Source organism: Sorangium sp. So ce119 (assembly GCF_051524405.1).
In the GTDB taxonomy this organism is placed as follows: domain Bacteria; phylum Myxococcota_A; class Polyangia; order Polyangiales; family Polyangiaceae; genus Sorangium; species Sorangium cellulosum_G.
This window is the reverse complement of the sequence record NZ_CP150310.1, coordinates 6,273,848-6,331,518: the sequence shown is the minus strand read 5'-3', so window position 1 is coordinate 6,331,518 and position 57,671 is coordinate 6,273,848. Positions and strand designations below refer to the sequence as shown.

Genomic DNA, 57,671 nt, shown 5'->3' with positions numbered 1-57,671 from the left:
GAAATCATCGGAGAAACCGCGGAAGAGCGCGCCGTCCTCCACGCCCTGGACGCCCACCCGGCGCACGTGGACGAGGTCTGCGAGCGGACGGGGCTTCCGCCCAGGCGCGCCGTGGAGGCACTCTTGACGTTGACGCTCCAGGCCGTAGTAGTAGAGGGGCCCGCCGGGTTGTTTCGGCGGGCTCTTCGTTGAAGGGCACGCCGGTCCACCCTACCCAGTGCGGTTCCGGGTGGCCGCCTCCTCGCGGGGGGGCCTCCCTCGCACGAAGGTTAGCCCTTCAATCCTCCCAACAAAGCCCCGACACGTTGCTCAGAAGGTGGTGATGGCCAAGACGCTCGTCATCGTGGAGTCGCCGGCGAAGGCGAAGACCATCAAGAAGTATCTCGGCAACGGGTACGAGGTGTTCGCCTCGAAGGGGCACGTCAAGGATCTGCCCAAGAAGCAGAACGCCGTCGACGTGCTGAACGACTTTGCCGAGACCTACGAGGTCATCGAGGGCAAAGAGAAGGTCCTGGAGGAGCTCAAGTCGGCCGCGAAGAGGGCGGACGAGGTGCTCCTCGCGACCGACCCCGATCGCGAAGGCGAGGCGATCGCGTTCCACATCTCGGAGGAGATCAAGAACCCGAGGCTCAAGGTGGCGCGGGTGGAGTTCCACGAGATCACGAAGAAGGGCGTCGACCACGGCGTCCACAACCCGCGCAAGCTCGACGAGAACCTGTACGACGCCCAGCGCGCGCGCCGCGTCCTCGATCGCATCGTCGGCTACGACGTCTCGGCGCTCGTGTGGTCGAAGCTCGCGTTCGGCCTGTCGGCCGGGCGCGTGCAGTCGGTCGCGCTGCGGCTCATCGTGGACCGCGAGCGCGAGGTCGAGGCGTTCGTCCCCGAGGAGTACTGGAACATCGCGGTCGGCCTCACCGCGGCGAGCCCGCCGACGCGCGCGCCGTTCGTCGCCAAGCTCGCCGCCGCGGACGGCAAGAAGCTCGAGGTGACGAACGGCGAGGTCGCCGCGAAGGTGCGCGCCGATCTCGAGACGGCGCGCTACCGGGTGGCGAAGGTCGTGCGGCGCGAGCAGAAGCGCAACCCGCCCGCCCCGTACACCACCTCGAAGCTCCAGCAGGACGCGACGAACTACCTGCACTTCGGCGCCAAGCGGACGATGCAGATCGCCCAGGCGCTCTACGAGGGCATCGACCTCAAGCGCGACGGCGGCCCGGTCGGCCTCATCACGTACATGCGTACCGACTCGACGCGCGTCAGCGACGACGCCATCGCCGAGGTGCGCGGCGTGGTCGCGAAGCGCTACGGCAAGGAGTTCGTCCCCGAGCGCCCGAACGTCTACAAGTCGAAGAAGAACGCGCAGGACGCGCACGAGGCGATCCGCCCGACGAGCGTCGAGATCCACCCGGACTCGATCAAGAAGTACCTCAAGGACGAGCAGTACAAGCTGTACAAGCTCATCTGGAACCGCTTCGTCGCCTCGCAGATGAACCCGGCGGTCTACGACCGGACGACGGTCGAGATCGACGCGACGCCCGCGATCGCGGCGCCCGCGTACCGGAGCTACCTCGCCAGGGCGAGCGGGCGGATCCTGAAGTTCGCCGGCTGGCTGCAGGTGACGGAGGGCCAGCAGGAGTTCGCCGGCGAGGAGGAGAGCGCCGGCGGCGGCGCGGCGGAGGGCGGCGCCGCGCCGGCGCCCGCCGAGGCGAGCGCCGCCGAGGCGGAGCGGGCGGCGCCCGGGGCCCCGGCCGAGGAGGACTCGGAGGCGCTCCTGCCTGACATGAAGGAGGGCGAGGCGCTCGCCGTGTCGCCCCCGGGGGTCGTCACCGACCAGAAGTTCACGCAGCCGCCGCCCCGCTACAACGAGGGCTCGCTGGTGCGCGAGCTGGAGAAGCGCGGCATCGGCCGCCCGTCGACGTACGCCGAGATCATCAGCAAGGTGCAGCAGCGCGCCTACGTCGAGAAGCGGGAAGGGGGCGCGTTCCAGCCGACGCTGCTCGGGAAGTTCGTGGTCGACGGGCTCGTCCGATCGAACCTCGACATCATGGACCCGAACTTCACGGCGCAGATGGAGGAGGAGCTCGACGCGGTCGGCGCCGGCAACCTGAAGCGCGAGCAGCTCCTCAAGCGCTTCTACAAGAAGTTCAGGGAGCAGCTCGACAAGTCGAAGAAGCTCGCGCCGTGGAAGCCCGAGGCAGAGAAGACCGACCTCGTCTGCGACGAGTGCGGGTCGATGATGCTCAAGAAGTGGGGCAAGAACGGCTGGTTCTTGAGCTGCGAGCGCTACCCGAAGTGCAAGGCCACGCGCGACCTGTCCGACGCGCGGGGCAGCGCCGCGGTCCGCGAGACCGACATCTCGTGCGACAAGTGCGGCAAGCCGATGATCATCAAGACGGGGCGCTTCGGCGACTTCCTGTCGTGCACCGGGTACCCGACCTGCAAGAACACGCGCCCGGTCCCGCTCGGCGTCGCGTGCCCGAACTGCGGCGGTGACCTCATCGAGATCAGGCCCCGCAAGAAGGGCGGTCGCACCTTCTACGGCTGCTCGAACTGGAACGCCGAGCAGAAGTGCGACTTCAAGCTCTGGCAGAAGCCGGTGCCCGTCCCGTGCCCGCAGTGCGGCGCGAAGTTCGTCACCCGCACCGCCGGCAAGAAGGCGATGCTCGTCTGCGCGACCAAGGACTGCGGCTTCAAGCAGGAGATCGTCGAGGGAGAAGGAGAGGACGGCGCCGCGGACGGCTCCGGCGCTCCGGACGTCGCGTCGATCGTCGCGGGCGCCGCCGCGCCGGCCGCCCGGCCCGAGCCGACGGGCGCCGCGCCGGCCGCGGCCGAGCAACCCGAGGCCGCGCCGACCCCAGGGGCGACCAAGGGGGCAGGCGAAAAGCCCGCGCGCGCGCGCCGCACGGCGAGCTAAGACGGTCGCGAGACACCCCAACCATCCCTGGTGAGCTGTATGAGCGGAGCGGAGAGCCCGTGCGACGTTGTCGTCGTCGGAGGCGGCCTGGCCGGTTGCGAGGCGTCGTACCAGCTCGCGGAGCGCGGGCTGCGCGTGCGCCTCGTCGAGATGAAGCCGCACCGGCGCACGCCCGCGCAGACGAGCGACCGCCTGGCCGAGCTCGTGTGCTCGAACTCGCTGCGCGGCGCGGCGCTGAGCAACGCGGTGGGGCTCCTCAAGGAGGAGCTCCGGCGCGTGGGCTCGCTCGCCCTGCGGTGCGCCGACGAGACGTCGGTGCCGGCCGGCGGCGCGCTCGCTGTCGACCGCGAGCGGTTCGCCGAGGCGATGACGCGGGCGATCGAGGCCCACCCGCGCATCGCCGTCGACCGGCGCGAGGCGACCGGGATCCCCGCCGAGCGCCCGGTGATCCTCGCCACCGGTCCGCTCACCTCCGACGCGCTCGCGGCGAGCCTCGCCGCGGCCGTCGGCGCCGAGCACCTCGCCTACTACGACGCGATCGCGCCCATCGTCAGCGCCGACTCGATCGACTGGTCGCGCGTGTGGAAGCAGTCGCGCTACGGCAAGGGCGTCGTCCGGGGCGAGCGGCCCGCGGAGCCGGAGCGCGCCGCGCCGCCGGAGGACGCGGCCGAGCGCCGCGATGACGCCGAGGCCGGCGACGAGGCCTACGTGAACTGCCCCTTCGACGAGGCGCAGTACAAGGCGTTCGTCCGCGCGCTCGTCGAGTCCGAGAAGGTGGAGGCGCGCGACTTCGAGGAGGTGCGCTACTTCGAGGGGTGCCTGCCGTGCGAGGTGATGGCCGCGCGCGGCGAGCAGACGCTCTCGTTCGGGCCGATGAAGCCGGTCGGGCTCACCGACCCGCGCACCGGCCGGCGCCCCTACGCGGTGCTCCAGCTTCGCCCGGAGGACGAGGCGGCGACGGCGTACAACCTGGTCGGCTTCCAGACGCGCATGAAGTACGCCGAGCAGCTCCGGGTGTTCCGGATGGTGCCCGGCCTCGAGGAGGCCGAGTTCCTCCGCATGGGCTCCGTCCACCGGAACACCTTCGTCGACGCGCCGGCGCTGCTCGGCCCGGCGATGGAGCTCCGCGCGCTGCCGGGCGTGCACCTCGCCGGCCAGATCGCGGGCGTGGAGGGCTACGTGGAGAGCGCCGCGGCCGGGTTCGTGTGCGCGGTCCTCCTCGCGCAGAAGCTGCGGAACGAGCCGCTCCGGCCGCCGCCGCCCACGACGGCGCTCGGCGGCATCCTCACGCACCTCGGCCGCAAGCAGCCCACGTATCAGCCGTCGAACATCACCTGGGCGCACATCGCGCCGCTCGATCCCGCGCAGGGCAAGCTGCGCAAGCGCGCCCGCTACGAGGCGATGGCCGAGCGCGCGCTCCGCGACCTCGACGCGTGGCGGGCCGCGGGCTGACGGGCGGGCGCGCTGACGGGCAGACGCGACGCGCGGAGGGCGCGCTGACGGGCAGACGCGACGCGCGGAGGGCGCGCTGACGGGCGGACTCGACGCGCGGCGGGCGCGCTGACGGGCAGACGCGACGCGCGGAGGGCGACCGCCGGCGGCGCGCCAATCGTGCGCGGGCCGCCCGCCGGGCGCGGGCTTCGATACCCTGGCGGTGGTGCGCCGCGCGCCACCCGCGCGCTCCGGGAGCCCGCCCCTGCGCGGGCCCGCGCGCCATGGAGGTAGCCGATGAGACTTCGCTTGCTCGCGTTCCTTGCGCTCGCCGCTCCTGCCGCGACGCTCCTGCCACAGCGCGAGGCGCTCGCGTGCGGCGGGTGCTTCGCCCCGGCGACCGAGACCACCGTCGTCAACGCGCACCGGATGGTGCTCTCCGTATCGCCCGTCCAGTCGGTGCTCTGGGACCAGATCCAGTACGCCGGCGATCCCAGCGAGTTCGCCTGGGTGCTCCCGGTCAAGCGCGGGGCGACCCTCCAGGTCGGCTCGGACGCGTGGTTCGAGACGCTCGACGCGGCCACGTCGGTGCGCATCACCGCGCCCAGCTCCACGTGCGCCTCGAACGGCGCTGGCTGCGGCGGTCTGGCAGGGAGCGACTCGGCCAGCTTCGGCGGCGACGCGTTTGGCGGCGAGCAGGTCACGGTGCTCCACCGCGGCACCGTCGGCCCCTACGAGACGGTGACGCTCGCGACCGACACGCCCGGCGCGCTGAACAAGTGGCTCGACACGAACGGCTTCGGCGTCGACGCGTCGACGCAGCCGGTCATCGACGCCTACGTCGAGGAGAACTTCGACTTCATCGCCCTCAAGCTCCAGCCGGGCAAGGACGTCAAGGAGATGACGCCGGTGCGGGTCGTCATGCCGGGAGCGAACCCCACGCTCCCGCTCCGGATGGTCGCCGCCGGCACCGGCGCGAACGTCGCGATCACGCTCTTCACCATCAGCGAGGCGCGGCTCGCGCCCGAGGGGTTCGCGGCCGCGGCCGTCCCCCACGATCTCCTCGCGTGGGACTTCGCCTCGCAGGAGTCGAACTACGGCGTGCTCCGCGAGAAGGCGCTCTCCGCGGCCGACGGCGGCCGCGCGTTCCTCACGTCCTACGCGCAGCAGGGCTCGCTGTTCTCGCCCGTGTCGAGCTCCGCGGCGCCGTTCGGCGTCCAGTACACCACGAGCGGCACCACGGCCCCGGTCGACACGATCGCCGCGGCGTTCGCCCAGCAGGGGCTCGCGAACGGCGAGACCGAGGACACCGCCTGCGCCGTGCGCTTCGCCCAGCTCGCGGCGGAGGGCCGCGCCGTCGGCAACCCGTGCCCGGCCGGCGTCCTGCTCTCCGACCCGAGCTGCGGCGAGGTCGCCTCCGGCCAGATCGACGCGCGCGAGCTCGCGTGCGGCCCGCTCGACGACCTCGCTGTCGCGATGATCGGCCTGCACCCGAAGGACGTCTGGCTCACGCGCCTCGAGGCGAACCTGCCGCGCGCCGCGCTCGACACGGACCTCGTCCTGAACCCCGGGCCGCAGGAGCGGGTCGACAACTGGCTGCGCGCCCGCGTGAGCGTCCACGCCGAGGTGCTCTGCGGCGCGGCGCTCCCCGTCCTCGATGGCGACCGCGCGTCGCGCTCGCGGGGGCAGGGCACGCTCGTCGGCATGACGCTCGGCGCCCTCGCCCTCGCCGCCGCCGTCGTCCGCCGCGGCGCCCGTCGCTTCGCCTCCCGCGCCGCCTGACCCGCGCGCACAGCCCCCCGCGTCCCGGTCCCTGGTCCGCGAGGCGGGTCGGCGCGCGGCCGGCGCCTCGCGCGCCGGCGCCTCGCGCGCCGGCGCCCGCGGCCACGGCGCCGGGATCTGCCGGAGAGGCCGCTTGCCTCGGCCGCGCTGTGGCGCGACGGCCGCGCGTGGCAGTCTGCCACGTAGCGAATCTCGTTCTGCCGCTGTCCTGGCGGGTTCGCTCCTCGGCGAGGTGGCATACGGGCTGCTTCAGCCGTTGTGCTGAGGGCGTGCGGGCCACTGCGGCAGTCGAGCTGCAGCCGCCCGGCGCTCGGGACTCGACATGACCTGCTCGGTGCTGACTTTTCCAGGCTCCAGGGCGAATTCCAGACCAGGTCACGCGACGGGCAACGCGCCTGCGCTCCACGCCACGCGTCTCCTGCCTGGAATGACGACGGTGCTCGAATCGCTCCTCGACGACATCGCGCGCGCCCGGGAGAAGATCTGGATCTCCACGTACATCTACCGCAACGACCTGATGGGTCACCGCTTCGCCGACGCCTTCGCGGACGCCGCGCGGCGCGGCGTCGACGTGCGGCTCCTCTACGATGCGCTCGGCAGCCACACCACGCCTGCGCCTTTCTTCGAGGACATGAGGGCTCGCGGCATCCGCGCCCGCGCTTACCGGCCGCTCAGCACGGTGCTCCGCGGGGGCGCCCTGTTCCCGCGGGAGCACTCGCGCGTCGTGGTCATCGACGGCGCGGGCTACGTCGGCGGCGCCGCGTGGGCCGACGAGTGGCTGCCGCGCGAACAGGGCGGCGGCGGCTGGCACGAGGTCTGTAGCCGGGTGATGGGGCCGTGCGTGGCCGACATGGAGCGGGTGTTCGAGTGCCGCTGGATGCTCGCCAACGAGGCCGAGGGTCGATCCTTCGATTACTGGACCGGCGGCGTCTACGATGACGTGGAGTTCATCACGGACGCGCCCAGGCCGCCCGCGGTCATCTACGAGCGTCACCTGGAGCGGATCCGCGCGGCGCGGCGCCGCGTGTGGATCGAGAACGCGTATTTCTGCCCGCCCCGCGGGCTCGAGCGCGAGCTCATGGAGGCCGCGCGCCGCGGCATCGACGTGAAGGTCATCGTGCCGCGCAACTCCGACCTCCCGGCCATCCGCAACGCGAGCCTCGCGCGGTACAGGTCGTGGCTGGAGAACGGGCTCCAGATCTACGAGTTCCTCCCCTCGATGCTCCACTCGAAGTTCGCGGTCATCGACGACGACTGGGCGACGGTGGGGACCTTCAACGTGAACCCGACCAGCCTGCGGTGGGTGAGCGAGGCGAACCTCATCGTCAAGCAGCCTGCCTTCGTGAGGGACGCCGCCATGGTCTTCGAGCGGGACCTCGAGAAGAGCGAGGAGGTGTGCCTCAACAACCTCCCCAGGCTGGGTCCGCTGGCTCGGCTGCGGAACGCGCTGTGGAGCATGGGGCTCGATCTGCTGGAGCCGCGGTACGCGGGCGTGCGCTGGCACGGCGCGCTCCCCGAGCGCGAGGGCGGGCTGCTGCCCTCGCTCGGGGTCTAGCGAGCCCCACGGCCGCCGGGCCGGCAGAACAACGGCCCTCGATCGGATCGAGCGCCGCCCGGCGCTCCGCGGCTCACCTCCAGAGCGCTCGACAGCCACTCCTGACGTCTCCCGACGCCCTGCGCGCGCCGCTTGGCACCACGTCGCCTCGGCCCCAGCAGGGACAGGCCCGGAAGACGGGTCACGTGGCGTCCGCCGCCGCGGGGGCAGGAGGGGAGTTCAGGATGAAACGTCGTATCATGCAGCCCTGGAAGGGCGTTGTTCCGGCGGGCGTCGCCGGCGCGCTGCTCGCGCTGATCGGCTGCGCCGATCTCGGCCCCCCCGGGAGGGACGCGGACGACGAGCGGCCGGGGGCAGCGGAGGGCGGCGACGAGGCGCTGGGGGAGGGGAGCGCCGAGGCCACCGCGACCGGCAGGTGCCTCGTGACCGGCTGCAGCCGGCAGCTCTGCGCCGAGAAGCCGACCACGACGACGTGCGAGTGGCGCGACGCCTACGCCTGCTACGCGTCGCACGGCGTCTGCGAGCGCGACGCGGCAGGCCAGTGCGGCTGGCGTCGGACGCCGGAGCTCGCCGACTGCCTGCGCGCGAGGCGGTGAACCGTGGCCAGCTCGTCGACGCCGGCCCGCCAGGACACCGAACAGGCCAAAACCCCGAGAAAATGAACCACAGAGGCACAGAGGGCACAGAGGAAGAGAAAGAGAGAGGAAGAGACAGAACTCGTCCTGATCTCTCTTCTCTTTCTCTCTTCCTCTGTGCCCTCTGTGCCTCTGTGGTTCGACTCTCTTCATTCCTGGGCGTTTCAGCTGATCGGCCGCCAGGCTAGGGCGCCGCCGGCGCGTCCGGGGACGGCTCCGCCGCCCCGGCATCCGCGGCCGGCGCCGGCGGCGGTTCCTCGGTCGCCGGCCGCTGCGCGTCGTTCTCCCGCCTGGCCGCCGCGGTGTCCTCGTGGGCCTCGACCGTGCTCGTCGAGCCCTCGGCCGGCGGCGGCGGCGGGCAGGCCGTCTCCCCGCCCGCCTGCCCCCCGTTCGCGGGGCAGGACGCGGCGGCCTCGGGCGACGGCGCGGTGGGCGACGCCTGCGCCACGAGCAGCGGCGCCTCCACGCCCGCGTCGGACGCGGGCAGCTCCGGCAGCGCGGTCGCCGCCGGGGCCGGCGCCTTCTCGGGCGCGGGGGCGGCCGCGGTGGCCGGCGCCGCGGGGGGAGCGGGCTTCGCGGCGCGCGCCGGGCGCGGCGCCACGGGCGCCGCCGGCGTCACCACGAGCCCGCGCGCCATGCTGGCCGTGAGGGAGCTCCCCTCGGCCGCCGGCTGCGTCGGCGCCGGCGCCGGCGCCTCGGCCACCGTCGCGGCGGGCGCGGCCGGGGGCACCGGCGTCAGCTCGGCGACAGGGCCCGTCGTGACCGGCGCCACGCTCCACGCCGCAGCCCCCGCCATCAGCACGAACCCGGCCGCCGCCACGCGGCGGAACGGGAAGCGCTCTCGCAGCGAGGGCCGCTGCGACGGCGCCCCGGCCCCCCGCAGGTTCCCCATCGAGGTCGCCTCGGACCACGCGCGCTCGCCGCTGTCCTCCAGCGGCTTGCGCCCCGCCGCCATCGGCGCCCTCGGCTCCGCCTCGGCCGGCGCTCGCCGCGCGGACGCCATCGGGAGCTGCAGCTCCATGGGATCGTCGGCGCGGCGCGAGTGCAGCGTCGGCGCGGAGCTCACCACCATCGGCCGCGGCGACGGCGCCGGGACCTGGCTGGTCCGGTCGTCCAGCCACTGCGCGCGCAGCGACGCGCCGCACACGTCCTCCGAGACGCCGCGCGAGAGCAGCCACGTCGCGAGCGCGACGCCGAGCTCCCGCATGCTCCCCCAGCGCTCCGCCGGGTCCTTGCGCAGCCCGCGCTCGATGATCGACCACAGCGCCGGGTCCGCGTCGCACCGCTCGACGAGCGACGGCACCGGGTCCTGGAGGATCGCGCGCAGCGTCCCGAACCCCTGCTCCCCGGCGTACGGCGTCTCGCCCGAGATCGCCTCGTACAGCATCGTGCAGAGCGCCCAGATGTCCGCGCGATGATCGAGCTGGCCCTGCCCGAGCGCCTGCTCGGGAGGCATGTACTGCGGCGTCCCGATCACGGCGGCGCCCGTCGAGCCGGACTCGGGCTCTGTCCAGGTGACCTTCGCGATCCCGAAATCGACGACCTTCGGCTGGAGCCTGCCGTTGCCCTGATCCGCCAGCATCACGTTGTCCGGCTTGAGATCCCGGTGGACGACGCCGCGCTCGTGGGCCGCGTGCATGGCGCTCGCGACCGGCAGCAGGATCGCGATCGCCCACTCGGGCGAGAACCGCTGCTCCCGGCAGAGCACGTCCCGCAGGGCCTCGCCCTCGAGGAGCTCCATCACGATGTACGGCGTGCCGCCCGCGGTCTTGCCGAGATCGAAGACGCGCACGATCCCCGGATGGCTCAGCTTCGCCGCCGCGCGCGCCTCACGGAGCAACCGCTCCGCGATCGCCGGAGAGCGCATCTCCGGTCGCAGCACCTTGATCGCCACGTTCGCCTCGAGCGCGGTGTTCGCGGCGACCCAGACAGAGCCCATCGCCCCCTCTCCCGCCTTGCGGAGGAGCTGGTACTTGTCGCCCACCAACGTGCCGACCTCGAAGAGTTCCCCTAAGGTGTGCTCGTAACCCTGGGTCATGTTGCTCGACATGCGCTCTCCTGCCGCCTGCTCCGGGGCATCCAGCCGCTCACCACGCCACGCCACGCGTTCCACGTCGAAATCTGGAGCATCGCCCATGCCAGAAGTCTGCCTTCGGGGAACACCTGAAACCCCGCGCGGCGCGTGAGCGGCAGCGCGCCTCAGCGAGGCAAGTTGCCACGCGCCCGGGCGCGGTCGAGGTACGCGAGCGCCGTGCCCGCAAAGCACCCTAGATGAAGCTGTCGTAGGGACGCCTGAGCGCGCTGTCGCTCCGGACGTTCTCGGCGCCGGCATACTCGAGGATCATCTCCAGGATCTCGGCGTCTCGCTGCGACTGGGCATGAACGCCGACGAGGATCTCGCCTTGCTGCAAGCCGGTCTCGTAGACGCGCGCGCGGTGCTCGGGGATCCCTGCGGCGACGAGCGCGCCGACGAGCCCGCCCGCCGCGCTGCCCGCGCCGCCGAGCGCGGCCTCGATCGGCCCTGCCGCCACGAGCCCGAGGCCGGGGAACGCCGCGCTCGTGCCGAGCGCCGCGAACGTGACGACGGCCGCCCCCGCGGCCCCGCCCCTGCCGACGTCCGCCGCCTTCGCGCTGGTTCCGCTCTCGACATGCTGGCCGCGCGCGGCGTGACTCATGACGACGCTGATGGTGTCGCGCCTGTATCCACAGCTCATGACGCGCTCAACCGCCCTCTCGGCATCCGCCCGCGTCTGCAGCAGACCGGTCACCAGCTTCACCTTCACGTACCACTCCTTTCCCAGGGGCGTCACCGCGCGGCGCGAACCCTCGCTGTATTCTGGAATCCCACACGGCCAGCAGACGGCGTGCCAGCCGAAATTGCCGCGGATCCCGGGGATCCAGCGTTGTCGGTTGTGGACGGTCGCGCAAGGAGCTGCGCAGAGACGCCACACTGGGGCATCGTTGCAGCGCAGACGAACTGTCCGGCACGCCCGGAGCCGAGCTCGCCGTGGTGAGGGTGGAGAGCGGCGGAGGCGAGCTCAGCGATGCAGCCAGATCCGGAGCAGCGCGAGGAGCTGCTCCGTGTCGACCGGCTTCGAGATGTAGTCGGTCGCGCCCGCCTCGAGGCACTTCTCCCGGTCGCCCTTCATCGCCCTGGCCGTGACAGCGATGATCGGCAGCGTCTGGAACACGGGCCGTTTGCGGATGGCGCGCATGGTGTCGTATCCGTCCATCTCCGGCATCATGATGTCCATGAGGACGACATCGATACCGCTCGTCCGCTCCAGGCGCTCGATGGCGGCCTTGCCCGTGTCCGCGGCGAGGGTCGTCATCCCGTGGCTCTCGAGGACGGTCTTCAGCGCGTAGATGTTGCGGAAATCGTCGTCGACGATCAGCGCGCACTTGCCGGAGAGCGCGGCGGCCGACTCGTGGAGCTGCTCCACGATGAGCCGCTTCGGCTCCGGCAGGTCCGAGAGCCGGCGGTGCAGCGCGAGCGTCACCTCGTCGTAGAGGCGCTCTCGCGACTGGACGTGCTTCACCGGGAGCCGCTGCGCCAGCCGGGCGACCTGCACCTCGTCGTCCCCGGCGATGTCGGCCGGCGTGTACACGATCGCCGTCAGCTCGGCGAAGCGCCCGGCACGGTCGAGGTGGTCGATGAGCTCCAGGCCGGACATGTCGGGCAGGCGCAGCCCGAGCACGAGGGCGTCGAACCCCTCGTGCTGGAGCGCCGCGAGCGCCGCCTGGCCCGTCTCCACGCTCGTGATCGCGATCCCCTCGTCCTGGAGCAGCTCGGCCACGGGGTCGCCCGCGGCCCTGTCCGGCTCGATCAAGAGCAGCCGGCGCCGCGGCGAGTTGACCAGCCCGTCGAGCCGCCCGAACGCGTCGTCGAGCGCCGTCCTGCTGCTCAGCGGCTTGTTGAGCAGCCCGATCGCGCCCATCCGCCGCGCGCGGCACCGCTCCTCTTCCGTCTCCGTCGTGATCACCTGGACCGGGATGTGCCGCGCCTGGAGATCGCGCTTCAGGCAATCGAGCACGCGCCACCCGTCGATGTCGGGCAGGTTGATGTCCAGCGTGATCGCCAGCGGCCGGAGCTCGCGCACGAGCGAGAGCGCGGTCGCGCCGCGGACCGCGACGATCGCCTTGAAGTTGTGCTCCCGCGCGACGTCCACGAGGAACCGCGCGAAGACGGTGTCGTTCTCGACGATCAGGAGCGCGCGGTCGCCCGGGCGCACGTTCTCGCTGTCGTCGATGATCTGGGTGTCGACGACGGCGGACATGCGATCGGACGGCCGGCTGCTGTGGACGGGCTCCTCCTGGACCGCCGGGGCGTCGAGGACGTGCGTCGGCTGCCGCCGCGACGCGCGCACCGGGCGGTAGCTGCGCGGCAGGTAGAGGGTGAACGTGCTCCCGCGGCCCGGCGCGCTGACGAGCACGAGATCGCCGCCGAGCAGCCGCGCGATCTCCCGGCTGATCGCGAGCCCGAGCCCGGTACCTCCGTACTTCCGGCTCGTGCTCCCGTCCGCCTGCTGGAACGCCTCGAAGATGATCTGCTGTTTGTCCGGCGCGATCCCGATGCCGGTGTCGTGGACAGAGAGCGCGATCACCGCGTCGGCGCGGCTGAGCACATCGTTCTCACGGCTCCAGCCCTCGCGGGCCACTGTCACCTCCAGGATCACCCGGCCGCGCTCGGTGAACTTGAAGGCGTTGGAGAGCAGGTTCTTGAGCACCTGCTGCAGCCGCTTCGCGTCGGTGAGCATCGACGGCGGCAGCTCCTGCGCGAAGGCGACCTCGAACTCGAGCTTCTTCGCCTCGGCGACGTGCCGGAACGTGCGCTGCACGTAGTCCGAGAGGTCCTTGAAGCTGATCTCCCCGACGTCGACGACGACCGTGCCCGACTCGATCTTCGAGAGATCGAGGATGTCGTTGATGAGCGCCAGGAGGTCGGTGCCCGACGCGTGGATCGTCTTCGCGAACTCGACCTGCCGCGGGGTGAGGTTCTGGTCGTTGTTCCTGGAGAGCTGGTCCGAGAGGATGAGGAGGCTGTTCAGCGGCGTCCTGAGCTCATGGGACATGTTGGCCATGAACTCCGACTTGTACTTGGAGGTGAGGGCGAGCTGCCGCGCCTTCTCCTCGAGCGCCTGGCGGGCCTGCTCGACCTCGTGGTTCTTCCGCTCGACCTCGACGTTCTGCTCGGCGAGCAGCCGCGCCTTCTCGCCGAGCGCCGCGTTCGTCTCCTGGAGCTCCTCCTGCTGGCTCTGGAGCTCGCGCGCCAGCGACTGGGACTGCTTGAGCAGGTCCTCGGTGCGCATGTTCGCCTCGATCGTGTTGACCACGATGCCGATCGACTCGGTGAGCTGATCGAGGAACGCCTGGTGCGTCGGGCTGAAGCGCTCGAGCGACGCGAGCTCGATGACGGCCTTCACCTGCCCCTCGAAGATCACGGGCATGACGATGATGTTGACCGGGGGCGCCTCGCCGAGGCCGCTCGTGATCGTGATGTAGTCGGGCGGCGCGCTGACGAGGAGGATCTTCTCCTTCTCGAGCGCGCACTGCCCGACGAGCCCCTCGCCCAGCTTGAACTGGTTGTCCACGTGCTTGCGCTGCTTGAACGCGTAGCTCGCGAGCAGCTTCAGGACGGGCTCTTCCCGGGACGAGTCCATGATGTAGAAGACGCCCTGCTGCGCCGTCACGACGGGGGCGAGCTCGGAGAGGATGAGCCGGCCGACGGTGAGCAGATCCTTCTGCCCCTGGAGCATGCGCGAGAACTTGGCGAGGTTGCTCTTGAGCCAGTCCTGCTCGCTGTTCTTCAGCGTCGTGTCCTTGAGGTTCCGGATCATCTCATTGATGTTGTCCTTCAGCGCGGCGACCTCGCCCTGCGCCTCGACCTTGATCGACCGGGTGAGGTCGCCCTTGGTCACGGCGGTGGCGACCTCGGCGATCGCGCGCACCTGCGTGGTGAGGTTCGCCGCGAGCCGGTTCACGTTGTCGGTGAGGTCCTTCCAGGTGCCGGCGGCCCCGGGCACGCTCGCCTGCCCGCCGAGCTTCCCCTCGACGCCGACCTCGCGCGCCACCGTCGTCACCTGGTCCGCGAACGTCGCGAGCGTCTCGATCATGCCGTTGATCGTGTCCGCGAGCGCGGCGATCTCGCCCTTCGCGTCGACGATCAGCTTGCGCTTGAGATCGCCGTTGGCGACCGCGGTCACGACCTTGGCGATGCCGCGCACCTGGTTCGTCAGGTTGCCGGCCATCGAGTTCACGTTGTCGGTGAGGTCCTTCCAGGTGCCGGCGACGCCGCGGACGTCGGCCTGGCCGCCGAGCTTTCCCTCGGTGCCGACCTCGCGCGCGACGCGGGTGACCTCGGAGGCGAAGGAGTTGAGCTGATCGACCATCGTGTTGATGGTGTTCTTGAGCTCGAGGATCTCGCCCTTGACGTCGACGGTGATCTTCTTGGAGAGGTCGCCGTTGGCGACGGCGGTGGTGACGGCGGCGATGTTGCGGACCTGGGCGGTGAGGTTGCCGGCCATCGAGTTGACGGAGTCGGTGAGGTCCTTCCAGGTGCCGGCGACGCCCTTGACGTCGGCCTGTCCGCCGAGCTTTCCCTCGGTGCCGACCTCGCGCGCGACGCGGGTGACCTCGGACGCGAAGGAGCGGAGCTGATCGACCATCGTGTTGATGGTGTCCTTGAGCTCGAGGATCTCGCCGCGGACATCGACGGTGATCTTCTTGGAGAGATCGCCGTTGGCGACGGCGGTGGTGACGGCGGCGATGTTGCGCACCTGGGCGGTGAGGTTGCCGGCCATCGAGTTGACGGAGTCGGTGAGGTCCTTCCAGGTGCCGGCGACGCCGGTCACCTCGGCCTGCCCGCCGAGCTTTCCCTCGGTGCCGACCTCGCGCGCGACCCGCGTCACCTGCGCCGCGAAGGCGCTGAGCTGATCGACCATCGTGTTGATGGTGTTCTTGAGCTCGAGGATCTCGCCCTTGACGTCGACGGTGATCTTCTTGGAGAGATCGCCGTTGGCGACGGCGGTGGTGACGGCGGCGATGTTGCGCACCTGGGCGGTGAGGTTGCCGGCCATCGAGTTGACGGAGTCGGTGAGGTCCTTCCAGGTGCCGGCGACGCCGCGGACGTCGGCCTGCCCGCCGAGCTTTCCCTCGGTGCCGACCTCGCGCGCGACGCGGGTGACCTCGGAGGCGAAGGAGTTGAGCTGATCGACCATCGTGTTGATGGTGTTCTTGAGCTCGAGGATCTCACCCTTGACGTCGACGGTGATCTTCTTGGAGAGATCCCCGGTGGCGACGGCGGTGGTGACGGTGGCGATGTTGCGCACCTGGGCGGTGAGGTTGCCGGCCATCGAGTTGACGGAGTCGGTGAGGTCCTTCCAGGTGCCGGCGACGCCGCGGACGTCGGCCTGCCCGCCGAGCTTTCCCTCGGTGCCGACCTCGCGCGCGACGCGGGTGACCTCGGCGGCGAGCGAGCTGAGCTGATCGACCATCGTGTTGATGGTGTCCTTGAGCTCGAGGATCTCACCCTTGACGTCGACGGTGATCTTCTTCGAGAGATCGCCTTTCGCGACGGCGGTGGTGACCGTGGCGATGTTGCGCACCTGGGCGGTGAGGTTCGACGCCATCGAGTTGACGGAGTCGGTGAGGTCCTTCCAGGTGCCGGCGACGCCCTTGACGTCTGCCTGGCCGCCGAGCTTTCCCTCGGTGCCGACCTCGCGCGCGACGCGGGTGACCTCGGAGGCGAAGGAGTTGAGCTGATCGACCATCGTGTTGATGGTGTTCTTGAGCTCGAGGATCTCGCCCTTGACGTCGACGGTGATCTTCTTCGAGAGATCCCCGGTGGCGACGGCGGTGGTGACGGCGGCGATGTTGCGCACCTGGGCGGTGAGGTTGCCGGCCATCGAGTTGACGGAGTCGGTGAGATCCTTCCACGTCCCCGCGACGCCCTTCACCTCGGCTTGCCCGCCGAGCTTGCCCTCGGTGCCGACCTCGCGCGCGACGCGGGTGACCTCGGAGGCGAAGGAGCGGAGCTGATCGACCATCGTGTTGATGGTGTCCTTGAGCTCGAGGATCTCGCCCTTGACGTCGACGGTGATCTTCTTCGAGAGATCGCCGGTGGCCACGGCGGTGGTGACGGCGGCGATGTTGCGCACCTGGGCGGTGATGTTGCCCGCCATCGAGTTGACGGAGTCGGTGAGATCCTTCCAGGTGCCGGCGACGCCCTTGACGTCGGCCTGCCCGCCGAGCTTTCCCTCGGTGCCGACCTCGCGCGCGACGCGGGTGACCTCGGAGGCGAAGGAGCCGAGCTGCTCGACCATCGTGTTGACGGTCTTGGCCGTCCGGAGGAACTCGCCGTCGAGCGGCCTGCCGTCCACCTCGAGGGCCATCGTCTGCGAGAGGTCGCCCTTGGCGACCGCCCCGATGACGCGCGCCGTCTCGGCCGTGGGGTGGACGAGATCGCCGATGAGCGCGTTCATGCACGCGATCGCGTCGGCCCAGGCCCCGTTCACCTCGCCGATGAAGGCGCGCTGCGAGAGCTTGCCCTCCTTGCCCACCACGCGGCTCAGGCGCTGGAGCTCTCGCGCCATCTTGTCGTTGAGCTCGACGACGTCGTTGAACGTGTCCGCGATCTTCCCGTCGAGCCCCTCCAGATCGGGGGGCAGCCGCACCGAGAAATCGCCCTTCTTGAGCGCCGTCAGCGACAGCAGCAGCGTCCGCCGGTCGATCCCGCCCTGCTCGACGGCCGGCGCGGCGCGGGCGACGCTGACCGCCGGGGCCTTCTTCGCGCGCGCGGCGCCGTGCAGCCCGTCCCCTGACGCGCCCTTCTTGGTCTTGCCGTTGCCAGCTCTCGTCCTGCGGGCCGCCTTGTCGAGGTCGCTTCGCTGCTCCATGCCGCTGTTCTCCTGGCCCCGCCTGCGAGCGGGGCCGATCTTTCAAGGGAAACGAGAGCGCGCCCCGGACACGGAGGTGTCCCGGAGCGCCGCAAGCGGTCGGGCCGGAGGCCCGCGCGTCGCCTTCGCTGGGTGCCCGCGCATCGCCGCGAGGCGGGGAGAGGACGGCTGGAGGACAGGCCCTCTCGCCTGGTGGGCAGAACCCTCGATCGCCTCGAGCAGGGCGGGCCTTTGCGGGCCGCTCGCGCCGCCGAAGGGCAGGGCTCTCGCTGCCCGACCGCGAAGATTCCGTCGGGTCTCATCGATGTTCAGGCTTCGGTGCACGATGCGCGTCCGCACCCACCGCACGACAGCATGGGTTCGTATACTACGCAGGCGCGCAGCCGGGCAAGCTTCGCGCCGCGCGCGTCGCGCGCTTTGCCTGTCGTGCGCCGTCGGGCCAGGTGTGTGGCGAGCAGGCCCGCGCTGCCACGCTGTCAGAGCGCCGTGAGGGCAGCCGTGCGCGGGGAGAGAGGGGGCGAGGCGCGCTGACTCAGGCGACGTCGGCCTTCGTCGTCCGGCGCTTCGGTGGGAGAGAGCTCGGCTTCTTCCGTGGCGTGACGATGCAGTAGCGCCCTGCCTCTCCCACCTTCTCGTGGACGCCCGACTCCAGCGCCTGCCGCCCTGGCGCCAGCGGCGGCAGCCATCGCGACACGCTCGCGAGGCACGAGGGGCGCTCGGGGAAGGGCGAGTGACGGGGGCGCGGCCGCTCCGAGGCCGCATCGTAGGGGCGCTCCGGACTCGCGTCCTGCGCCCGCTCTACACCTGCGTCGACGGGCCGCTCCGGGGCCGCGACAGCGTCGAGCGCTCGCTCGGACAGGGAGCCGTGCGGCGGCCGCTCGGAGGGCACGGTGTGCGGCGGCCGCTCCGTGAGCGCCGCGTGCGGCGGCCGCTCGGACGGCGGGCCGTGCGGCGGCCGCTCCGTGAGGGCGCCGTGCGTCCCGTCGAGCGAGGCGCCGTTCTGCGCAGGGTGCATGCCGGACGATGCGCGCCGCTTCGCGGTCGTCGCCGCGATCCGGAGCCGGAGATCCTCGACGTGCCTCGCGAGCCGCTCGGTCTCTTCCGTGAGCCGCGTGAAATCATCGACCTGGCTTCTGCGCTCTGACATAAACGAGTCCTTTGCTGCGTTTATCAGCCGATCTCGACTCTCTGACTCGCGTCCGTGCACATCACATGCCGAGCGAGCACAGGACGCTTGAACGGAACGTGCAAGGCGGAGCAGAGCGACGGTGTGGCGGACTGCCGCATCGTGGCAAAGGTGCCTCCACCCTGTAATCGCGATCTCTGCTGCAGGCCAGCGCGACGAGCGGAGAGCGGCCAGAAAGCGCGGGGGCGGAATCGGCGGCACGGCCTGTGCCATGGCGAGGCCGCACACACGATGGATGAGCCCGGCGCGCTTCAATGCGTCACGGACCGTCCGCCGGGCCGGCGAACGCGTCATGCGTCTGGGGCTCGGGGGGCCGGGCCGGAGGCGCGCCGCGGACTGGCGGGTTGAAGGAGCAGATCCATGCAGAACTCGGTCTTCGAATCGCTCGGTGCCCGGCTGGGGATCCCGGCGGATGGCCTGTGGCCGTGGGTGATCGTGGCGGCGAGCGTTCCGGTCGGCCTCGGGCTCGCGCGGCTCGTCGTGCACGCGTTCCGGCGCGCCGCCTCGCTCGTCGTGCGGAGGACGGCGACGCCGTGGGACGAAAAGACGCTCGACGCGGCAATTGGCCCCATGACGCTTTGCCTCGGCGTGATCTTGACGGCAGGCCTCGCCAAGATGACGCGGCTCGGCCAGGAGCTCGTGGCCGATCTGCGGCCGCTCCTCTCGGCGCTGTTCATCGGCGGGGTGGCGTGGCTGCTCATGCGCGTCGTGGGGATCCTCTCCGAGGTGCTGGACGCGCGCGCCCTGCGGCACCTCGAGGAGGGGAGCGAGTCGTCGCGCGGGCTGCGGACCCAGGCGCGCGTGCTCGAGCGGGTCGCGCGCGTGATCATCGTGATCGTCGCGGGCGCGCTCGTGCTCCTGAACTTCGAGACCGTGCGGAACGTCGGTGTCTCGCTCCTGGCGTCGGCCGGCATCGCGGGCGTCGTGCTCGGCCTGGCCGCGCAGAAGCCGGTCGGCGCGATCCTGTCCGGCCTCCACATCCTGTTCACGCGCCCCATCGATCTCGGCGACAAGGTGGTGGTGGACGGGCAGTTCGGGACCGTCGAGGAGATCCGCCTGACGCACGTGGTCATGAAGATCTGGGACGAGCGGCGGCTCATCATCCCGACCGCGCGGCTCCTGGACCAGTCGTTCGAGAACTGGACGAAGCACGGCGCGGAGAAGCTCGGCACCGTCGAGATCTACGTGGATTACCGGACGCCCGTGGAAGCTATCCGCCAGCATTTCGAGTCCATCCTTCCGAACAGCGAGCTCTGGGATGGGCGCGTGAAGGCCGTCCAGGTCACGAACGTGTCAGAGCGCACCATCGAGGTGCGGTTTCTCGTTTCATCGAGCGACTCGGGGAAGCTGTTCGATCTGCGGTGCTGGGTGCGCGAGGAGATGCTGCGCTGGGTGCGGGAGCTCGAGGACGGCCTGTTCCTGCCGCAGGAGCGCTTCACGCGGGCGTCTCCCGCCGCCGAGGCGGTCGAGCGGCGTGGGCCGGCCTCGGGCGGCCGCGCGCGGCGGGCGGGAGGGATGGACGGGGTCGCCGGTGTGACGACGTGACGGAGCGCGCCTGCTACGTAGCGTAACGCCACACCGCGACATCCGGCCATGCCGCATTGTTGGCGTGCTCATCCAGCGCGTCGCGGCCCCGTGAACTCCCCGCCTCACGCCCGTCGACTCGACGACAGCCCGAGGTGCGGAACAGGTCATCACGCCCGATCGCCGTCCGCCGCGCAGCGCGAGGCCATGTTTTGCTCCTCACGTGGAGCAGGAAAGCGGCACACGCTTTGCAGTGAGTGTAGAAAAAGTCCGCGACATTGCCCGTCGGCCGTCGACCGCGCGACGAGGTTCTCGCCATGCCCCCGAGGGGGAAGGGGGCGGTGGCAGGTCGGAACTGCCCTCCCGCCATGCGCAGCGTTCTGCGCGAGAACCCAGGAGCAATGCGCCATGAATTGGGTCATCAGGGTCACGCGGATTGGCGGTATTGAAGTCGTTGCCCACGCGGCGTTCGGCCTGCTCATCCCGCTCGGTGCGCTCCAGTGGGGGGCGCGGCACGGCGGGGGCGGCGCGCTCTTCGGCTGCGCGCTCGGCGCGGCGCTGCTCGCGTGCGTGGCGCTGCAGGCGCTCGTGCACGGGGTGGTCGCGCGGCAGCTCGGGCTCGGTCTGAGCGAGGTCCTGCTCTCGCCGCTGGGCGCGGTGGCGCGGCGCGCGCGCCCCGTTGCTGGCTGGACGCAGGGCGGCGCGCTCGGCCTCGCCGCGAACTTCGCGCTCGCGGCGCTGTTCTTCGTGGCGGTCGACGGGCAGCGCGGGGCGGAGGAGCTCCGGTGGGCGTCGGTGCTGCAGGCCGCCGAGGCGCCCTCGCGTGAGGCGGCGCTCGTGTGGGTCGCGAGCGCGAACCTCGGCATCGCGACGCTCGGCCTGCTGCCGGCGCTGCCGCTCGAGGGCGGCCGCCTGCTGCGCGAGGCGCTCTCGCCGCTCACGGGCACCTGGCTCGCGACCTCGATGGCGGCGACGCTCGGTCAGGCGATGGCGGCGGTGCTGTTCTTCATCGCGCTGTTCGGCGGTCAGGTCCTGATCGCGGGGCTGTCGGCGCTCCTCTTTCTGGGGGCGCGGCGGGAGTGGAGCGCGGCGCAGGCGGTGATGGCGCCTGTCGAGGTCACCGAGTGCCGTCCGCTCGTCGAGGGCAGGGCGGTCCAGCTCTGGCCTGGCGAGCTCGTGGGCGACGCCGCGCGGCGCATCCTGGCGAGCCAGGAGCCGGATTTCCCGGTGGTCTACGAGGACCGCGTGATCGGGATCGTGACGCGAACGGACGTGATGCGCGCGCTGGCTTCTGGCGAGGAGGGGTCGTTCATCGCCTGGATCATGCGGTGCGACGTGCCCAGGGTGGCGGCGGACGTGCCGCTCGACGAGGTGGGGCGGAAGATGGTGGAGAAGAACACGCCGGTGGTGGCGGTGTTCGATGGGGAGAGCTATCTGGGGCTCGTCAAGCACTCGGATATCGCGGGGGCGCTCACGCGGGGGCGCGGTGGGCGGCTGGGGAGGATTCACCTGGCGGCGGCCCAGGCTGGTTGACCGGCAGCCCGGCCCCACGGGACGGAGCTTGTCGCGCGGGGCGGGGGATGGGCAGACTCGCGGGTGCCATGAGTCCTCCGGCGGTGCCGGAGGACTCATGGCTATTTCGCTCAGACAACCGCCTGTCCCCCGCCTCGCGGGACGCCGAGGAATCCCCTCGAATTCTTCGGAAAAATCACAGGGAGGCGGGGAGGAAAATCTTCACATACTCCCCGCCTCCCCGCCTCCCTGTTCAATTTCTCCGCTGATGCTGCTGCTGATGAGGGGATTCCTTCGCGCGACGTGCTCCGTCTCCTGGGGCCTACGATCCTCGTGAAGGGGGGAAGCGACAGCTGCGCGGGACGACTCAGGCTTGATGACGGCGCAAGCGAAACGCCCCGCCCCGGGGGACGGGGCGGGGCGTTCTTGGCTCGCCCTGTGGCGGAGCCTCAATCGCTGCGCACGAAATTGAGCTTGAAGGAGACCACGAGCACGAGCGCGTCCTGACTGATGCGACGCTTGCCCCAGGCGACCCCGATGTGCAGCCCATCGATCGGCTCGAGGTTGGAGGGGAGACCCACGGTGTGCGTGAGCGTCTTCGTGAAGTTCCACTCAGGCTTCTTGTTCGCGAGCGCCGAGTTGACGGCCTTCATGATCGTGTGGTCGATGATCGAGGGGATGCCGCGGATGTCGGCCTCCTCGAGCTCGACGTTGAACGCGAGGACGTTTCCACTGTTCTTCTCCACGATCTCGGGGGAGATGAGGACCTTGAGCTCATCGAGCTTGACGGTGGGGCTCACGACCGGGATAGACCACTTCAGCTCCGCAGGACAGTTGACGCGCAGGCCCATGTCCTCGACCAGCGTGATCTCGGTCGGCTTGCCCAGGTAGAGCCAGCGGTCCGTCTTCTCGTCATCGTCCAGGTGGATTTTCACGGGGAGGAACTCGCCCAGAATCTGGACGAGATCCTCCCGCGTGATGATGGCTTCGAGCCACACGTGCAGCGCCTCAGCTCAGGTGGTGACCGCTCTCGCCGCCCTGCCGCCCGCCTTCGATGCCGTAGTGCGAGTTCCCCGTCTCGGACGAGGAGACCGCGCCCTTCACCGCGTCGACAGCGCCGCCGACCTTGCTCTGGACCTGGCGCTCGGCCTGCTCGACCCCGCGGGTCGCCTGGCGCTTGAGGCCGTCGAGGCGGGTCAGGATGTCACGGCGGAGCGCCTCGCCGGACGTCGGCGAGAGCAGCATGGCCACGCCCGCGCCCACCGCGACGCCGGCGCCGAAGTACGCGAGGGTCGCGAGCGGGCTGCGCCTGCGCGCCAGCCCGACCCAGCCGAGCACGTCGTCGAAGCCGAGCGCCCCGATCGTCGCGGCGATCCCCGCGGCCGCCTTCGCGACGTCGAACGCCGTCGTCTTGGCGGTCGTGGCAGCGCCGACGGCGCCGACGGCCGCCGTCTCGTACACACCCTTTGCAGCCCCCACAGCGTCATTCAGTCGGTTCGTCATGGCTCTTGTCTCCTTGTGACGGACATGACGTCCGCCGGTTCGTGACGGCAGTCATTGCAGACTCCGGACCAACTCCCAGACCCTGCTGCACGGCCCGCTTGTCCCCGCAGCGGCCGCCCACCCCATGACGCCCCCGTGACGAAATGCCACATCTGTCGTGACGCGCCCCGGTGCATCGCGCACCTCGCGTACCAGAACGCCCCCGCGTCGCCCGCCGCCACCGCCACAAACGGAAACAGGGTTATCCGGAAGAAGAACGGTGTGCGTATCGAGCGAGCCAGGTCCACCCTGAGCGCCCTCGACGCTGAGCCCAGCCGCCGCCAAGCGAGAGGCTGAGCCCAGCCGTCGCCGAGCGAGAGGCTGAGCCCAGCCGCCGCCGAGCGAGAGGCTGAGCCCAGCCGCCGCCGAGCGAAAGGCTGAGCCCAGCCGCCGCCGAGCGAAAGGCTGAGCCCAGCCGCCGCCGAGCGAAAGGCTGAGCCCAGCCGCCGCCGAGCGAAAGGCTGAGCCCAGCCGCCGCCGAGCGGGGCGCGCCCGCACAGGAGACGGGCCCAGATCGGCGTTTTCGGCGCACAGGCGTACTTCAGTACGCCGAGCACCGAAAACGTCGAGATGGGCCCGTATCCGCAGCGGGCGCGCCCCGCTCACTGGGGGGAGTGGACGATGCCTACGAGCACGACGTCGACGCGACGGTCGTAGCCGTAGGAGTACATCGGCTGCGTGCCGACCGCCTCGGCGGCGCCGGTCGCGCGCACCGTGACGCGGTCCGCAGGGATGCCCTCCGCCACAAGGATCTCCTTCACCCGCTGGGCGCGGCGCAGCGAGAGATCCTGGTTGTACGCCTGCGTGCCGCGGGGATCGGCCCGGCCGACGAGCTCTATCCGCGCGTTGCTCAGGTTCGAGGAGAGCAGGCAGTCGACCACCGCCCGGAGCTCACGATGCTCCTGAGGCAACGGCTCGGCAGAGTCGAAGGCGAAGTTCGTCTTGGGCAGCCGGCAGACATCGGCGATGTCCGCCCCGAGCGTGAGCCCGATCAACCGATCCTCGCCCTCCCTCAGATCGGGCCACTCCACCTTGTAGACACCGTCGGGGCCGGGGTTGGGCATCCTCGGCTCCGCGACCGCCGATTGCGCCGGCGCCGGGGGCGCAGCGCACGCAGCGAGAAGAGACACCGCCAGCGCGCCCAGGAGACTCCTGGGCAGTTTGAACATCGACATCACGAACACCCTCCTTCCCGAGGTCCGCGGCGTGTGCAGCGGGACACGACGCCACAAGAGAAGGAGCCGTGGCTCACCGCCCCGCCATCACCGGCGCTCGCCTCGCATCAAGCCGCTTGTTGTTCCGAGGAGGTGTGTTCAAACTTCGTGCCGGGCTCGAGGACGCGGCGTGTCGGCGCCCGGCGCGGCCCGTGACGCACGCCCGTGGCCCGCGCCGCCGGCCTCACGCGCGGCCGACCCAGGGATCATCCGGGCGAGGAAGGCTCCCGCGCCTCGAGCTTCGGCCAGGTGAACCGGAACGTGGCGCCGGCGCCGACCGAGGACTCGACCCACGCGCGCGCGCCCTTGCTCTGGACGATCTTCTGCACGACCGACAGCCCGATGCCGGTGCCCTCGACCTTGTCCCGCGCCTTCAGCGTCTGGAAGATGCCCCAGATGCGATCGTGGTACTCGGGGGCGATGCCCGAGCCGTTGTCGGAGACCGAGAACTCCCAGAACGCGCCGGCGTCGCGCGAGGAGATCCGGACCTCGGGATCGGCGCGCCCGGCGTGCTTCAGCGCGTTGCTGATGAGGTTCAGGAACGTCTGCTGGAGCGGCGCGCGCTCGGTGACCACCACGGGCATGTCCGGGGCGATCTCCACCCGCGTCTCCGGCGGGGGCGCGAGCAGCTCGACGATCTCCCGGAGGAGCTTGCCGACGTCGATCGCCTCGGGCTTCTCCCGGACGCGGCCCGCGCGCGAGTAGCTCAGGATCCCGTCGATCAGGTTCTCCAGCCGGTGGACGCGCCCGCGGAGCAGGTCGAGCTGCTTGCGGCTCTCCGCCGTCATCTTGTCGCTCAGGTCCTCCTCGATCCACTGCGAGAGGTTGGCGATGCCCCGCAGCGGCGCCTTGAGGTCGTGGCTCGTGACGTAGGCGAACTGATCGAGCTCCTTGTTGCTGCGCTCGAGCGCCTGGACGAGCCGCTGCCGCTCCTCCTCGGCCCGCTTCTGATCGTCGATGTCCGTGTAGGTGCCGAACCACCGGACGATGCGGCCCGCGCCGTCGCGCGCGGCGACCGCCCGGCCGATGAACCAGCGGTAGACGCCGTCCGCGCGCCGGAGGCGGGACTGGCTCTCGTACGGCTCGCCCGTGCGCAGCGCCTGCCGCCAGCTCTCGATCGCCTGCTCGTGCTCCTCGGGGTGGATGATCCGGCTCCAGCCCTCGCCGCCCGTGTCCTCGGGGGTGAGCCCCGTGTAGTCGTACCAGCGCTGGTTGAAATACTCGTGGTGGCCGTCCGGGCGGTTCGTCCACACGAGCTGCGGCATCGTCTCGGCGAGCAGCCGGAACTGCGCCTCGCTGTGCTTCAGCTCCTCCGCGAGCGTCTCGACCTCCTTGCGCACCGTGACCTCGCGCTCGAAGAGGAGCGCGTTGTCGACGCTGAGCGCGGCGCGCCGCGCGAGCTCCTCGGCGAACTGCACGTCGGTCTTCGTGTAGCGCCGGCCCGACTCCGCGTGCACGAGCGTCATCGCGCCGAGGACGCGCCCGCGCGCCGCCAGCGGCACCACCACCGACGAGCGGAGGCCGAGCTCGCGGGCGATCCGGAGGTGCTCCTCGTCCCGGGCGATCGAGACCAGCAGCGCGTCCGTGATCTCGGGCACCCACTCGGTCTGGCCGGTCCGGAGCACGTTCGGCACGCCGGTCGGCGACGCGGGGTCGACCGGGTACCGGTCCTCGATCTGCCGGACGAACGCCACCTTCTCCGCGTCGGCGTGCTGGACGGCGACGCGCTGGATGACGCCGTCCTGCCCCTGGATGTCGACCGCGCACCAGTCGGCGAGGAGCGGCACGACGAGCCGGGCGAGCTGCCCGAGCGTCTCGCGGAAGTCGAGCGAGGACGAGAGGATCTCGCCCGCGCCGGCGAGCAGGCTGACGTTCGCCTCGGCGCGCTTGCGCTCGCTGATGTCGAGCACGTAGGTGAGGTTGCGCCGCTGCGTCTCGATCCGCGCCGAGCCGACGAGGACCGCGACGCGCTTGCCGTCCTTGCGGATGTACTCCTTCTCGAACTGCTTCGTGACGCCGTGGGCGCTCAGCTCGTTCACCGCGTCGTGGTGCACGTGCTCGTACTCCGGCGGCGAGAGCTGCTGCCACCGGAGGAGCCCCTCCTTGAGGTCCTCGCGGGTGTAGCCGACCATCGAGAGGAAGCAGTCGTTCGCCTCGATGACGCGCCCCTCGTAGTCGCTGAAGAGCAGGCCCATCATGCTCGTGTCCATGATGCGCCGGAACACCTCGTCGCTCGCCTGCCGCTCGAGCTGGCGGAGCGCCGCCTCCTGCCGCTTGATCTGCTCGGCCCTGCGGTGCAGCTCGACGAAGACGGCCACCTTGGCGCGCAGGATGTCGGGATTGAACGGCTTGACGACATAATCGACCGCGCCCTGCGCGTAGCCGCGATACAGCCGGTCCTCGTCCTCCGGCAGCCCCGAGATGAAGATGATCGGGGTGTGCCTCGCCTGATCGAGCCCCCTCACGCGGGCGGCCGTCTCGAAGCCGTCGATACCGCGCATCTTCACGTCCATGAGGATGAGCGCGAACTCCTCGCGGGTGAGGTGCTCGAGCGCCTCCTCGCCGGATTGCGCGGTGACGAGCCGCTGGCGCAGCGGATCGAGCACGGCCTCGAGGGCGAGGAGATTCGGGCGGTGATCGTCGACGAGCAGAATGCTCGCGACGGGCTCGGAGGGCGTGGAGGGCTTGGAAGAAGCGGAGGGGAGCGGGGCGCCAGGCGGGAGCGGGGCCTTCATGATCTGGGGGCTCAGCCCTGGCTTGCGGTCGGGCATAACGATGACGGTTAACGGCGCCCGGAGCGTCTGGCAAGCGAAAGCGGCGCTCGCACGGCCGGGTCGAATTCTCCAGCTTGTGCGGTCCGGCGGCGCCGGACGGGGCTGACGTCGCCACGCTGTGGCGAACCGTCTCGCGCGCCGGACGAAGTCGGCTGGTGGCCGCGTCGGGCCGCGCCGCGGCAGCCGGCCGCCCGTGGCTGGCATGGGGCCTGCTGGACGTGGGGACTGGACGACCGATCGAGAGACTGTCGAGGGATCACCCATGCGATTCGAACTCAAGCTGGCCTGTCTCGTCGGCGCGCTCGCCGGCGCGCTGTCGCCTTCGCTCGCGGAGGCGGCCGACGGCGCGGGGCTCTTCGCGCTGCCGCCGAGCCGGCTTGACGCGGCGGATCGCGCGGCGATGCCGGCTCCGGAGCCGCCTGGAACGTCTGGAAGGACGATCAAGGCGCTGATCGCGCGCGCGGTGATGTCCACCATGGCGCCGCCGCCGTCGGAGATGCGCGTGGCGCCGCTTGTGAGCCAAGGTGGCGGCGGCGGGCTCCGTCTGGTCCTCCCTGTGTGCGAGGACGGCTGTTCGCGCTACGCGTCGCGCGGAGTCCTCCTGGTCACGCCGCGGACGCCCGACTCGCCGATGGCGTGGCTCGCCGCGGTGAGCAACCGCGTGGCGCAGCCGACCGACGGGCCGCCCGGCCTCGCGGCGCTCCGCGAAGAGGCCCGCAACGCGCGCGCGAAGGTGCCCCAGGAAGAGGAGGGCGCGCTGCCCGAGTAGGGCGCGCCGCGCGCGGAGCGGGGGAGTGCGCGCCGGGGAGAGCGCCTGTCGCCGCGGCGGCGCGGCGAACGATGAGTCCGCATCATGGCGAGGGGCCGAGTCGGCGCAGGGGCGATGTGGCGCGACCGCAGCTCTCGGATCACCACCTTTCCGGAGAGCGCGCTGCCCGCGCGGCTCACGGCGGGGCAGCGGCGGACGCGACAGCGTCGCGCAGGGCGCGGAACATCTCGGCGAGCTTCTGCGGCTGGTAGCTGGCGTTGAGGCCGCTCGGGTTCGGCAGCACCCAGAGCCTGGTCGCGCCGAGCGCCTCGGGCTGCGGGCCGGGCGCGGCCTGGGGCCGCCCGAAGGCGCTCCGGTACGCGCCGATCCCGAGCACGGCGAGGAAGCGGGGGCGGTACTGCCGCACCTTGGCCGCGAGCCTCACCCCGCCCGCGGCGAGCTCCTCGGGCGACAGCTCGTCGGCCGACGCGGTCGCCCGCTCGACGACGTTGGTGATCCCGTAACCGAGCTTCAGCAGCTCGCGCTCCTCGGACGGCGAGAGCACGCGATCGGTGAAGCCGCCCGCGTGCAGCGCCGGCCAGAACCGGTTGCCGGGGCGGGCGAAGTTGTGCCCGACGGCGGCCGTGTAGAGGCCCGGGTTGATGCCGCAGAAGAGGACGCGGAGATCGGGCGCGATGACGTCGGGCACCGTCTTGCCGGCGGCGGCGAGGAGCTCTTCTTTCGTGGGTCGGCGTGGGCGGGGTCGGCGAGCGGTGGGCACGGGCGTTCCGGGCGGGCGCGGCGCGCCGCGGGCCGCAGCTTATGACGGCGCCGCGGAGAGAGCGCGCTGGTGTCGCGCGGTCGAGGTGGATCGGCCCTGGACGGGGGCGGTACAGCGGATACCGTCGTGCTTTCCCCGATGCTGGCGCGCGCGATCGGTCTGCTCACGGCTCTCGTCGCGTCCGGCTGCGCGCGCGGGCCCGAGGCGAGCCTGGCGAGCGGCGCGGCCGGGCCAGCCGGGCGCGCGCCTGTGTCAGGCGTGTCGGGGGCGGCGGGCGCGTGGGGCGCGATGGGCGCAGGCGACGCGGTCGGCGCTCTCCCGGCGGGGGCTCGCTACCTCCAGGAGATCGCGGACGGGGTGTTCCGCGTGACGCACGACGGGCCGGACGCGGCCGTCGCGGATCGGGTCGTCGCGGGCGGGGCGCGGCTCGAGCTCGGCGCGGGCGGGCGCGTCGTCGCGGCGGCGTGGGAGGCCGCGCTGTGGGCGGCGGGCGAGCCCATCGTCGGATCGCTCGCGATCGCGCCCCACCTCGGCGGGGGCTTCCTGCACTGGAGCCGGGGCAGGGCGTTCCGGTCGCGCGGCTTCACGGGGCCGCTCGAGGAGGTGGCGCTCGGCGGGGGCGCGGGCGCCGTGCGGGGCGCGCGGAACGGGCTCCACGGCGTCGTGGTCTTCACGGAGCAGGGGCCGCGGGTGGTCCTGCCGGGCGAGGATCGCGGCCGGGCGCTCGAGGCGCCGGCCATCCACGATCTCGCGGCGCTGGACGCGGCGCGCGCGGTGCGCCTCGACGTGTTCGGCCGCGCCGCCACGACGGCGGACGGCGGCCGCACGTGGATCGACGCCGGTCGGCGGCTCGGGGTCGCCTCGCTCGGCCTCGGCGTCGCGCCGGGCGCGCTGTGGCTCGAGACGGCGCTCGGGCGCGCTGCCGTCCTGCCGGACGGCGCGCTCCGCCGGCCCGACGGCGATCTCCGCGCGATCGCGTCGTGGTCGGGCGGATCGTTCCAGCTCCGCTTCGCGGGCGCCGGGGCCGGCGGGCGCGAGGATCTCGCGGAGCGCGAGCTCGCGCCTGTCGCCGCGGCGGTCGCCGCGGGCGCGCTCCTTCCGGACGGGACCGCGCTCGGGGTGATCGACGGCGGCGTCGCGAGGATCGACGCGCGGACGGGCGCGACGCGCGAGCGGCTCGCCGGCTGGTTCCCGGACGGGCTGGGGTGCGCGCCGATGCGCGCGGACGACGGGCTGCTCTTCCTGTGCGCGTGGGACGAGTACGAGCGCCACGGCAGCTACGTCCTGCGCTCGGAGCGCGGCGAGCCGCCGCGCGTGGAGCGCGCCTTCAGCGACGAGGGGTTCTTCGCGGCGGACGACGGCGGCGCGCTCGCCTTCGTCGGCGGGTGCGGGGCGTCTCAGCGGTTCGTCAGCGACGAGGAGCGCGAGCGCCGGTACGGCGACGTCGTGGTCCACCCGAGGATCTGCGTGCGGCGCGGTCCGGGCGCGTGGGTCGAGCACGCGATCGAGGTCGGCGAGGGGCAGGCGCTCGTCGGCTGGGCGCCGCGCCGGGACGGGAGCGCGGTCGCGCTGGTGCGCGGCGAGCGCGACGCGCTGCCGGCGCCCGTCGGCGCGCCGCGCGCCCGCGACGAGGGGGGCGCGCGGGTGGTGCGGCTGGAGGGGGAGCTCCCCGGCTGGCACTGGACGCCGCCGCCGCGCGACGCGTCGCGGGTGCTCGTCGACAGGCGCTTCCGCGCGCGCGAGGACGGCGGGGTCGACGCGTGGCTGTCGTCGGTCGAGTGGTCCGATCCGGTCGGGAAGGCGAGCGTGGGGGTGACGATCGCGCGGGGCGGGGAGGTCGTGGCGCACGCGCTGCCGCCGGAGGCGGCGGGGATGGTGGTGACCGGCGATCACGGCGTGCTCGTCACGCGCGGCGCGGAGCTCCACGAGACGCGCGATCACGGCCGGACGTGGCGCGCCCTCGGGCGCTCGCCGGTGCCGCCGTCGTCGTTCCAGGGCGCGTGCTCCGCGCTCGGCTGCGCGCTGTCCGGCGTGGTGCGGCTCGGCTGGGGCGCGGGCGATCTGTCGCCGGCCGCCGCCGCCGGGCCCGCGCCGGCCGCGGGCGCGGGCGCGGCGGCGACGGCCCGCGCCGGCGATCCGCAGGAGCCGCCGGGCGGGCTGCCGGCGCTGTCGTGCGCGCCGGTCGGGCTGCCGGCGGCGCTCCCGGGCGCCGGGCCCGCGGCCGGCGCGGAGCGGTGGACGGTGCCGACGCCGTATGGAGAGGCGCTCGAGATCGTCGCGGACGCGGCGGAGCCAGGGCGCGACCGGCAGCCGCCCGAGGCGGCGATGCGGCCCGACGGCGAGGCGGCGGAGCAGGGCGACGCGGCGGCGGAGCAGGGCGACGCGGCGGCGGGGCAGGGCGACGCGGCGCCGGGGAAAGGCGGCCCGAGGGCGGCGCCGATCCGGACGCACAGCGCGCTGTTTCGCCCGCCGTTCGATCTGCGCGGCGAGGTGCTGCGGCTGAACGCGACCGATCTCGCGCTGAGCCTCCGGCGCGGCGCGCAGCGCGCCGGCGCGGTGCCGCTGCTCGCCGCGCGCGGCGAGGTCGCGCTGCTCGTCGTCGCAGAGGCGGGCGAGCTGCTCCTCGGCCCCGACGGCGCGCGGGTGCTCCCGGCGTTCGAGCCGCGCCGAGGTCAGCTCGACGGCGCGCTGGGCCAGGCCCCTGGCCTGCTGCTCGGTCCTGGCCGCGCGCTCGTCCTCGGCGAGCTCCGGCGCCGCGCGGCCGTCGAGGAGCACACGCCGGAGCCCCGGCAGCCCGCGCGCGCCGTGGCGCTCGACCGCGAGGAGCTGCGCGGCAGGCCGATCGTGCTCGCCCGGCGCGACGACGGCGAGACCGGCGTGCTGGTGCTCGACGGCGTCGCCCCGGAGACCGCCGGCGTGGCGGCGCTCGACCCCGCGGCGGGGACGGCCGGCGAGGTGGCGGCGCTCGCGCCCTGGTCGACGCTGACCGCCGCGAGCGACGCGCGCTGCCGCGCGATGGCGGGCGCGTGGCGCGCGCTCGTGACGCTCGATCCGGAGGGCGCCCTGCGCCTGGACCGGCGGGCGCTGCCCGCCGTCTCGCTCGGAGATCGCGGCATCGCGCAGGTGCGCTGGGGGCGGGAGCGCGTCTGCCTCGAGGCGCTGCACGTCGCGGTCGCCGACGCGCGCCGGCGCGGGGAGGCCGCCGTGGGCGCGGCGCTGATCGCGCGGTGGACGGCGCCGCGCGGGCAGGGGACCGGGGGCGGAGAGGGCGCGCTGCGGACCCAAGAGATGACGCAGCGGCTGACGTGCCTCGTGGGCCGTCGGTCAGCGGACGAGTGAGGGGGACCTCTCGATGCCCGCCGGCACGCGCCCGAGCCGCCGCTCGGGCGGCGCAGAACGGGTACACTCGCGCCTCCCGAGGCTCGCCATGATCACCCCGAACCCGCTCGCCAGGAACGAGAAGCACCGGCGTTGAGCGCCCCCTCGCGATCGCTCTGCCGCGCGCTCGGCCCGCTCGCCCTCCTCGCCGCGCCGGCGCTCGCGGCCTGCGGGGCGGCCGAGCCGACGCCGGCGCGGCCCGGCGCGCCCGATCCGCCCCGGCGCGCGCTCGCCGCCGCCCCGCCCGTCGCGCTCGGCCCTGCCCGGTACGTCGCGCAGCCGGCGCCGGGCCTCGTCGAGCGCGTGGTCGAGCGCGGCCAGGAGGTCGACCGGGCGGTCGTCAACGGCCGGCGCGCCGAGCTGCACGGCGTCGCGCGGATCGTGCCTCTCGGCGCCGACAGCCCGGAGCTCGCCGGCGGCGCTGCGTTCCCCGCCTGGGCTCAGGCCAGCGCGCCGCCCGGGCCGCGCTACGCGTTCTGGAGCAGCAAGGAGATCTACACGGCGGCCAGCTTCTCGGGGGAGCTCCGCGCGCTCGCCCCCCTGCCCGGCGACGTGGCCGGCGTGTTCCCGTGGCTCGACGGCATCGGCCTGATCACGTCCGCCGGGGCCTTCGCCGTCGACGGCGCGCGCGGCGCGCTGCGGCCGCTCGGCCTCCCGTCCCTCGTCGCGGCCGCGGCGGCCAGCGAGCGCCGCGCGCTCGGCCTCACCGTCTTCGGGCGCGCGCTCCTCACGCTCGACGCGGGGGCCTCGTACCGCGACGTCACCGCGGCGCTCGGCGACGCGGTCTCGGTCGACGTCCGCGGCGAGGAGATCGTCGCCTCGCTGGCCGACGGCCTCGAGCGCGCCGTCGACGCGGGCGGCCGTGTCGGCGAGCTCCGCGCGCCGCGCGCGCAGCCCCCGGCCGACGTCGAGGGCGCGTGGCCCGACCGCGCGCCCTTCGCGCTGCTCGCGGCCGCCGTCGACGCCGGCCTGCCGCTCGCCGACGGCGGCGCCGCGGTCGCCGCGGAGGGCCTCGTCGGCCGCGTCGACCTCGCGACCGGGCGCGCCTCGTCCGGCGCGCCGTTGCCGCCTGGCAGCGGCGCGTGCGCGCCGTTCCGCGCGAGCGACGCGCTGCTCGCCGTCTGCGCCGGCCCGGATCGCGCGAGCGTGGTGGACATCTCCGGCGACGCCCGCGCGCCGCGCGCGCTCCGGATCGAGCGCGCGTTCGAGCTGCGGCCCGGGGCGGAGCCGGAGGCCGATCGCTTCGTGGGCGTCGACGGCGAGTCGCTCGGCTACGTCGGGCCGTGCGAGGGGCTGCCGCGGCCGCGGATCGACCTCCGGGCGATCTCGCGCGCGGCGCTCGCCGGCGGCTCGACGCAGCCGGGCGCGGTGTTCTGCGTGCGCCGCGGGCCGGGCGCCTGGGTCGAGCACCGCCTCGACCCCGCGGACGCGACCGACGTGCTCGCCTGGATCCCGCGCCGGGGCGGGGGCGCGGTCGCCCTCGTCGCGCGCAACGGCGCGTTCCTGCGGGACGCCGAGCGCGTCGAGGTGCGCGGCGCGCTGCGCGTCGTGCGGCTCGCGCGGGGCGAGCCCCCGCTCTCCTTGCCCCAGGGGCCCCGGTACGGCGAGCGGCCGGCGCTGCTCTCCCGCGCGCTCGCCGTGCTCGCGGACGACACCGTCGAGGGCTGGCTCCCGGTGCAGGACCACGCGGCGCGCCTCGCGCCGGTCGCCATCGACGCGGCCGGCCGGGTGCGCCGCCGCCCGCTCCCGGCGCGCGTGGCCGCGCTCGAGGCGTCCGGGCCCTTCGCCCTCGTCGAGACGGAGGACGGCCGCCTCTTCGAGACGATCGACAGCGGGGCGCGGTGGGCGCCCGTCGCGTCGCCGCCGGGCGGCGCGGCCGCGCACGTCGAGAGGTGCTCCGCGGTGGGCTGCCGCGTCGGTCCGTTCCTCCGGATCGGGTGGGCGTCGGTCCTGCGCGCCGGCGCGGCGTCCCCGGCCGACGCGCCCGCGGCGGAGCCCGCCCCCGGCCGCGCGCCGCGCGATCGCGACGGGCCGGCGCGGCCGGCGCGGCTGGAGCCGGTCGTGCGCCTCGACTGCAGCTTCGCGGGGCCGCTCGCCGCCGCGCGCGTCCCGGAGTCGCGCGGGTTCGGCGCCGTCGCCGCGCCGCCCCTGCGCGGCGCGAGCCCGCTGCGGCTCGGCGCCCTCGGGGTGCTGACGCTGCCGTCGGTCGGCGGCGCGCTGCCGGCGCCCTTCGCCGACGCGGAGCTCGCCTGGATCGCCCCGCTCGACCTGCGCGCGGAGATCCGCCGCGCCGCCGTGCCGCTCACGAGCGCCAGCCTGGCGCAGCTCGAGTTCCGCCCGTACGAGGCGTCGGTCGGGCTCCTGATCGATCGCGACGGGCGCGTGTCCCCGGTCGCGGCCGGCGCGCGGGAGGCGTGCCTCGCCGGCGTGCTGGACGCCGCGCTCGTGACGCGGCCGATCGGCGGCTGCGTTCCGTATCGCTCCGTCGGCGTCGACCTGGGCGACCGCGCGGTGTTCGTGAGCCCCCGGCACGACGGCCTCGCGGTGAGCGCGGTCGACTTTCGCGGGGGGGCGCGGCGCGCGTCGCCGGCGGGCGCGCCGCGCGGGGGCGGCGCGCCCGCGATCCGGGAGCTCCACGTGCAGCGCGCCGCGCGCGCGTCGTCGGCCAGCGCGCAGCAGGCGCGCTTCGCGTTCGGCGCGGGGGCGCGCGACGGCGCGGCCGTCGTCGTGGCGGTCTCCGGGTCCGGCGGCGCGGTGCTCTCGCCGGTGGATCCGGAGCTCGGCACCCTGGGCCCGGAGGAAGCGCTCGCGCCGCTCGGCGAGCTCGCCGCGGGCAGCGCGCCGTCGTGCGCGCCCCGCCGCGGGGAGGCGCGGGTGGTCCTGCCGTTCGACGCGGAGATCGGCCTCGTGCCCGGCGCGCTGCCGGGGGTCACCGAGGCCGCGACGGGGGGCGTCGCGGTGATCCGGTGGTCGCGCGACCGCGCGTGCCTCGACGCCGTGGAGCTCAACGTGCGGGACGAGCGCCACGAGATCGAGCCCGGTTATTACGAGGTCACCGGCACCGTGAAGAAGGTCGTTGTGCGCTTCGCGGGGCCGCCGCCCGCGGCGCCCCCCGGAGCGCGCGCGCGGGCTGCCGCCGGCGGGCCGAGCGCCGCGCTGGCGCGGAGCGACCCGCCGCAGGGGGCCGGTGGAGGCACGCTCGTGCTCGTCCTGCAGGGCCAGGAGGCGCGGCAGCCGGTGCGGTGCAAGGCGGTCGTGCGCTGAGGCGGTTCACCGGGGGCGCGCGGCGGTGTACTTTTCGACCGTCCCCCATGCGCAGCGTGAGCTCATCCGGAGGGCGCGCCGCCGCCGCCGCGATGTCCTCCCGCCCGGCCGCCCTCCTCGCGCTCGCCCTCGCCGCCGCGTGCAGCGCCGCGCCGGAGCGCGCGCCGCGGCCCGCCCCGCCCCCCGCCGCCGCGCCCGCCGACCCGCCGCCGCTCGCTCCGGCGCGCTACGTCCTCACCGAGGGCACCGGCGCCCTCTTCGACGCCGCCGATCCCGGCGACGGCGCTCCCTCGCCCCCCCCGGAGCCGGCGCTCTACGAGGGGATCCGCGTGCGCCTCGACGGCGGCGTCGTGCTCGCCGCCGCGCCCGCGTCCGAGCTGCTCCGCGGGTTCCGGTCGATCCCGGCGCGCCTCGGGGGAGGGTTCGTCCTGTGGTCCGAGGCGCGCACCTACCGCGCCGACGAATTCCTCGGTGATCTCGCGCCCATAGCCGACATCGGCGCGCCCGGCGGCGCGCGGCCGTACCTCGGCGCGATCCTCCTGCGCACCGACCGCGGGCTCGTCGAAATCGACCCGGCCACGCTCTCCCTTCGCCGCTTCGGCGCCGCGGGCATCGTCGACGCCGCGGCCGTCGACGCCCGCCGCGCCGCGCGCCTCGACCTGCTCGGCCGCGCCTCGGTCACGCTCGACGGGGGCGCCACCTGGACCGACGTCCTCGAGGAGCGCGGGCTCGCCACGACGCTCCTCGAGGAGCGCGGCGCCGCTGTCGCGCTCCTCGGACCGGCGGGCGTCCCCGCGCTCCACCTGACGGCCGCGGGCCTCGCGCCCGCGGCGCCGGCGCCCCCGCGCCCCCGGTCGAGCCCCGCGCTCCACCTCCCGCCGGCGACGGACCCGCTGCGCGACGCCCCGTCGAGCCGCGCGCTCGCCCCGGACGTCGTCGCGCTGGCCGCGGCGACCGGCGCGCTCCTCCCCGGCGGCAGGCTGCTCGTCGCGCGCGACGGCGGCCTCTCCGTCCTCGCCGCGGCGACCGCCCGGCCGATCGCCGGGGCGGAGATCGCGGGCCTCGACCCGCGCTACGCGCGCTGCCAGCCGTTCCGGGCGGGCGAGGACGTCCTGCTCGCGTGCGCGCACGAGGCCGCCCACGTGCTGCGCTTCGAGGCGGCGCTCTCCGCGCCGCGGCTGGAGGCGACGTTTCCGCCCCGCGACCGCGACCCCGATCCGCTCGCGACCTCGCGGGGCGCGTTCCTCGGCGACGACCGCGGCCGCCTCGCCTTCGCCGGCCGGTGCGGCAGCGCGCCGCCGGGGCTGCACGACTTTCCGGAGCTCCCGGACGACGACGTGCCGCGAGGCGAGCGGTGGCCCTGGCCTTCCGCGCCGCTGCCGCTGCCAGGTTCGTCCCGCTCCGGCGCGGCGCGCGGCGAGCCCGCGGAGGACCACGTCGCGCGCGTGTGCGTGCGCGCCGGCGGCGGCCGCTGGGTCGAGCGGCGCGTCGAGGGCGAGGACGCCCGCGGCCTCTACCGCTGGATCCCCGGCGAGCGCGGGACCGTCACCGCGCTCGTGCTGGAGGTGCCGCGCGGGCCAGCGGCGCTGTCGCGCGATGCACAGGGCGGGGCGCCGCCGGCGCGGCCTCCCGGAGCGCGCGTGCGCGACCGCGTCCCTGCAGGAGCTCCCGAGGGCGTCCGCGTGATCCGCGTGCGCGAGCGCGACCCGGCGCTCGCGGGCGGCGTCTTCCCCGCGCCCGCCGATGCCGCCGCGTCGCCGCGCCTCGTCGACGCCGATTTCTGGGAGGACGACGACGGCGCCGTGCGCGGCTGGCTCCACCTGGCCGACGCCGCCTCGCCGGCCGACGCCGCCCCGCCCGCCGGCGACGCGCTGCCCGACGCGGAGGCGCCGGCGCTCCCCCCGCGCCTGCTCTCGCGCCGCCTCGGCGGCCGCATCGCCGGCCTGCGCATCGACGCCCGCGGCGGCGTCACGGTCTTTCCCCTCCCGGCCGCCGTCGCGCACGTCGTCGTCGGCGGGCGGTTCGCGCTCGCCGCCACCGCCGACGAGCCGCCGGCCTTCTTCGAGTCGACCGACGGCGGCCGGTCGTGGCGCCCCGTCCAGGGCCCGCCGGCGCGCCAGATCGAGCCGCCGTTCGACGAGGGCACCCCCTTCGCCTGCTCGCCGATCGGCTGCGCCATGGGCGACAACGGCCTCGTCCGCCTCGGCTGGGGCGGCCCTCCGCCGCCGCCGCGCGGCGCGCCGCCGCCCTACGCCCCGGCCGCCGGCCCCGCGCTCCGCGCCGCATCTCCGCCGCTCGTCTCCTGCCGCCTCGACGACGACGCCGCGTCTCTCCCGTCCCCATCGTCGCTCCCGGTGCCCCGGCGCGCGCCCGCGGCGCCCGGCGGTCCCGCGGCGCCCCGGCCCCCCGGCGCCGCGCCCCCGGTCGTCTCGTTGTGGACCGCCCCGTCCTCGCCGCTGGGCGCGCTCCGCGACGGCGTCTTCACCGCGAGCGTGATCCCGCCGTTCGCGGCCGCCGCCCCGCGCCGCCTGTCGCTCCGCGCCGGCTCGCTCGCCGCGGCGTCCGGCGATGCCGTCCCCGTGCTGCTCGCGCCCGGCGCGCAGGCGCCCGTGGATCTGCTGCTGCTCTTCCGCAACAGCAACGGCGCGGCGCCCGCCCGCGCGCGGGCGGGCGCCGCGCGGCCGGCGCTGCTGCCGTTCGACCACGCTGGCACGATCGCCGCCGCGGCCGAGCTGCCGGGAGGCGACCTGCTCGCCTTCGACGCCGCGAAGCGGAGCCTCCTCCTCGCCACGCCGCAGGCCACGCTCACGATCGCCGGGTTCGCCCCGGTCCCCGACGTGGCGGGCGTCCGGCTCACCCTCGGCCGTCGGCTCGACGCGCCCGGCTTCGCCCTCGTCGGCTACGCCTTGGCCTCCGGGGACGTGTTCGCCGGGCCCCTCGACGTCGCCCGCGGTCAGGTCGGCCCGCTCGAGCCGCTCGGCTCCCTCGCGTCCCTCCGCGAGATCGGCGCCGGCGACTGCGGCGGCGCGCGGCCGTCGCACCGGTTCGTCGCCGAGCTGCCCGCCGCGCTGCGGGTGGCCTCGAGGAGCGGGGCCCCGCTGTTCGACGAGGGCGTTCCCGCGGTGGCGCTGCTCGCCGGCGACCGCGGCGCGCTCTGCGTCGAGGCGATCGAGGTGCGCGCTTCGACGAGGGGCTCGCCGGATCTCGTCGCGGTCTTCGGCCCCGGCGGGGGCGCCGCGCTCCGCGGCGCGGGCGCGCGGCTCCGCTGCGAGATCGTGCCGGGCCGGCCCTGACCCGGCGCATCCTGGCCGGCCCTGACCCCGGCGCATCCCCGGGAACTCCGCGCCGGCGGGGGTCTCGTGCTAGGGTCGCCCCCATGCCCGCCCTTCGATCCTTGGCCCTGCCGATCGCGGCGGCCGCGTCGATGCTCGGCCTGCTGTTCGCGTGCTCCGAGCGGCCCACCAACTTCCCTGACCGCGACAGCGTGATCGCTGCCCAGGCCGAGTGGTGCGCCGCCCTCGCCAGGCTCCAGCGCGCCGGCGCCAACTGGGAGCACATGAACGCGTGCAAGGCCGCCTACCCGACCTCCTCGCCCACCTACCTCCGCGCGATGACGAGCTGCTTCTCGCGCCGCATGGAGGCCGCCACCGAGAGCTCGCCGGACCGGAGCCAGATCATCCTGGAGTGCAACGACGAGGTGGCCGTCAACATCAACCCGGACGATCCGGCGGCGAAGCCCGTCATCGATTCCCGCTGCGCGCGCATGGTCCGCTGCGAGCGCATCTCCGTCGAGACCTGCAAGGCGGGGTTCAGCAAGCTCGAGTCGGCCCAGCGCGCGATGTTCACCACGATCTACAACGCCGCCGGCCGCTACGAGATCATCGACTGCTTCGAGAACGCGAGCTGCACGGACAACGAGGAGGCTGGCCGCCAGGCCTGTTACAAGCCCACCTCCGACGCGCTGCTCTGGTTCCCCGACTGAGCCTCCCCGCCGCGGGGCCCCGGCGCGCCGCCAGCGCCGCCGCCCAGCACCCCGCCTCCGCGCCGCCGTCCCGCGCCCTCCGGCGCGCCGCCGGCGCGCGCGTACGTGCCTCGTTTCCACGAAATCCCTGGTAGCGTGCTCCGCATGCGAACCGCCCGACCTCGAACCGGTCCCCTGTCCCAGCTCGGCGCGCGGCGTCAGCGCGCCGCGCGATCTCACGCTCGTCCCGCCCACGCCGGCCCCGGCGCGGCGCGCCGCCTCGACGGCGGCCGCCGGCTCCTGCTCGCGCGCGTCGTCGCCGCCGCGCTCGCCCTGCTCGGGGCATGGCTGCCCGCGACCGCGGCGCACGCGGCCGGCACCGTCACCATCGCCGATCGCTCCCCCAAGGAGGACGGCGGCCGCTGGAAGCTCAAGATGACGATCAACTACGGAGGGACGCCGCACCTCGGGCACATCCCGATGCTGTTCTCGTTCACGCGGACGATGCACTACGAGCGCGCGCTCACCGACCAGTCGCCCGACAAGCCGATCCTGAACAAGATCCCGCTGCAGAACCAGCAGTCGATCAACGAGAGCATGGATGTCGGCTTCTCCGACGGCAGCGGCAAGGTCTTCTCGATCACGAAGTTCGACTTCTTCCTCCGGCGCGATCGCGGCTTCGAGGCCGGCGAGTACGATCTCGTGATCAAGCGCGCGAGCGACGGCGTGCAGATGGGGCAGAAGCAGAAGATCACCCTCCAGGGCGAGAACGAGGTCATGGATCGCCGCGCGATCGTCTTCACCGGCGAGAAGAAGAAGAAGGACACCTCGGCGGAGAAGGCCGACGCCGAGAAGAGCGATGAGCCCGCCAAGGAGGAGGAGACGGCGAGCGAGCCTGCGTCCGACGCCGCCGAGGCCGACGCGCCCTCCGGCGACGTCCCGCCCGACGAGGCGCCGCCCCCGGTGGAGCCGAAGCAGGGCGGCTGCGGCTGCCGGCTCGCGCCCGACGAGGCCGCGACGCCCCTCGCGCTGCCGCTCGTCGCCCTGGGCGCCGCGGCCGCGTTCGCCCGAAGGCGCCGCGCTCGCCGCGGCTAGCCGCGCGCCGCGCCTCGCGCCGCGTGCGCGCCGATCGTCCTCGCCCGCGCCAGCAGCCTGGGCGGACTGGCCTGCGGCGCGGCGCCCTCTGTGCTGGACGTTGCGCGGGCCTCGCTTCGATGGCGCGCGCGCCTCGCGATCGCCCTTGCAGGGACCACCCGAGCGCGCCGACAATCCCCGCGACGCCGCCTGCCCACGACTTCCTCGCGGGCCCGCCGTCCCCAATCCAATCGATGAGCTCCCTAGTCCCCGCCCACCAGCACCCCCTGCTGTACGCGATCTTCGCGCGTGTCTGGCTCCACGAGCTCTCGCGCGCCGCCAAGGCGAGGGTGACGCTCGCCAGCGTGCCCGACGCGGCGCTCGACCGGCTCGCCGCGCTCGGCGTCGACTACGTGTACCTGATGGGCGTCTGGACGCTCGGCCAGGAGGGCCCGCGCTTCGCGCTCACGAACCCGGACCTGCGCGCCGAGTACGACCGCGTGCTGCCGGACTGGACCGAGGCCGATGTCGTCGGCTCCCCGTTCGCTGTCGCGCGGTACGAGGTGAGCCCCGCGTTCGGCGGCGACGCCGCGCTCGCGGATCTGCGCCGGCGGCTCGCCTCGCGCGGCATCGGGCTCCTCCTCGACTTCGTCCCGAACCACGTCGCGCGCGATCACCACTGGGTGAAGGAGAAGCCGGAGTGCTTCATCGCCGGCGACGACGGCGCCCCGCTCAGCGGGCGCGACCCCTACATCCCGCCGTGGCCCGACACCGCCCAGCTCGACTACCGCCTCGCGTCGACGCGCGCCCTCTCCATCGAGGCGCTCCGCAGCGTCGCGTCGCGCTGCGACGGCGTCCGCTGCGACATGGCGATGCTGGTGCTCGACGACGTCTTCCGGCGCACGTGGTCGAAGCGGCCGCCGGCAGAGCGGAAGGCCGAGGCCACCGGCGAGTTCTGGGCCGAGGCCATCGACGCCGTCCGCCGCGACCACCCGAGCTTCGTCTTCATCGCCGAGGCGTTCTGGGACCTCGAGTGGCGCCTGCAGATGCTCGGGTTCGACTACACGTTCGACAAGAGCCTTTACGATCGGCTGAGCCACGCCTCCGCGTCCTCGGTCCGCGGCCACCTCGCGGCGACGCCCGACTACCAGCGGCGGAGCGTCCGGTTCATCGAGCACCACGACGAGCCGCGCATCGCGGCCGTGCTCCCGCCTGACCGGCGCCGGGCCGCGGAGTTCATCGCGGCGACGGTGCCCGGCATGCGGTTCATCCACCACGGCCAGCTCGAGGGCCGGACGGTGCGCGCCTCGCTGCACCTCGCGCGCGCCCCCGAGGAGCCGGTCGATCAGGCCTGCCTCGCCTTCCATGAGCGGCTGCTCTCGGCCGTGCGCCGCCCCATCCTGCGCACCGGCAGCTTCGCCACGCTCACCCCTCGGGGCCCTGGCGCCGACGCGTTCGTCGCCTACCGGTGGGAGCCGCTCCCGGCCTGCGGCGCGCCCCGGAGCGCGGCGCCGCTCGTGGCCGTGGTCAACTTCGCCCCGTCGCGCGGCGGGTGCCGCATCCCGCTCGACATCGCCGGCATCGCCGGCCGCAAGGTCCTGCTGGTCGATCTCATGACCGGCAACGAGCACCCGCGCGACGGCGACGAGCTGGTCGATCTGTCGCGCGGCCTCGGCGTCGAGCTCCCCGCCTACGGCATCCATCTGTTCGAGATCCGGCGCTGAGGCGCGCGGCGCGCCCGGTCCGGCCGCGCCCCGGAGGTCGTCATGTCTGATCCCAGGGCGGCCGCGCCCTTCCGCCTCGTCACCATCCCGTTCAGCCACTACTGCGAGAAGGCGCGGTGGGCGCTCGACCGCGCCGGCGTGCCGTACCGCGAGGACGCGTATCTCCCGCTCGCCCACGCGCTCCCGGCGCTCCGCGCCGGCGGGCACCGCTCCGTGCCGGTGCTCGTCTCGCGGGCGGGCGCGATCACCGACTCGACCGACATCGCCCGCTACGCCGACGCGTTCGTCCCGTCGGAGCACGCGCTCTTCCCCGGCGCGCCCGACGCGCTCCGCGCCGAGGTCGAGGCGCTCGAGGAGCGCTTCGATCGCGACCTCGGCCCCGCGGCCCGCCGCGTCGTGTACTTCCACCTCCTGCCCGACGAGGACGCCGCGTTCGTCGTGATGGGCCGGTCCATCCACGCGCGCGCGGCCGCCGGCGCGACGCTGCCCTGGTGGTTCGGGCGCGGCGCCTTCCGCGCCTACTTCCCTGTCGCGCGCGCGGTCATCCGGCGCGCGCTGCGCATCGACGCCGCCGGCGCCGAGCGCTCGCTGGGCAAGCTCCGCGCGGTGTTCGACACGGTGAACGAGCGCCTGCGCGACGGCCGCCCGTTCCTCGTCGGCGACCGGTTCACGGCCGCCGATCTCACCTTCGCCGCGCTCGCCGCCCCGGTGCTCACGCCCGAGCACCACCCGACGCCGTTCCCGCCGCCCGGCGAGCTGCCGGCCGGCCTCCGCGCGCTCGCCGAGGCGCTCCGCGACGAGCCCGCGGGCGCGTTCGTCCTCCGCCTGTACCGCGACCATCGACAGCAGCAGGCCGGCCTCCGCGCCGCCGCGTGACGCCCGCCGCCGCGGCCTGCGCCGACGCGCGCGCTCACGCCGACGCGCCGGCGCGCGCGTTCACGCCGACGCGCCGGCACGCGCCTTCACCGGCGCGCGCTCACCCGCGCGCCGGCACGCTCGCGAGCAGGTCCCGCACCGCCGGCCCCGCCTTGAGCGGATCGCGGCGCGCGCCGAAGTACCGCGCGTGCTCCCGGACCGCCGCGATCGCCGCCTCGGGGGCGAGGCCGTGCCGCGCGCGCAGCCACGCCGCCAGCACGACGCCCGCGCGGCCGTCGCCGGACGCGCAGTGCACCACGACGGGCGCGGCGACGGCCTCCGCGCGCCGGAGCGCGGCGAGCGCGCGCTCCAGCGACTCGGGCGAGGGGACCGCGCCCCCCTCGAGCGGCACGTGCGTCACGCGGAGGAACTCACGCTGGTAGCGGCCGAGGAGCGGGATCCGGTGCAGCGCCAGCTCCCCCTCGTCGAGCAGGCAGAGCACCTCGCGGATCCCCTGCCGCGCCATGAAGCCGAGCCACGCCTCCACGGGCGCGTCGCTCGGATCGGGGTTCGCCGCGGAGATCGGCGGCGGGACGATGGACGAGCGGATCCCGGACGCCGACCACATCGCCATCCCGAAGCCGGGGCGCTCCGCGCCGTGCACGACGCGGTCGAGCGCCGACGCGGGCGCGAAGTTGAACGGCGCCGGCGTCGCCTGGTCGTGATCGCTCCGGTAGAAGATCTCGAACTCCTCGACCGAGGCCTCGAGCTCCGGATCGTCGATCGAGCCGGGCCGCGCGCGCCGCACCTCGGCGACCGCGTTGGCCGCCGAGCTGCCCAGCGACACCAGGCGGCACGCGAGCACCACGCCGGTGCGCCCCACGCCGCCCTCTCCGTGCACGGCGATCGGCCGCGGCGCCCGGTCGAGGAACGCCACGGCGCGCAGCAGGTCCCGGCTCGGGATGCGCGTGAAGTCGGCGAGGGGGCAGTGCAGGTGGACGAGCGAGCCCAGCGCCTCGGGCGGCGGCGCCCGCCGCGACAGCGACACCACGCTGCGGAAGCCGAGCTCCGCGAGCTCCTCGAGCGCCCGCGCCGCGTGGGGGTACGCCATGCCGGCGAGCTCGCCGGGGATCAGGTAGGAGAAATTCTCGAGCTCACTCATGGCCGCCGCCCGGCGCGCACAGGGTCGCGGCGCGCGCCTCGCGGCCGGGCATCGGCCCGCGCCGGACCTGGACGCCGCGGCGCGACGCATCGAGGCGCTCCGCGTCGCCGCCGGGCGACGCGAGCGAGAGCAGCTCCGGGCCCTCGGGCCGCGATCCTCGCCGTGTGCGCTGGCAAGCGAGGCGGCGGCCGGGGCGGCGGAGGCGGCGAGGCGGAGGCTCGCTGGAGGTCGTGGCCCTGGGCGCGAGAGCATTCCTCATGGTGGGTCGGCATTCTAACGGCACTTCACGGCCGCTTGGCAGCCGTGACCGCGGGCGGTTCGTCCTGGTCGCGGGGGAGGCGCCGCGGGGTCGAGCCGCGTCGATCGCACGTCGCTCCCGGTTCCCTCGGCACGGTCCGGCGTGTATGAAGGGCCCGTGGTCCGTTATGCCCTCGCCCGGACGGCCGTCCTGCGCCCCGTGATGCTGGTCGCGCTCGGGCTCGGCTCGGCCTGCAGCGGCGCCGGGTCACCTGCCGCGCCGCCGCCGGCCCCCGGCCAGGAGGCGCCCGCGGCGCTGGCCCCGCCCGCGGCGGCGCCGCCCCAGGCGGCCCCCCGGCAGGCCGCGCCCCCCACCGTGGCCGAGGCGCAGGCCTTCCTGGCCGGCGTCGACAGCGACCTGCGCGCGCTCCGGCTCCAGGGCGGGCGCGCGGCGTGGGTCAACCAGACCTTCCTCACGGACGACACCGACGCGCTCGCCGCCTCCGCCGAGGAGGCGAGCATGGCGTACCTCAACCGCACGATGAAGGCGGCGACGCGCTTCGACGGGCTCGCGCTGCCCGCGGATCTCGCGCGCCAGCGGACGCTCCTCAAGGTCTCGACGAGCCTGCCGGCCCCGAGCGACCCGGCGGAGCGCGCGGAGCTCGCCGCGCTCTCGGTCGAGATGACGAGCCTGTACGGCAAGGGCAAGTACTGCCCCAAGGGCAAGCTGGGACAGGCGGCGGGCGGCGCCGCATCGGTCGGCGGGCGCGGCGCTGCGGCCGCGGGCGGGGCGGCGCCGAAATGCCTCGCGCTCAACGATCTCTCCGAGGTCCTCAGGACCAGCCGTACGTGGGACGAGCTGCTCGAGGCGTGGGCCGGCTGGCACGCGATCGCGCCGCCGCTCCGGCCGAAGTTCGAGCGCTACGTCGCCCTCGGCAACAAGGGGGCCGCGGAGATCGGCTTCCCGGACGTCGGCGCGCTCTGGCGAGCCGGATACGACATGTCCCCCGAGGCGTTCGAGGCCGAGACCGACCGGCTCTGGGGCAAGCTGAAGCCGCTCTACGACGAGCTGCACTGCCACGTGCGCGCCAGGCTGCGCGCGATCCACGGCAAGGACAGGATCGGCGACAAGGCCCCGATCCCGGCCCACGTGCTCGGCAACATGTGGGCGCAGGAATGGTCGAACGTCTACGCGCTCATGGAGCCGTACAAGGGCCAGCCGTCGCTCGACGTGACGCGGAAGATCAAGGCGAAGAAGCTCGACGAGAAGCAGATGGTCTCCCTCGGCGAGCGGTTCTTCACCTCGCTCGGGTTCGACCCGCTGCCGGCGACGTTCTGGGAGCGGTCGCTGCTCAAGAAGCCGGCCGATCACGAGGTCGTCTGCCACGCGAGCGCCTGGGACGTCGGCGATCGGGACGATCTCCGCATCAAGATGTGCGTCGAGCCGACCGAGGAGGATCTCATCACGATCCACCACGAGCTCGGGCACATCTACTATTATCATCAGTATTACAAGCTCCCGATCCTGTTCCAGTCCGGCGCCAACGATGGCTTCCACGAGGGGATCGGGGACACGCTGGCCCTCTCCGTGACGCCGGCCTACCTGAAGACGCTGGGGCTCGTCGACCGGGTGCCCGAGGACGAGAAGGGGCTCATCAATTTCCTCTTCAAGAAGGCGCTCGACAAGGTCGCGTTCCTCCCGTTCGGGAAGCTCATCGACCAGTGGCGGTGGGACGTCTTCGCGGGCAAGACGAGGCCGGCCGACTACAACCAGGCGTGGTGGGCGCTGCGGCTGAAGTACCAGGGCGTCGCGCCGCCGGTGCCCCGCAGCGAGGCCGACTTCGATCCGGGGGCGAAGTTCCACGTCCCGGCGAACGTCCCGTACACGCGCTACTTCCTGGCGAGCATCTATCAATTCCAGTTCCACCGCGCGCTGTGCAAGGCGGCCGGGCACACGGGGCCGCTCCACACGTGCTCGATCTACGGCAGCAAGGCCGCGGGGGAGAAGCTGCGCGCCATGCTGTCGCTCGGCGCGAGCCGCCCCTGGCAGGAGGCGATGCAGGCGATGACCGGCGAGAGCGAGGCCGATCCGGGCGCGATGCTCGAGTACTTCGAGCCGCTCCGGAGATGGCTCAAGGAGCAGAACAAGAATGAAGTCTGTGGGTGGTAGTCGGGCGTAGGTGAGCTGTGCGCGTCTTCGTCGCTGTCGATCCGGGAGCCGAGCTCCTCGCCAAGGCTGGAGATCTCCTTCGGGAGCTCTCGCCCCGGGCTCCGTCCGCCAAGTGGGTGGAGCCTGCGGGGCTGCATATCACGCTCGCCTTCATGGGCGAGATCGGAGAGGAGCGCCTGCCCCTCGTCATCGCGGCGGCCGGGAGCGTCGCCGCCTTCCACAGGCCGCTCACGCTGCGCGTCGAGAAGGGCGGCGCGTTCGGCGCGCGGCGCCGGCCGCGCGTGCTCTGGCTCGGCGTGGGCGGCGAGGTCCGCGCCCTCACCGCGATCCACCGTGACCTGGAGCAGACGCTCTCGATGTCGACGGGCTACGTGCCGGAGGACCGGCCGTTCGAGCCGCACCTCACGCTCGCCCGCTCGCGCGACCCGCGCGGCGATCCGGCGCTCGAGGCGTGCGCCCAGGCGATCGGCGACGTCGACTTCGGCGAGACGCGGGTCGACGAGATCATCGTCTACCACAGCGAGCTCACCCCGAAGGGCGCGCGCTACACGGCGCTCGCGCGGGTGCCGCTCGAGGGGATCGGCGCCCCGGAGCCGGGGCGCTGAGCGCCGCCCCCTGAAGGGGCCGGGGCTCTCCCGGGCGGCTCAGCGTCGGCGCGGCTCGGGCGGAGGGATGAGCCCGAGCCGCACCGCCTCCTTGTAGGCGAACGATCGGCTCACCCCGAGCAGCCGGCCGGCCATCGCGGCGTTGCCGCCGGCCGCCCGGAAGGCGCGCGCGAACGCCTCGCGCCGCGCCCGCTCCAGCGCCTCGACCAGCGGCTCCACGGGCGCCTCCGTCGGCGCGCCCGCGAGCCACAGCCGCTCTTCGGGGAGCTCGATCCGCGGCGCGCCGCGCTCGTCGGCGCCGCCGTCGTCGCCGGCGTCGACGTCCTCGCGGCGGAGGACGAGCGCCCTGCCGGCGGCGCCGGTGCCCTCGGCCATGGTCCGGCGCAGCACGGCGCGCTCCACGGCGTTCTTGAGCTCGCGGACGTTGCCCGGCCAGGCGGCCTGGGTGAGCGCGCGCAGGGCCGGCTCGGTGAAGTCCACCCGCGCGGCGCCGAGCTCGGCCGCGATCTCCGCGGCGAAGCGCTCGCAGAGCGCCGGGATGTCCTCGCGCCGCTCGCGCAGGGGGGGCACGCAGATCGGGTAGACCCAGAGCCGGTGGAACAGATCGGCGCGGAAGCGCCCCTCGGCGACCTCCCGCCGCAGATCGCGGTTCGTGGCCGCGACGACCCGCACCTCGACGCGGCGCGCCCGGTCCTCGCCCACGGGCTGGATCTCCCCCTCCTGCAGCGCGCGCAGGAGCTGCGCCTGGGCTGCCAGCGGGAGCTCGCCGATCTCATCGAGGAAGATCGTCCCGCCCTGGGCCGCCTCGAACCTGCCGGCGCGCGCCGCCGTCGCGCCGGTGAACGCGCCCTTCCGGTGGCCGAAGAGCTCCGACTCGACGAGCTGCGCGGGGATCGCCGCGCAGTTGACGATCACGAGCGGCCGGCTCGCCCGGGGCGACCGCTCGTGCAGCGCGCGGGCGACGAGCTCCTTGCCCACGCCCGTCTCGCCCGTGACGAGCACCGGCACCGACAGCGGGGCGAGCACCGCGATCTCGCGCTCGATCCGCCGCATCGCGGCCGAGCGGCCGGGCAGCGCGCCGCCGCCGGGCGCGGGGTCGGCCGCGCGGCGCGCCTCCGCGGCGAGGGCCAGCCCGGCGCCGCCGTCGAGCCGCAGCGCGCCGGCGCAGAGCCCGGCGAACACGCGCGCGTCGTCGTCGCCGAGGCCGCGGAGGCCGTGGGGATCGCACGCGTCCAGCGTGAGCAGCCCGGCGAGGCGGCCCTGCACGCGGAGCGGGACGGCCATGCAGGCGTGGATCGGGTGGATCTCGCCGGTGTTGCCGAGCAGCCAGCCGCTGTACGGGTCGGGCTCGCTCGGATCGAGGAACCGGATCGGCCCGGCCGCCAGGGTCGCCCGGCGGAGCCGCGGGTGCTCCGCGGGCGTGAAGCTGAGCCCCAGGGCGGCCGGCGACAGCCCGATCTGCGCGGCGACGCCGACCGACCCGTCGTCCGCGGCCGTGAGCACCGACAGCGCGTCCGCCGCCGTCGCCCGCGCGAGCGCGCGCAGGATCCGCTGCAGCGCCTCGTCCCGGGCGGGCGCTTCGGACAGGCTGAGCACGGCGTCGAGCAGGGTCACGAGGATTCCTCGGGGAGACGGGGGCGGCGGCGGTTTCCTGCCGGAAACCACGGCGGGAGACAGCGTGACCACGGCAGGAAACACCGCGGGGCCGGGCGGGGCAAGCGCGCAGGCGGGGCGGCGCGCGGTCGGAGCGCGCGAGCGACGACCGCGCGCGGCAGCAAGCCGGGTTTCCCCGGGGAGACCGCCGCGGCCGCCGGGCGCGCCGATCCCGCGGGATCGGCGCGGTTCACCGGCGAGGCGCCTCTGGCATGGCCCGTGCGAAGCCTGCGAGCGACGAGCGATCGGACGGTGGAGCTCGTGAATCCCACGTCACCTGACGTGAGCTGATCGCGACGGACGATGCGCGGATTGACGATGCGCGAATTGACGATGCGCGAATTGACGATGGAAGACGGCCTGCGCGCGGCGCAGCGACCGCTGGGAGGTATGTCATGGGTCTGAACGTTGGCTTGCTGCGGGAGAGCTTCGAGCTCGTGCTCGAGAGGGAGCCCAACCTCACGCACCGTTTCTACGGGATCCTGTTCTCGCGCTACCCGCAGGTGAGGCCGCTCTTCGGGCGCAACAGCCGGGATCATCAGGAGAAGATGCTCGCGGAGGCGCTCGTCGCCGTCATCGACCGGCTGGAGGACGCGTCCTGGCTCGAGGAGAAGCTGATGGCGATGGGGGCCAAGCACATCGATTACGGCGTCACGGACGAGATGTACCCCTGGGTCGCCGATTCGCTGATCACCGCGATGTCCGAGGTCGCCGGCCCCGCCTGGTCCCCGGCGCACCAGCAGGCCTGGTCGGACGCGCTCGGCGCGATCGCCTCGCTCATGCAGCGCGGGGCGAGGGAGCACGGCGCCGCCCGTCCCGACGCGGGCCAGGCCGCCGGCGGCGTCACTCCCCCATCGCCTTGACGACGACGCGCTTGCGCCGCTTGCCGTCGAACTCCGCGTAGAAGATCTGCTGCCACGGCCCGAGATCGAGCTTGCCCGCGGTGATCGGCACGATCACCTGGTGGTGCACGAGGATCGACTTGAGGTGGGCGTCGCCGTTGTCCTCGCCGGTCCTGTGGTGGTTGTAGTCGGGCCCCTCGGGCGCGAGCTCCTGGAGCCACGTCCAGATGTCCTCCCAGAGGCCCGGTTCGTGGTCGTTCACGAACACACCGGCGGTGATGTGCATGGCGCTCACGAGGACCATGCCCTCCTGGATGCCGCTCGCGGCGACGACGGCCGCGACGCGGTCGGTGACGTTGATGAGCTCGCGCTTGGCCTTCGTCTCGAAGTAGAAATAGTCGGTCTTCGACTTCATGGTTCCTCCCGCGCGCGCGTCGCGGGGCGCGACGGGGCGCGCCCTCGGTGACCGCGCGACCGCGCGACCGCGCCCCGGCCGCCTGCCCCCCGCGGCGCGCGCCGGCTCCGGGGCTCCATAGCCCACCTGCCGGCCCGGCGCGAACCGCGTGCGAGCCCGGCGGCGTGAGGCTACGATCGAGCGCCGTGAAGGCCGCGCGGCGCCGGTTGATCCTGGACATCGTGGCGACCGACGTGACGTTCGAGCGCACCGAGATCCGCGGCCAGGCGGCGTGGGTGGGCAAGTGCATCCATTGCCTGTCGCACGTCGTCGTCGGCCTCGACGGCGAGCCGATCCAGCGCGCGACGATAGAGCACATCGTCCCGCGCACCCACGGCGGCACGGACGCGCTCGACAACCTGGCGCTCGCGTGCGGCCGGTGCAACGCGCTGAAGGGCATGCGGCTCGACGTGCGGCGCCGCGACGACCCGAAGCTCGTCGCGGTGATCGAGCGGCTCAGGGAGCGCAAGGCGAGCCGCCGCCGCGTGACCGGCGCGTAGCGCCGCCGCGGTCAGGGGTACAGGCGCTCGACGCGCCAGCCGCCGCCGTCGCGCAGGTAGACCAGCCGGTCGTGCAGCCGGCTCTCCTGGCCCCGCCAGAGCTCGATGCGCTCCGGCACGACCCGGTAGCCGCCCCAGAACGCCGGCCGGGGCACCGGCTGCCCCTCGAAGCGGCCCTCGATCTCGCGCACCCGCTCGATGAGCCGCTCGCGCGAGGGCAGCGGCGCGCTCTGCCGCGAGGCCCACGCGCCGATCTGGCTGCCGCGGGGGCGGGTCGCGAAGTAGGCGTCCGACTCCGCGTCGCTGATCCGCTCGACGCGGCCTTCCACCCGGATCTGCTCCGCCGCCCTCGACCAGTGGATGCACAGCGCGGCGAACGGGTTCGCCTCGAGATCCATCGCCTTGCGGCTCCCGTGGTTGGTGAAGAACACGAACCCGCGATCGTCGATGCCCTTCAGCAGCACCATCCGCGCCGAGGGGCGCCCCGACGCGTCCGCCGTGGCCAGCGTCATGGCCGTCGCGTCGGTCGGTTCGGAGGTTTGCCGCTGCTCGAGGAGCTCGCGCGCGAGGACGAGGGGATCGGTCGGCTCGGTGGTCATGGTGAAATTGCGGCATGCATATACAGGCGCGGGGCGCCCCTGGCGAACCCGAACGGCTCGCCGCGGCGCTGCGGGCCGCGCCCTTGTCGCGGCGTCGCCGCGCCGCCGTCCGGGGAGCCCGCGCGAGGTGCTCCGCGGAGCGGCGGGCGCACATCGGCTTTCCTTTCCGGGAAAGCTCGCGTTGTGGCCCACTCCCTGGTTTGATACTAGCGAGGAGCCAGAGCGAGGGCGTGCATGGTCGCACCGGTGAGCGTGGGGGACGTCCTCGCGGAGAAATACGAGGTCGAGCGCGTCCTCGGGGAGGGCGGGATGGGCGTGGTCGTCGCCGCCCGCCACCTCCTGCTCGGCGAGCGGGTGGCCATCAAGTTCCTGCTGCCGAAGGCGCGCGAGCGGGCGGATCTCGTCGCGCGCTTCCTGCGGGAGGGGCAGGCCGCGGCGCGCATCCGGAGCGAGCACGTGACGCGCGTGTTCGACGTGGGCACGCTCGCGCGGGGCGAGCCGTACCTCGTGATGGAGTACCTCGAGGGCACCGACCTGAAGGCCCTCCTGCGCGACCGGGGGCCGCTGCCGGTCGAGCTCGCCTGCGACTACCTGCTGCAGGCGTGCGAGGCGCTCGCGGAGGCGCACGCGCTGGGCATCATCCATCGCGACCTGAAGCCGGGCAACCTGTTCCTGAGCCAGCGGGCCGACGGCAGCCCGCTCATCAAGGTCATCGACTTCGGCATCTCCAAGATGGCCCTCGGGGCCGAGACCACGGCGCCGAAGGAGCACGACATGACCGAGAGCGCGGCGATGCTGGGCTCGCCGCTCTACATGGCGCCCGAGCAGATGGTCTCCTCGAAGAACGTCGACGCGCGCGCCGACGTCTGGTCGATGGGCGCGATCCTCTACCAGCTCCTCACGGGGGCCATCCCCTTCCGGGGCGACTCCGTGATGGAGATCTACGACCGCATCCTGGAGGGGCCGCCGCAGATCGTCGCCGTGCGCGCCGACGTGCCCGCTCGGCTCGACTGGGCGGTCCAGCGCTGCTTGCAGAAGAGCCCTGCCGATCGTTTCGGCAGCATCGCCGAGCTCGCCGCCGAGCTCGCCCCGTTCGCGCCCCCGCACGCGCAGCACCTGGCCGAGCGCGCCGCGCGCGTGCTGCGGATCCGCCGCGACTCGGCGGTGGACGGGGCCGCCGACGGCGGCCGCGCGCTCGCGTCGCCGCGGCGCCCGCTCTCCACGGCGCCGGGGCCCCTGGTCGCGACGCCGCACGCCGGCGGCAGCTCGGGCGGGCGGGGCGCGCCGGCCGAGGCCGCGTGGGGCGCGCCCACGGCGGTCCTGTCCGACGGCGCGGCCACGGATCGCTCCTGGGGCGGCACGCGCGCCTCGTCGGGCAAGGGCCGCTCCGGCGCGCGCGCCCTCGGGATCGCGGCGGGCGTCGCCGCGGCGGTCCTCGGCGCCGCGGGGCTCGCGTGGTTCGCGTTCCGCTCCCCTGCGTCGGACGTCGCGCCCTCCGCCTCCGGGGCTCCCTCGTCCGCGCCCGAGGCGCCGCCGCCAGGCGAGGCGCCGCCTGCGACCGGTCTCATGGCCGGCAAGGTCCCCGAACTCCTCGACGGGGGCCCCGCGCCGCCGGCGGGCTCGAGCGCGACGGCGCAGCCGGCGGCGAGCGTGACGGTCCAGCCGGCGGCGAGCGCGGCGGTCCAGCCGGCGGCGAGCGGATCTGCGGCGCCGCAGCCCGCCGCGTCCGTCAGGGGGACGCGGCCGCCGGGGGGGCGTCCGCCGAAGCCCCGGCCCACGCCGACCCGCCCGCAGGACGAGCTCTTCTCCGATCCGCGATGACATCACGTGAGCCCAAGCGAGGTCCCGTCTTGCTCTGCCATCGTCGTCTGTCGAGCACCTGTCCGGAGGCCGGGCGCCGCGCGTCAGCCTCCAGCGCGCCCCTGACCGGCGGCGCGCCCCGCCGCGCGGCGGCCTCCAGCGCGCCCCCGGCCGGCGGCGCGCCGCGCCGAGCGCTCGCGCTCCTGTCGACGCTCGCCGCGCTGACCGCGCTCGCGCCCGCCGCGCGCGCCGCGGAGCCCACCCGGGAGGAGCGCGCCGCCGCGGTCGCGCTGTTCGACGAGGGGCGCGCGCTGATGGCCGCCGGCAAGTACGCCGAGGCGTGCCCGAAGTTCGCGGAGAGCCACGGCATCGACCCCGGCATCGGCACCCTCTTCAACCTCTCGGACTGCCACGAGCGCATCGGCAGGACGGCGACGGCGTGGATCGGCTTCCGCGACGTCGCGGCCGCCTCGCTGTCGGCCGGGCAGATGGAGCGCGAGCGGGTGGCGCGCGCCCGGGCCGCCGCGCTCGAGCCGCGGCTCTCGCGCCTGCAGATCGTGGTTCCCCCGGAGTCGGCGGTCGCCGGCCTGGAGCTCACGCGGGACGGCGTCCCCGTCGGGCGCGCGCTCTGGGGGACGGCGGTGCCGCTCGACCCCGGCGAGCACCGGGTCGCCGCCGCGGCGCCCGGGCACAGCCCCTGGGAGACGACGATCGCGGTCGAGAAGCCGGGCGTCGTGAGCGTCACCGTGCCGGCGCTCGCGCGCGCGCCGGCGTCGAGCGCCGCCCCGGGGACGGACGTCGCGCCGAAGGCGATCGCCGCGCCGCCGCCGGCCGACCCGCCGAAGGCTGACGCGCCCTCGCCGCAGGGCGGGAGCATCCGCAAGCCGATCGGCATCGTGGGGGTGGGGCTCGGCGTGGTCGGCCTCGGCGTGGGCACGGCGCTCGGCTTCATGGCCAAGTCGACCTTCGACAAGGCCACCGAGGGCGGCCACTGCAACGAGGCGGGCGAGTGCGTCGACCAGACGGGCCTCGACCTGCGCGACGACGCGGTCATGAAGGGCAACATCGGGACGGCGGCGTTCATCGCCGGGGCGGTCCTCGCCGCGGGCGGGGCGATCCTCTGGATCACCGCCCCCTCGGCGCCGCCCGCCGGGACGGCGTCCGCGCGCGGGCTGACGGGCGGCGCGCCCTGGAGCGCGCGCGTCGGCGTCGGCCCGGGGAGCGTGTGGATCGAGGGCAAGCTCTGAGCGGAGCGCGTCATGAGGGGCAGCTACAGCTTCGTCGCGGTGATCGCGCTCGCGGGTTGCAACGCGATCTTCGGCATCGAGCCGGGTGAGCCGATCGGCGCCGGCTCGGGCGCTGCGGGCGCCGGCGGAGAGGGCGGCGCCGGAGAGGGCGGCGGCGGCGCGGGCAGCGTCGGAGAGGGCGGCGGCGGCGCGGGCAGCGCCGGAGAGGGCGGCGGCGCGGGCGGCCCTTCCACGTGTGGCACGGGCGGCGGCGGGCCCTTCACGGGCGCGCTCCGCTGGGCGGCGCAGTCCGCGGCGTCCTCGAACGCGATGGCGACCGCCGTCGCGTGGGGCGGGAACAACGACGTCATCGCCGCCGGCGTGTACAGCGAGGGCCACCTCCAGATCGGCCGCGATGTCCTCGAATACCCGCACGGAACGGGCTTCGACATGTTCCTGACGAGCCTCGACGAGGCGAGCGGCCGGCCGCGCTGGGCCGTCGGCTTCTCGGGCGAGAACACGCAGGAGCCCTCTGCGGTGAAGGTGGCGGCCGGGTCCGGCGACATCGTGTTGACCGGCTGGTACGACGGCGCCTTCTCTTTCAACGCCGGGGAGCAGCTCGTCGCGCAGGACCAGGACGCCTTCGTCGCGCGGCTCACCCGGGAGGGCGCGCTCCGCTGGAGCCGCCGCATCGGCGGCGCTGGCCAGCACATGGGCCTCAACGTCGCCGTCGACGGTGACGAGGCGGTCGTGGTGGCGCTGTACATCGACGGACCGGTCGCGTTCGCGGGCGAGACCTTCGGCAACGTGGACGAGCGCGGCGTCTTCCTCGGCAAGCTGGATGCGCAGGGCAACGAGCTGTGGGGCCGCTACGAGCCGATCTGGTTCGATCCCGGGATCCCGCTCGGCCTCGACGTCGACGCCGCGGGGAACATCGCGCTGACGGGCCCCACGGACCGCCATGCGTTCCGGAGCACCGACGAGCACCGCGGGGCGTTCGACGTCTTCGTGGTCAAGCTCGACCCGAGCGGCAAGCCGATCTGGAGCCGGATCTTCGGCGGGACCGCGGCCGTCCACACGGAGAACGGCATGCAGCGCGGGACCGCGGTCGCCATCGACTGCTCGGGCGCTGTCTACGTGACTGGCACGTTCCAGAAGGATCTCGTGCTCGGCTCGCTCCCGGTCCTGACCAACGTGGCTCCGGCCGCGGAGGAAGACGACATGTTCGTCGCCCGGCTGAGCGCCGATCGGGGAGAGCCGGAGTGGGCGAGGGCGCTCGGGGACACCGGCGTTCAGCTCAGCGCCTCGATCGGCGCGGATCGCGGGTCCAACGTGGTGATCGGCGGCACCCTGGTCGATGACGCCGCGTCGACCGGGATCGATTTCGGCGGCGGCATGAAGCACGGCACGTCGCTGCCCGACGGCACGGCGTACCAGCCGGACTTCTTCGCTGCCAAGTACGCGCCGGACGGCGAGTATCTCTGGAGCACGCGGGTCGGCGACGAGTTCATCCAGGAGGGGACGGTCGCGGTGGATCCCTCGGGCGCGGTCGCCGCGGCGGGCAACTTCTTCTTCAGCATGCGATTCGGCGATACCCCCGACGGCGTTCTCTCCTCCGAGCGGCGCGACCTGTTCGTCACGGTGCTCGAGCCCTAGCCGTCCCCGTGCGCCCGGACGAGCGCCCTCGGCGCTCGGTCGCATCGGCTCGCGCCCGTTCGTATCCACCGCTGACGCGCGATGACACGCCTGCCCGCTCGGTCGTCGCCCGCGAGCGGCTCGATTCCTCTGGCGATCGTCCGCGCCGCGATGGTAACGCTCGAGGTTCCGGCTGCGCCCCGGAGCCGGAAGTGCAGGGGTCCCGCCCCGGCAAGGAGGCTCGAGTGGCACCGAGGACGTCCTCCACGCCGTCCAGGAACGGCAAGAAGAGCAGAACACCCGATACGGTGAGATCCGCGCTCCCGGGATCTCCCCGCCCGGCGCCGCGACACCACCTCACGGCCGCCCGCGAAGCCGAGCTCGCCCGAGAGGCCGAGTCGCTCGGCGACGTGCTGCTCCTCCTCCCCGGAGACCTCGCGCCCCACGTCGCCTGGCTGAGCCGGCTCCAGCGCGCCGCGCAGCGTGACGCGGCGGACCTCCTCCGCGCGCCGTTCGCGGGCGACGATCCGCCGCTCACGCGCGACGAGATCCGCGGCTTCCGCGACAAGATCGAGCTTCTGCGCCTTGCGCAGTCGCGCTGGCAGGCGACGCAGCGGGGCCCGCGGAGGGCGGCGACGAGCGTCGAGCAGCCCGCGAACGAGGCCGGCCAGCACCGGAGAACGCTGCTGCGCTTCTTCGACCTCCGCTTCAGGAGCGACCCGGAGGGCCAGCGGCGCGTCTCCCTGATCCGCGCCCGCGGCGACGCGGAGCTGATCCAGGGCGTATCCGAGCTGCTCGCGCTCTGCGCGGAGCACGGGGACGCCCTCCAGCAGGCCCCGCGCGGCGAGGCGGACGCCGCCGCGCGCCTCGGGGCGCTGGCGCCGCTCCTCTCGCGCCTCGTCGACGACAGGACGCTCTCGGCCGAAGCGCGGCGCGCGCGCCGGCTGCGGGACGCCGCGTACGCGCTCGCGATGCGCGCCGAGCGCCGCGTGCGCGCGGCGGCCGAGTACTGGTACGGCGACTCCGATAAGATGAAAGATTACGAATACTTGCGCGCATTCACCGCCGCGGGAGACGACGCGCGCGCCGAGCTGGATCAAGGCAAGGAGGCGGAGCGCGGCGCGCGCGGCAGCGTCGATATCTACGCCGGATACTGCGCTGACGCCGACGCGCCGCCCGCCTAGGTCACCCCTGCGCCGCGCCGCCCTGGAACGATGTGGACCGCGCGCCCTCTTCCGATCTTCCGAGCGCCCGGCGGATGTGGTTGGCTTGCCGCCTCGTTCAGGAGGAGCCCATGAAGAATGTCTTGACGGTGCTCGTGGCGCTCGGCGCCGCGTGTCTCTTCGGCTGCGAGGACAAGCCCCAGCAGGTGACGCCCGAGCCGCCGAAGCCGGCGACCACGGCCGAGGCGGCGAAGCCCGCGCCCAAGGCCGAGCCCGCGAAGGCGGCGCCGGTCGAGACCGCCAAGCCGGCGAGCACCGGCGGCTGGTGATCCGCGCGGCGGCGCGCGCCGCCGCCGCCCTGTCGCCTCGACGCATGGACGCGACGCGCCTCGCGCTTGCGCTCTCGCTCGGCCTCGCGGCGCTGGCCTGCGACGGCCGCCCCGCGTCGCCGGCCCCTGGCGGCGGCGGACCGGATCCGCTCGAGCCGCTGCGGCAGCTCGAGGCGTCCCGCCGCGCCGCGGCCGATTTCTCCCGCCTGCCCAGCTCCGACCGCCTCCTCGGGCCCGACCCGATCGCGCTCCGCCCCGTGGATCCGCGGGGCCGCCCCGCCGCGCCGGGCGCGCCTGCGCTGCTCTCGCCGCTCCGCGGCCGCGACGCGCTCGTCCTGCTCGACGCGTCGCTGCGCGAGCTCTCCCGCGCGCCCGCGCCGGCCTCGCCGACGGGGGTCGCGGTCGCGCCCTCGGGCGAGGTCTTCGCGAGCGGCGAGGCGTCGCCCGCGCTCTTCCGTTACGCCGTCCGCGGCGCCTCGCTCGAGCCCGCCGGGCGCGTCGAGCTCGCGGGCGTCCACGGCATCCGCGACCTCGCGGCCGGCCCCGAGGGC

40 protein-coding genes (2 of these 40 running past the window's edge) are annotated in these 57,671 nt (G+C 74.1%); 26 read left to right on the top strand and 14 right to left on the bottom strand.

Going from position 1 to position 57,671, the window contains the following annotated elements; all coding sequences use genetic code 11:
• The 6 genes from WME76_RS23900 to WME76_RS23875 form a co-directional block, all read left to right on the top strand.
• On the top strand, window positions 1–192 hold the 3' end of the coding sequence (locus WME76_RS23900; protein WP_437954593.1) for a DNA-processing protein DprA. The gene continues 843 nt to the left of window position 1, outside the view; 192 of the gene's 1,035 nt are visible here — the last part of the coding sequence; the start codon falls outside the window, past its left edge; its stop codon occupies window positions 190–192.
• 130 nt (window positions 193–322) lie between these two features.
• The gene (gene topA, locus WME76_RS23895) at window positions 323–2,911 is read left to right on the top strand and encodes a type I DNA topoisomerase (protein WP_437954592.1); all 2,589 of its coding nucleotides are present in this window, start codon (window positions 323–325) and stop codon (window positions 2,909–2,911) included.
• A gap of 39 nt (window positions 2,912–2,950) precedes the next feature.
• Window positions 2,951–4,363 (top strand): methylenetetrahydrofolate--tRNA-(uracil(54)-C(5))-methyltransferase (FADH(2)-oxidizing) TrmFO, encoded by a 1,413-nt coding sequence (gene trmFO, locus WME76_RS23890; RefSeq protein ID WP_437954591.1) that lies wholly within the window; start codon window positions 2,951–2,953, stop codon window positions 4,361–4,363.
• Window positions 4,364–4,639: 276 nt separating this feature from the next.
• Entirely contained in the window at window positions 4,640–6,124 is a 1,485-nt protein-coding gene (locus WME76_RS23885; protein WP_437954590.1) for a DUF2330 domain-containing protein, read from the top strand.
• A 427-nt stretch (window positions 6,125–6,551) separates the two neighbouring features.
• Window positions 6,552–7,679 (top strand): phospholipase D-like domain-containing protein, encoded by a 1,128-nt coding sequence (locus WME76_RS23880; protein ID WP_437954589.1) that lies wholly within the window; start codon window positions 6,552–6,554, stop codon window positions 7,677–7,679.
• 224 nt (window positions 7,680–7,903) lie between these two features.
• Window positions 7,904–8,275 (top strand): hypothetical protein, encoded by a 372-nt coding sequence (locus WME76_RS23875; RefSeq protein WP_437954588.1) that lies wholly within the window; start codon window positions 7,904–7,906, stop codon window positions 8,273–8,275.
• A 223-nt stretch (window positions 8,276–8,498) separates the two neighbouring features.
• Here the strand turns inward: WME76_RS23875 and WME76_RS23870 are convergent, their stop codons facing one another.
• From WME76_RS23870 to WME76_RS23855, 4 genes are all read right to left on the bottom strand, one after another.
• Window positions 8,499–10,364: a serine/threonine-protein kinase gene (locus WME76_RS23870; RefSeq protein ID WP_437954587.1), complete on the bottom strand. Its 1,866-nt coding sequence runs from the start codon at window positions 10,362–10,364 to the stop codon at window positions 8,499–8,501.
• Window positions 10,365–10,581: 217 nt separating this feature from the next.
• Window positions 10,582–11,124, bottom strand: a complete 543-nt coding sequence (locus tag WME76_RS23865; protein ID WP_437954586.1) for a hypothetical protein — start codon at window positions 11,122–11,124, stop codon at window positions 10,582–10,584.
• Window positions 11,125–11,352: 228 nt separating this feature from the next.
• Window positions 11,353–17,208, bottom strand: coding sequence for a HAMP domain-containing protein (locus WME76_RS23860; RefSeq protein ID WP_437954585.1), 5,856 nt, complete (start codon window positions 17,206–17,208; stop codon window positions 11,353–11,355).
• A 532-nt stretch (window positions 17,209–17,740) separates the two neighbouring features.
• Window positions 17,741–18,355 (bottom strand): hypothetical protein, encoded by a 615-nt coding sequence (locus WME76_RS23855; protein ID WP_437954584.1) that lies wholly within the window; start codon window positions 18,353–18,355, stop codon window positions 17,741–17,743.
• 399 nt (window positions 18,356–18,754) lie between these two features.
• Between WME76_RS23855 and WME76_RS23850 the strand changes: the two genes are divergently transcribed.
• Complete coding sequence (locus tag WME76_RS23850; RefSeq protein WP_437954583.1) at window positions 18,755–19,939, top strand: mechanosensitive ion channel family protein; 1,185 nt, start codon at window positions 18,755–18,757, stop codon at window positions 19,937–19,939.
• Window positions 19,940–20,326: 387 nt separating this feature from the next.
• Window positions 20,327–21,451 carry a CBS domain-containing protein gene (locus tag WME76_RS23845; protein ID WP_437954582.1) on the top strand — a complete coding sequence of 375 codons (1,125 nt, stop codon included), beginning with the start codon at window positions 20,327–20,329 and terminating at the stop codon, window positions 21,449–21,451.
• Between the two features lie 428 nt (window positions 21,452–21,879).
• On the opposite strand, the gene WME76_RS23840 is transcribed toward WME76_RS23845, so the two are convergent.
• From WME76_RS23840 to WME76_RS23825, 4 genes are all read right to left on the bottom strand, one after another.
• Complete coding sequence (locus WME76_RS23840; protein WP_061618929.1) at window positions 21,880–22,428, bottom strand: hypothetical protein; 549 nt, start codon at window positions 22,426–22,428, stop codon at window positions 21,880–21,882.
• A 10-nt stretch (window positions 22,429–22,438) separates the two neighbouring features.
• Entirely contained in the window at window positions 22,439–22,933 is a 495-nt protein-coding gene (locus WME76_RS23835; RefSeq protein ID WP_437954581.1) for a YtxH domain-containing protein, read from the bottom strand.
• Between the two features lie 641 nt (window positions 22,934–23,574).
• On the bottom strand, window positions 23,575–24,036 hold the full coding sequence (locus tag WME76_RS23830) for an OmpA family protein (RefSeq protein WP_437954580.1): 462 nt from the start codon (window positions 24,034–24,036) through the stop codon (window positions 23,575–23,577).
• A gap of 356 nt (window positions 24,037–24,392) precedes the next feature.
• Window positions 24,393–26,921 (bottom strand): PAS domain S-box protein, encoded by a 2,529-nt coding sequence (locus WME76_RS23825; protein WP_437954579.1) that lies wholly within the window; start codon window positions 26,919–26,921, stop codon window positions 24,393–24,395.
• A gap of 301 nt (window positions 26,922–27,222) precedes the next feature.
• On the opposite strand from WME76_RS23825, the gene WME76_RS23820 reads away from it, so the two are divergent.
• Window positions 27,223–27,729: a hypothetical protein gene (locus WME76_RS23820; protein ID WP_437954578.1), complete on the top strand. Its 507-nt coding sequence runs from the start codon at window positions 27,223–27,225 to the stop codon at window positions 27,727–27,729.
• A gap of 175 nt (window positions 27,730–27,904) precedes the next feature.
• Here WME76_RS23820 and mug read toward each other — a convergent pair whose 3' ends face one another.
• The gene (gene mug, locus WME76_RS23815; RefSeq protein ID WP_437962151.1) at window positions 27,905–28,417 is read right to left on the bottom strand and encodes a G/U mismatch-specific DNA glycosylase; all 513 of its coding nucleotides are present in this window, start codon (window positions 28,415–28,417) and stop codon (window positions 27,905–27,907) included.
• A gap of 198 nt (window positions 28,418–28,615) precedes the next feature.
• Here mug and WME76_RS23810 point away from each other — a divergent pair, with 198 nt between their 5' ends.
• The 7 genes from WME76_RS23810 to WME76_RS23780 all read left to right on the top strand — a co-directional run bounded on the left by WME76_RS23810 (window position 28,616) and on the right by WME76_RS23780 (window position 42,766).
• Window positions 28,616–31,828 carry a hypothetical protein gene (locus tag WME76_RS23810; RefSeq protein WP_437954577.1) on the top strand — a complete coding sequence of 1,071 codons (3,213 nt, stop codon included), beginning with the start codon at window positions 28,616–28,618 and terminating at the stop codon, window positions 31,826–31,828.
• Window positions 31,829–31,960: 132 nt separating this feature from the next.
• Window positions 31,961–35,131 (top strand): hypothetical protein, encoded by a 3,171-nt coding sequence (locus WME76_RS23805; RefSeq protein WP_437954576.1) that lies wholly within the window; start codon window positions 31,961–31,963, stop codon window positions 35,129–35,131.
• Between the two features lie 56 nt (window positions 35,132–35,187).
• Complete coding sequence (locus WME76_RS23800; protein WP_437954575.1) at window positions 35,188–38,424, top strand: hypothetical protein; 3,237 nt, start codon at window positions 35,188–35,190, stop codon at window positions 38,422–38,424.
• 83 nt (window positions 38,425–38,507) lie between these two features.
• Entirely contained in the window at window positions 38,508–39,113 is a 606-nt protein-coding gene (locus WME76_RS23795) for a hypothetical protein (protein WP_437954574.1), read from the top strand.
• A 144-nt stretch (window positions 39,114–39,257) separates the two neighbouring features.
• Window positions 39,258–40,187 carry an MYXO-CTERM sorting domain-containing protein gene (locus WME76_RS23790; RefSeq protein WP_437954573.1) on the top strand — a complete coding sequence of 310 codons (930 nt, stop codon included), beginning with the start codon at window positions 39,258–39,260 and terminating at the stop codon, window positions 40,185–40,187.
• Window positions 40,188–40,420: 233 nt separating this feature from the next.
• Window positions 40,421–41,890, top strand: coding sequence for an alpha-amylase family glycosyl hydrolase (locus WME76_RS23785; RefSeq protein ID WP_437954572.1), 1,470 nt, complete (start codon window positions 40,421–40,423; stop codon window positions 41,888–41,890).
• A gap of 42 nt (window positions 41,891–41,932) precedes the next feature.
• Complete coding sequence (locus WME76_RS23780; RefSeq protein WP_437954571.1) at window positions 41,933–42,766, top strand: glutathione S-transferase family protein; 834 nt, start codon at window positions 41,933–41,935, stop codon at window positions 42,764–42,766.
• A gap of 100 nt (window positions 42,767–42,866) precedes the next feature.
• Here the strand turns inward: WME76_RS23780 and WME76_RS23775 are convergent, their stop codons facing one another.
• Complete coding sequence (locus tag WME76_RS23775) at window positions 42,867–43,907, bottom strand: phosphatase domain-containing protein (protein WP_437954570.1); 1,041 nt, start codon at window positions 43,905–43,907, stop codon at window positions 42,867–42,869.
• Window positions 43,900–44,166 (bottom strand): hypothetical protein, encoded by a 267-nt coding sequence (locus WME76_RS23770; protein ID WP_437954569.1) that lies wholly within the window; start codon window positions 44,164–44,166, stop codon window positions 43,900–43,902. The genes WME76_RS23775 and WME76_RS23770 overlap by 8 nt, the downstream gene beginning before the upstream one ends.
• A gap of 201 nt (window positions 44,167–44,367) precedes the next feature.
• Between WME76_RS23770 and WME76_RS23765 the strand changes: the two genes are divergently transcribed.
• Together WME76_RS23765 and thpR are read left to right on the top strand one after the other, a co-directional pair.
• On the top strand, window positions 44,368–46,314 hold the full coding sequence (locus WME76_RS23765; RefSeq protein WP_437962150.1) for a M2 family metallopeptidase: 1,947 nt from the start codon (window positions 44,368–44,370) through the stop codon (window positions 46,312–46,314).
• Between the two features lie 17 nt (window positions 46,315–46,331).
• Window positions 46,332–46,919 carry an RNA 2',3'-cyclic phosphodiesterase gene (gene thpR, locus WME76_RS23760; RefSeq protein WP_437954568.1) on the top strand — a complete coding sequence of 196 codons (588 nt, stop codon included), beginning with the start codon at window positions 46,332–46,334 and terminating at the stop codon, window positions 46,917–46,919.
• 39 nt (window positions 46,920–46,958) lie between these two features.
• Here thpR and norR read toward each other — a convergent pair whose 3' ends face one another.
• Window positions 46,959–48,533, bottom strand: coding sequence for a nitric oxide reductase transcriptional regulator NorR (gene norR, locus WME76_RS23755; RefSeq protein ID WP_437954567.1), 1,575 nt, complete (start codon window positions 48,531–48,533; stop codon window positions 46,959–46,961).
• A gap of 434 nt (window positions 48,534–48,967) precedes the next feature.
• Between norR and WME76_RS23750 the strand changes: the two genes are divergently transcribed.
• A complete protein-coding gene (locus tag WME76_RS23750) occupies window positions 48,968–49,435 on the top strand; it encodes a globin domain-containing protein (RefSeq protein WP_437954566.1) in 468 nt (155 codons plus the stop codon).
• Here WME76_RS23750 and WME76_RS23745 read toward each other — a convergent pair.
• The gene (locus WME76_RS23745) at window positions 49,416–49,829 is read right to left on the bottom strand and encodes a secondary thiamine-phosphate synthase enzyme YjbQ (protein ID WP_061605341.1); all 414 of its coding nucleotides are present in this window, start codon (window positions 49,827–49,829) and stop codon (window positions 49,416–49,418) included. The genes WME76_RS23750 and WME76_RS23745 overlap by 20 nt on opposite strands.
• A 185-nt stretch (window positions 49,830–50,014) precedes the next feature.
• Between WME76_RS23745 and WME76_RS23740 the strand changes: the two genes are divergently transcribed.
• A complete protein-coding gene (locus WME76_RS23740) occupies window positions 50,015–50,368 on the top strand; it encodes an HNH endonuclease (protein WP_437954565.1) in 354 nt (117 codons plus the stop codon).
• A gap of 11 nt (window positions 50,369–50,379) precedes the next feature.
• On the opposite strand, the gene pdxH is transcribed toward WME76_RS23740, so the two are convergent.
• Window positions 50,380–50,967 (bottom strand): pyridoxamine 5'-phosphate oxidase, encoded by a 588-nt coding sequence (gene pdxH / locus WME76_RS23735; RefSeq protein ID WP_437954564.1) that lies wholly within the window; start codon window positions 50,965–50,967, stop codon window positions 50,380–50,382.
• Window positions 50,968–51,201: 234 nt separating this feature from the next.
• Between pdxH and WME76_RS23730 the strand changes: the two genes are divergently transcribed.
• The 6 genes from WME76_RS23730 to WME76_RS23705 all read left to right on the top strand — a co-directional run.
• The gene (locus WME76_RS23730; RefSeq protein WP_437954563.1) at window positions 51,202–52,788 is read left to right on the top strand and encodes a serine/threonine-protein kinase; all 1,587 of its coding nucleotides are present in this window, start codon (window positions 51,202–51,204) and stop codon (window positions 52,786–52,788) included.
• A gap of 29 nt (window positions 52,789–52,817) precedes the next feature.
• On the top strand, window positions 52,818–54,014 hold the full coding sequence (locus tag WME76_RS23725) for a hypothetical protein (protein WP_437954562.1): 1,197 nt from the start codon (window positions 52,818–52,820) through the stop codon (window positions 54,012–54,014).
• Between the two features lie 12 nt (window positions 54,015–54,026).
• Window positions 54,027–55,649, top strand: coding sequence for a hypothetical protein (locus tag WME76_RS23720; protein ID WP_437954561.1), 1,623 nt, complete (start codon window positions 54,027–54,029; stop codon window positions 55,647–55,649).
• Window positions 55,650–55,873: 224 nt separating this feature from the next.
• Complete coding sequence (locus WME76_RS23715; protein WP_437954560.1) at window positions 55,874–56,812, top strand: ATPase; 939 nt, start codon at window positions 55,874–55,876, stop codon at window positions 56,810–56,812.
• A gap of 110 nt (window positions 56,813–56,922) precedes the next feature.
• The gene (locus WME76_RS23710; protein WP_437954559.1) at window positions 56,923–57,120 is read left to right on the top strand and encodes a hypothetical protein; all 198 of its coding nucleotides are present in this window, start codon (window positions 56,923–56,925) and stop codon (window positions 57,118–57,120) included.
• Window positions 57,121–57,164: 44 nt separating this feature from the next.
• Window positions 57,165–57,671, top strand: partial view of a hypothetical protein gene (locus WME76_RS23705; protein WP_437954558.1) — the 5' end (the start) only. It continues 1,680 nt past the right edge of the window; only the first 507 of its 2,187 coding nucleotides appear in the window; it begins with the start codon at window positions 57,165–57,167; the stop codon falls past the right edge of the window.

Bases quoted from the DNA above. Each gene is read 5' to 3' on its own strand.
- topA (WP_437954592.1), top strand. From the start codon at position 323: ATGGCCAAGACGCTCGTCATCGTGGAGTCGCCGGCGAAGGCGAAGACC.
- trmFO (WP_437954591.1), top strand. From the start codon at position 2,951: ATGAGCGGAGCGGAGAGCCCGTGCGACGTTGTCGTCGTCGGAGGCGGC.
- WME76_RS23885 (WP_437954590.1), top strand. From the start codon at position 4,640: ATGAGACTTCGCTTGCTCGCGTTCCTTGCGCTCGCCGCTCCTGCCGCG.
- WME76_RS23880 (WP_437954589.1), top strand. From the start codon at position 6,552: ATGACGACGGTGCTCGAATCGCTCCTCGACGACATCGCGCGCGCCCGG.
- WME76_RS23875 (WP_437954588.1), top strand. From the start codon at position 7,904: ATGAAACGTCGTATCATGCAGCCCTGGAAGGGCGTTGTTCCGGCGGGC.
- WME76_RS23870 (WP_437954587.1), bottom strand. From the start codon at position 10,364: ATGTCGAGCAACATGACCCAGGGTTACGAGCACACCTTAGGGGAACTC.
- WME76_RS23860 (WP_437954585.1), bottom strand. From the start codon at position 17,208: ATGGAGCAGCGAAGCGACCTCGACAAGGCGGCCCGCAGGACGAGAGCT.
- WME76_RS23855 (WP_437954584.1), bottom strand. From the start codon at position 18,355: ATGTCAGAGCGCAGAAGCCAGGTCGATGATTTCACGCGGCTCACGGAA.
- WME76_RS23850 (WP_437954583.1), top strand. From the start codon at position 18,755: ATGCAGAACTCGGTCTTCGAATCGCTCGGTGCCCGGCTGGGGATCCCG.
- WME76_RS23845 (WP_437954582.1), top strand. From the start codon at position 20,327: ATGAATTGGGTCATCAGGGTCACGCGGATTGGCGGTATTGAAGTCGTT.
- WME76_RS23835 (WP_437954581.1), bottom strand. From the start codon at position 22,933: ATGACGAACCGACTGAATGACGCTGTGGGGGCTGCAAAGGGTGTGTAC.
- WME76_RS23830 (WP_437954580.1), bottom strand. From the start codon at position 24,036: ATGCCCAACCCCGGCCCCGACGGTGTCTACAAGGTGGAGTGGCCCGAT.
- WME76_RS23825 (WP_437954579.1), bottom strand. From the start codon at position 26,921: ATGAAGGCCCCGCTCCCGCCTGGCGCCCCGCTCCCCTCCGCTTCTTCC.
- WME76_RS23820 (WP_437954578.1), top strand. From the start codon at position 27,223: ATGCGATTCGAACTCAAGCTGGCCTGTCTCGTCGGCGCGCTCGCCGGC.
- WME76_RS23795 (WP_437954574.1), top strand. From the start codon at position 38,508: ATGCCCGCCCTTCGATCCTTGGCCCTGCCGATCGCGGCGGCCGCGTCG.
- WME76_RS23790 (WP_437954573.1), top strand. From the start codon at position 39,258: ATGCGAACCGCCCGACCTCGAACCGGTCCCCTGTCCCAGCTCGGCGCG.
- WME76_RS23785 (WP_437954572.1), top strand. From the start codon at position 40,421: ATGAGCTCCCTAGTCCCCGCCCACCAGCACCCCCTGCTGTACGCGATC.
- WME76_RS23780 (WP_437954571.1), top strand. From the start codon at position 41,933: ATGTCTGATCCCAGGGCGGCCGCGCCCTTCCGCCTCGTCACCATCCCG.
- WME76_RS23775 (WP_437954570.1), bottom strand. From the start codon at position 43,907: ATGAGTGAGCTCGAGAATTTCTCCTACCTGATCCCCGGCGAGCTCGCC.
- WME76_RS23770 (WP_437954569.1), bottom strand. From the start codon at position 44,166: ATGAGGAATGCTCTCGCGCCCAGGGCCACGACCTCCAGCGAGCCTCCG.
- WME76_RS23765 (WP_437962150.1), top strand. From the start codon at position 44,368: ATGCTGGTCGCGCTCGGGCTCGGCTCGGCCTGCAGCGGCGCCGGGTCA.
- WME76_RS23750 (WP_437954566.1), top strand. From the start codon at position 48,968: ATGGGTCTGAACGTTGGCTTGCTGCGGGAGAGCTTCGAGCTCGTGCTC.
- WME76_RS23745 (WP_061605341.1), bottom strand. From the start codon at position 49,829: ATGAAGTCGAAGACCGACTATTTCTACTTCGAGACGAAGGCCAAGCGC.
- pdxH (WP_437954564.1), bottom strand. From the start codon at position 50,967: ATGACCACCGAGCCGACCGATCCCCTCGTCCTCGCGCGCGAGCTCCTC.
- WME76_RS23730 (WP_437954563.1), top strand. From the start codon at position 51,202: ATGGTCGCACCGGTGAGCGTGGGGGACGTCCTCGCGGAGAAATACGAG.
- WME76_RS23720 (WP_437954561.1), top strand. From the start codon at position 54,027: ATGAGGGGCAGCTACAGCTTCGTCGCGGTGATCGCGCTCGCGGGTTGC.
- WME76_RS23710 (WP_437954559.1), top strand. From the start codon at position 56,923: ATGAAGAATGTCTTGACGGTGCTCGTGGCGCTCGGCGCCGCGTGTCTC.